Here is a 56,763-nt window from a genome sequence, read left to right as displayed (position 1 = left end):
ATGGCCACTACCTGGGTACCGCCGAAGGCGCCCGCGCCGTCGACCACGGCTACCTGAGCCAGGTCGCCCAGGCTGCCGACCGCCTGGGCTTCGGCGGGGTGCTGATCCCCACCGGCCGCAGTTGCGAGGATTCCTGGCTGGTGGCCGCCTCGCTGATCCCGGTCACCCAGAAACTCAAGTTCCTGGTAGCCCTGCGCCCCGGGATCATCTCGCCCACCGTGGCAGCGCGGCAGGCGGCCACCCTGGATCGCCTCTCCGGCGGCCGGGCGCTGTTCAACCTGGTCACCGGCGGCGATCCGGACGAACTGGCCGGTGACGGCCTGCACCTGTCCCACAGCGAAAGATACGAAGCCTCGGTGGAATTCACCCGCATCTGGCGTCGCGTGCTGGAAGGCGAGACGGTGGACTACGACGGCAAGCATATCCAGGTGAGGGGCGCCAAGCTGCTCTATCCGCCGCTGCAGCAACCGCGCCCGCCGCTGTACTTCGGCGGCTCCTCCGATGCCGCCCAGGACCTGGCCGCCGAGCAGGTGGAGCTCTACCTGACCTGGGGCGAGCCCCTGGATGCGGTGCGCGAGAAGATCGAGGCGGTCAGGGCCAAGGCCGCCGCCCAGGGCCGCACGGTGCGCTTCGGCATCCGCCTGCACGTGATCGTCCGCGAGACCAATGAAGAGGCCTGGCGGGCCGCCGACCGGCTGATCGCCAACCTGGACGACGCCACCATCGAAAAGGCCCAGGCCGCCTTCGCCCGCTTCGATTCCGTCGGCCAGCAGCGCATGGCGGCCCTGCACGGGGGCCGTCGCGACAAGCTGGAGATCGCGCCCAACCTCTGGGCCGGTGTCGGCCTGGTGCGTGGCGGTGCCGGGACCGCGCTGGTCGGCGACGGTCCCACCGTGGCCGCGCGGGTCAAGGAATATGCCGCCCTCGGCATCGACACCTTCATCTTCTCCGGCTATCCGCACCTCGAAGAATCCTATCGGGTGGCCGAACTGCTGTTCCCGCACCTGCCGGTCAAGCGGCCGACCCAGGTCGAAGGTGCCAACTACGTGAGTCCCTTCGGCGAGATGGTGGCCAACGACATCCTGCCGCAGAAAGCGGCGCAGAGCTGAGGGAGGCAGGCATGAACAGCACGATCGAACGTCAACTGCAGCGCCTGGCGCCCTGGGTGGTGCCGGTGGCCCTGATCGTCGCCTGGCAGTTGGCGGTCAGCAGCGGCCTACTGTCCAGTCGCATCCTGCCGTCGCCGGCGGCGGTGCTGGCAGCGGGCTGGAGTCTGGTCAAGAGCGGCGAGCTCTGGCAACACCTGGCCATCAGCGGCTGGCGCGCCGGCATCGGCTTCGCCATCGGCGGTAGCATCGGCCTGGCGCTGGGCTTCATCACCGGGCTGTCGAAATGGGGCGAGCGCCTGCTCGACAGCACCCTGCAGATGGTGCGCAACGTGCCGCACCTGGCGCTGATCCCGCTGGTGATCCTCTGGTTCGGCATCGACGAGTCGGCCAAGTTGTTCCTGGTGGCCCTGGGGGTGTTCTTTCCCATCTACCTCAACACCTACCACGGCATCCGCAACGTCGATCCGGCGCTGGTGGAGATGGCCCGCAGCTACGGCCTCTCCGGGGCGCGGCTGTTCTGGCACGTGGTGCTGCCGGGCGCCTTGCCGGCCATCCTGGTGGGGGTGCGCTTCGCCCTCGGCCTGATGTGGCTGACGCTGATCGTCGCCGAGACCATTTCCGCCAGCTCCGGCATCGGCTACCTGGCGATGAACGCCCGGGAATTCCTGCAAACCGACATCGTGGTGCTGGCCATCCTGCTCTACGCCGTACTTGGCAAGCTGGCGGATCTCGCCGCCCGCGGCCTGGAACGTGCCTGGCTGCGCTGGCACCCGGCCTATCAGAAGGGAGCCCACGCATGACCAGTCTGCAAGCCGTTCCGCCGCTCTCGCGGGGCATCGCCCTCAAGCTGCAACAGGTGGTGAAGACCTTTGGCGAGCGCACCGTGCTCCACGGGATCGATCTGCAGATCCCGGCTGGCCAGTTCGTCGCCGTGGTGGGCCGCAGTGGCTGCGGCAAGAGCACCCTGCTGCGCCTGGTGGCCGGTCTCGACCGCGCCAGTGGCGGCACCCTGCTGGGGCAGGACGAACCCCTGGCGGAGCACCGCGAAAACACCCGGCTGATGTTCCAGGATGCGCGCCTGCTGCCCTGGAAACGCATCATCGACAACGTCGGCCTGGGCCTCAGGGGCGACTGGAAACCGCGCGCCCTGGAAGCCCTGGCGGCGGTCGGCCTGGCCGATCGCGCCCAGGAGTGGCCTTCGGCGCTGTCCGGCGGCCAGAAGCAGCGCGTGGCCCTGGCCCGCGCCCTGATCCACCAGCCGCGCCTGCTGCTGCTGGACGAACCGCTGGGCGCCCTGGATGCCCTGACCCGCATCGAGATGCAGCAGCTCATCGAAGGCCTCTGGCAGCGCCACGGCTTCACCGTGCTGCTGGTGACCCATGACGTAGGCGAGGCGGTAGCCCTGGCCGACCGCGTGGTGCTCATCGAAGACGGCCATGTCGGTCTGGATCTCGACGTCAACCTAGCGCGCCCCCGGGCCGCCGGCGATGCCCAACTGGCGCGCCTGGAAGCCGAGGTACTGGCCCGGGTGCTGCAGCAACCGCTCAATCCCGATCTACCCGAAATCGTGCAACCCCTGCCCACGCAACTGCGCTGGGCCTACTGATCGCTCATCCGAGGAGTTCTGCCATGACCATCAAGGCCATCAACGTTCGCAACCAGTTCAAGGGCACCATCAAGGAAATCATCGAAGGCTCGGTGCTCTCCGAGATCGACGTCCAGACCGCCGCCGGCATCGTCACCTCCGTCATCACCACCCGCTCGGTAAAGGAGCTGGACCTGGTGGTGGGCAGCGAGGTGATCGCCTTCGTCAAATCCACAGAGGTGTCCATCGCCAAGCTGTGATGCGGCCCTGGTGGTGAGGAAACCCGCCCTGGTGGCGGGTTTTTTCGTTGTCTGTTGAGCTGCGCTGCGCTTAGCCCAACCTACGGGGTGTCACGTGGGGCGTAGGTTGGGTTGAGCGCAGCGAAGCCCAACGGGGAAGCTGATCCACGCATTGCCACGAATCTGCAACCTGTGTCCGCTCCAATGCCGCTTTTGCCTGGAGGAATGCGGGTGCGGCGACAAAGAGGCGTGGCGCTGCTGATGGCGCTCTGGGCGCTGGCCTTGGTGGCGGCCTTGTTGCCGGTGCTGCTGGCCGAGGGGCGAGCCGAACTCCAGCGGGCGCGGTTGCTGGAGCACGAGACCCTGGCGCGGGCACTGGCGGCCGGCGCGGAGCATGTGGTCACGCAAGGGCTGGTGCAGGCCGGGGCGCGGCAGCGGCCGGAATTCTGGCAGAGCCTGAGAGGCGAGGTGCTGGCCTATGAGGTAGAAGGCGCCCAGGTCCGGGCCCAGCTGCGCGATCTGCATGGCTGCTTCAACGTCAATGCCCTGGCCGGCCCGGAGCGGGACCTGGCCTTGCGCCAGCTGAAGCAATTGCTGGCGCAGCGTCCTGGCGGGCTGGGCGAGGCGGGACTGACGGCCCAGGGCTTTGCCGAACGCCTTGCCGACTGGGTTGATGCCGATGGCGAGAGCCGCGAATTCGGCCTGGAGACCCCCGAGGCCCTGCGCCTGGTGCCACCGGTGCTGGTGCCCAATCTGCCGCTGACCGAGATAGGTGAGCTGGATCTGATCGTGCCGCCGCAACCCGGTCGGCATCTGCACCTGCGCGAGCTCTGTGCGCTGCCGGAAACCTCAGGCTGGCGCCTCAACGCCAATGCCCTGGGCATGGGTCAACTGCTGCTGCTGGAGGCGCTGTTTCTCGATGAGGTGCCGCGGGAAACGCTGCAGCTGCTGATCACCGCGCGGCCTGCCCAGGGCTACGCCACTGTCGAGGCCCTGCGCCAGGCCTTGCCCGGGGTGGGGGAGAAGACCTTCAGTCTGCTGACCCAGCGACTGATCCTCAATAGCGGCGACTTCCTGCTCGGGGTCGAGGTGCGTCGCGATGGCCAGGTCTTTCGCCAGGTGCGGCAGCTGGCGGCCCAGGGCGTGAGTCGCTGGCACGCGGCGGTGCCGGCGCAACGGGTGCGCTGGCTGGCGACGCGGGACACCACCCTCTGGGTCCCTGGACCGGCAGGGGCGGAGGTGTTGCAGTAGCTGATCGCGGCCAGCGTGCGCCGAAGCGGCCGTTCTCACCACTCGTCGTAGGTTGGGTTGAGCGTAGCGAAGCCCAACGTAGCGGGGCTTGGGTGCCGGCAATGTTTGGCTTCGACGATGGAGCAGTCTCAGCCCAACCTACGGTCAATCTGGCGCCAGGAGGTGAAAACGTCACAGGACGAATATCGAGTCCGCCGCAAAACAAAAGGCTCCCGCGGTCGTCGCCGACCGGGGGAGCCTGGCTATCGCCGACGCGATCAGACGCCGATGGGGCCGCCGTCGAGCTTCTGGATCACCACGGTGGAGGCGCGGGGGCGCACCTTGGTGCCGGCCGGGGTGGCCTCGGTGGCGACGTCGCTGAAGGGCCAGTTGTCCGGATGCTGGACGTTGATGAACATGGTCGTGAGGTCCGGCGTCCAGGTGATGCCGGTGATCTCGCAGCCGTTGGGACCGACCAGGAAGCGGCGCAGCGCGGTCTGGTTGGTGGCCGAGATGGCGACCTGCTTGCCGCTGCCGTCCACCACCTGGGCCGGGATGACCGCCAGCAACTGATCGTTGGTGTACTCGGCCACGGCGTTGTCGCTGTTGTCGGTCTCGATCCAGAGGATGCCACGGCTGTCGAAGGCCAGGCCGTCGGGGCTGGCGAACTGATTGAGTTCGGTCAGACCCGAGCGGTTGATGTCCGGCGCCGCGCCAGCGTCCGCGCCGAAGACGAAGATGTCCCAGGTGAAGTCGGTCTGGTTGCTGTTGTCCTTCCAGCGCACGATGTGGCCGTTGACGTTGGGTACCCGCGGGTTGGCGGCGTTGGCGGCAGTGCGCGCCGAGTTGTTGGTGAGGGTGACGTAGACTTCGCCGGTGAAAGGGTTAACGGTGGTCCACTCCGGGCGATCCATGGGGGTCGCACCCACCGCATCGGCGGCGCCGCGGGTGTTGAGGATGATGCCGGCCAGGTCGCCGTAGAGGGCGCCCAGGGTATGGCCATCCTTGGTCGGTGCATTGACCGTCAGCGGCAGCCACTTGCCGTTGCCGCCATCGTCGAAGCGGGCGACGTAGAGGGTACCGTTGTCCAGGTACTTGGCCCCTATGGCCAGGCGATTGGCCGAGTTGGCATCGGCCGGGTCCCAGGCGGCGGCGGAGACGAACTTGTAGATGTATTCGTTGCGCGAGTCATCACCCATGTAGAACGCCAGCGGCTGGCCGGCCACCGGAATGCCGTAGGCCGAACCCTCGTGGCGGAAGCGGCCCATGGCGGTGCGCTTGGTGGCCGGCGCGGCGCTGTTGTAGGGGTCGATCTCGACGATGTAGCCGTAGCCGCTGGCTTCGTTGCGGAAGTCCTGGGTCGCGCTGGCGCCGGTGGCGGTCAGGTCGAAGCGGCGGAATTCGTTGTCCACCTCGCTGGCATCACCCGCCGGCGTCTCCCAGCCGTAGTTGCTCTTGTTGGTGATGCCGATGCGCTTCTGGTCAACCGGCAGGGTGCCCTTGTTGACGAAGATACCCGGCCAGTTCTCCTCGCAGGTGAGGTAGGTGCCCCAGGGAGTGAAGCCGTTGCCGCAGTTGTTGTTGGTACCGCGGGTACGGGTGCCATCGGGCGAGAAGGGGGTGATCAGGTTGGCGTTGCCGCGCAGCGGACCGGCGATGTCCATCGGCGTGGCGCTGGTGAAGCGACGATTCAGGGCGTCGTTGGTCACCACCTGCCAGATGCCGTCGACCTTGCGGATGCGGATCACCGCCGCGCCATGGGCGTTGATTTCCTTGCGCACTTCCTCGGCGGGGCGCTTGCCGTTGGTGGTGGTCGGGCCGTTGGGGTGCAGCACCTTCTGGTCGATGTATTCGTAGTTGATGGCCAACAGGCCGTCGCTGCTGGAGTTGTTCAGCGGAAAGAAGTGCATGCCGTCGTGGTGCATGCCGGCCGCGTTGGCCTGGTCGGTGGAGGTATTGCTGCCATCGCTGCGCCAGGCGTTGGCCAGGTTGTTCAGCGGGGTACCCCAGGGGGCCAGGGTGCGGGCGTTGTAGCCGGCGGCCAGGACGATGGCGTCGAGGCGAGCGCCGCGGATGGATTCGAAACCAAGCTTGAGCTGCGGCGCCGGGGTCGGCTGGCTGGGAGCCGGATCGTCGTGCGAGCCGCCACCGCCATCGAAGCAGGCGGTCAGCCCACCGCCGGCGATCATGGCGATGGCAGCGCCCAGGCCACCCTTCATGACGCTGCGGCGCGACAGGTAACGGTCGACGACGGCATCCAGCGGTTCGTTGCCGCTTTCATTACGGTTACGGTCATCGCTCGTGAAAGTGCTCATGCGCAAAGCTTCCTTGATTAATCACGGGAGCCGGCGACTTTAGGAAGCCTCTGTGATGGTCTGGTGACTGAAAGGTTACAGCCGGTCATTCCTTGGCAGCTGAGCTGTAACAGTTTGTAACCTGTTGTTTTGTCATGAATTTGTAGCTTTTCGCCGTCTAGGATGCCGCCCTCTCTAGCGCGCATGGCAGACATCGGATGAGCAACTGGGCACGACGCCAGGTCCTGGGTTGGCTCGCGGCAGGCGTCACGGCGCCCCTGCTGGGCGGCTGTGCCCGAGGCTTTTCCGCCAGCCCGGTCGACGCCGATCTGCAGTTGCTCTATGTGGCCGACACCCTGGATGCCCGCGATCCCGGCTGGCCTGTGGTACCGCGGGTGCGCCTGGGACCTGCCGGCCGCATTGGCGCCGCGCCCTGGCGCACGGGCACCGATGCGGCTCGTCTCGCCCCGACGCTGGCACCCCTGCTCGATGCCGCGCGTGGCGATGGCCAGCGCTATGGCGGCTATGCCGCCCTGGCCTGCCAACTGATCCAATTGCGTACCCGCCAGGGCGCGACCCGCAGCCTGACACTGGAGAATGGTCAGTGCTGGAACGGCAGCGGCCTGACCCAGCTCACCCGTGGCGAGGCGGGGGTCGATGGCAGCCAGCTGCTGGGCAGCGAGGTCCGGGTCAGCAGTGACGAACGCTTGCTCTGGCCCGAGCGCAGCGCCGCCCTCTATCGCCGCTACGGTCGTCCGGTACTGGGCGCCACCCTCACCGAGGAGCAGCGCAGCGCCCTGGGCGTCGCCCCCTTCACCCTGATCGAGCGCGACGGCGTGCGCATCGCCGTGGTCGGGGCGACCGATCCCTATGCCAGCGACCAGCAGGCGCCCCTGGCCGACTGGTATGCCCGGCTGCGTCCGGTGCTGAGCGAGGCGCGCGGGCAGGCCGATCTGCTGGTGGTGCTGGCCGATGTCGGCACTGGGCCAGGCCTGTGGCTGGCCGAGCGGCTGGAGGACGCTGACCTGCTGTTCTGCGCTCGCGGCCAGGATCTCTGGCCGGAGCTGATTCCGGTAATGCGCGGCAGTGGTCGGCCGCTGCCGGTGTGCCTGCCGGGTGCCCGGGGCGTCGGCATCTTCGAAGTCCGCTGCCGGGGCGGTCGCGATGGCTGGCGTCTGGACGCCGTCTTTCATCCGGTACAGGTCGAGCGCGTGCTCGATCGCGCCCTGCTGGAAAACTACCAACAGCGGCTAGCGGTGGCCCGGGCGCCCCACGCCGGCTGGCTCGACCAGCGCCTGGCGCGCGCGCCGGTGGATCTCTGGCGCCGCGATCTGCTGGGCGGCAGTTGGGATGCGCTGATCGCTGCCGCCCTGGGTGGCAGCGAGGCCCAGCCGGTGCTCTTGCCTGGCCTGAGATACGACCTGCCGCTGCGGCGGGGCGACTGGATCACCCGCGAACACCTGATCGCCCTCTGTGGCGGCCACGAGGCCACGGTGCTGGAATTGCCTACCACGGCCGACGGCCTGCGCACGCTCCTGGAAGAGGCTGCCGACAACCGCTTCGGCGAGCCTCTGCTACTGGACAACAGCCAGGACCTGCCGCGGCTGATGGGGGCGCCCTGGAGCTGTCGCTATGGCGCGCCCCGTGGTCAGCGTATCGCACCCCTGCAGGTGCCCCTGGGCGCCGCCTTCACCTGTCGTACCTTCGCCCTGGGGCGTGACCTCGGCACCGGCGAGGCGCTCTGGCAACGCCTGGAAGCCTATCTGCGCGCCCGGCCCGCCGACTGGGGCCTGGCGCCCTTGCCGGTGCCGCGACTGGAGTTCGTCGAGGGCCATCCGGGCTGGCATCCGCTAGCTGCCTTGCGTCAGCGTCTGGAGCGGTTGGCCTGATGGGGCGGTTGCTCAGCCATCCCCTGGCGCTGCGGCTGCTGACCCTGCTGTGGCTGGGCATCGCCGCCTGGCTGGCCGCGCGGGTGGCGAGCGATCTGCGCCTGCTCTGGTTGCCAGTGCCCGCGCCCAGCGTCCGGGTCGAGCCGTCACCTGCCACCGATCTGCTGGCCGGCCATTGGCGCGCCGCCAGCCAGGCGGCATCCAGCACCCTGCCGATCCAGTGGGTCGGAGCGATCAAGGCGGTGCCGATCGACGGCTCCGTCGTGGTGCTGCGCCACGGCGATCGCCAGATGTCCCTGGTGCTGGGCGAGAGCCTGGCGCCCGGGCTGGTGCTGACCGCCATCGACGCCCAGGGCCTGGTCTTCAGCCGCGCCGGCCGCGAAGAGCGGCTGCCCTGGCCCGCGCCGCGTGAGCTGGTGGGCCTCGCAGCCAGCGGTACGACCAAGCCGGCCGCAGTCAAGGCGCTGCCCACACCAGTGGCGGAGGAGGGCGATCTGGCCAGCCTGCTTCGCCGCATTCGCGCCACCCCCGTCCGCGAGCATGGCGAGTTGACCGGCTACCGCCTGCAACCCGGCGCCGAGCCGGCCTTCTTCAGCGGCCTCGGACTTGAACCCGGGGACGTGCTGCGCCGGGTGGATGCCGTCCCCGTGGCCGATACCCGGGCGCTGCTGCAGCGCCTGCCGCAATGGCGCGCCACCGGTGCCCTGACCCTGGAACTGGAACGTCAGGGCCGCGCCCTGGCCCTACCCGTGAGACTGTCCCTGTGAAAAAACGCAGCTATTGCGGCCTGCTCCTCGCCTTCTGGCTGCTCGGCGCCCAGGCCGAACAACGCTTCGAGGTCAATTTCGAGAACACCGAGATCGATCTGTTCATCGAAAGCGTGGGGCGCATCACCGGCACCAACTTCGTCATCGATCCGCGGGTGCGCGGCACCCTGACGGTGCGCAGTGCCCAGCCCCTGGCTGCCGACGATGTCTATGCCCTGGCCCTGGCCCAGCTGCGCGCCAACGGCTACGCCGCGGTGGAGCTGGACGACGGCAGCGTGAAGATCCTGCCCGACCAGGCGGCCCGGACCGAACCCCTGCCGGTAGAGGTAGACGATGGCGCTCCGGCCAAGCCCGGCGCCGGCGATACCGTGGCCACCCGGGTGTTCGCCGTGCGTGGCGGCAATCTCGAACAGCTGCTGGGCATCGTCCGTCCGCTGATGGACGCCCGGGTCGGGGTGGCCACGCCCTATCCGGCCAGCAACCTGCTGGTGGTGACCGACTGGCGCAGCAACCTGAGCCGCATCGGCCAACTGCTGGCACGGCTGGATCGCGGGCGCGACGAACCGGTGGAAATGATCGCCCTGCGCCATGCCCAGGCGCGCGATACCGCGCCCCTGGTGGAGCGGCTGCTGGCCAGTCGCGGCCAGGCCGGCGGCGGGGTCCAGGTGCTGGCCGACGCCCGCAGCAATGCCCTCATGGTGCGCGGGGACGAAGCTGTCCGCCGCCAGGTGCGCCGCCTGGTCGCCGAGCTGGACGTCTCCCGTGACGCCGCCAGCGACACCGAGGTGGTCTATCTGCATCACGCCAAGGCCGGCGAGGTGGTCAAGGTGCTGCGCGGCCTGAGCGGCGAGGTCACCCAGGAGGCGCGGGTGGAGATTCCGGTGGCAACAGCGCCCATGGGTAATAGCACCCCTATTGAGGGTGGTGGAGAGGAGGAGGCTCCTTCCATCAAGGGCAGCAGCGGGGCAGGGGCGCCGGGAGCACCCGGTATTCGGCTGGAAGCGGACATGGGCACCAACTCCATCGTGCTGATCGGGCCGCCGCGGGAGCTGGCCGGCTACAAGCGCATCATCAGCCAGCTGGATATCCGCCGCGCCCAGGTGGTGGTGGAAGCCATCATCGCCGAGATCACCGACACCAAGGCCAATCAGCTGGGTGTCCAGTGGCTGTTCCTCGACCGCAACGGCAACCTGCCGGCGGGCGGCGTCAACTTCACCAACAGCACGCCCATCAACGGTATCGCCGCCGCCGCGGCCAACCAGGACACCAGTGCCCTGGGCAGTCTACTCTCGGGCATGCAGGGCATCTCCGCGGGCGTCGGGCGCATCGGCGGCAGCGGGCTGAACTTCGTCACCCTGTTGCAGGCCATGCGCAGCGAGAGCGGCTTCAATCTGCTGTCGACACCGACCCTGCTGACCCTGGACAACGCCGAGGCTTCCATCATGGTCGGCCAGGAGGTGCCCTTCGTCACTGGTTCGGTCACCAGCAACAACGCCAATCCCTACCAGACCATCGAGCGTCGCGAAGTGGGGGTCAAGTTGCGCCTCAAGCCGCAGATCAACGAGGGCGACACCGTGCGCATGGAGATCGTCCAGGAAGTCTCGTCGCTGGCCGACAACGTGCGTGCCAGCGACGTGGTCACCAACAAGCGCGAGATCAAGACCACGGTGATGGTGGAGGACAATGGCCTCATCGTCCTGGGCGGCCTGATCAGCAACGAGGGCAATGACAGCGACCAGCGCGTGCCGCTGCTGGGCGATGTGCCGGTACTGGGCAATCTCTTCAAGTCGCGTACCCGCTCCAGCACCAAGCAGAATCTGGTGGTGTTCATCCGCCCCCGCATCCTCCGGGATCCGGCGCTGGTGCAGCAGATCAGCGAGGACAAGTACCGCGGCATGCGCGCCGCCGCCCCGGCCGCGGCCTTGCCGGCCACGCCCCCGGGCACGCGCGGTGCGCCCACCCTGCAGAGTCTCTATCCCTCGGCGCGGGCGCGCCTGGACGGCCTCTGATGACGCCAACGCTGCCCTATCGCCTGGCGCGCCAGGCCGGCATCGCCCTGGCCGCCGGGTCCGACGGCTATCGGTTGCTGTGCCGCCAGGATGCGGACCTGGCGCTGCTGCAGGAGGTGCAGCGCCGCCACGGGCCGCCGCAGGGCTGCGAATGGCTCCCGCGCGAGGTCTTCGAGCAGCGCCTGGGTCCGCTCTATGAGGCCGGACAGGCCAGCACCGAGGCGCTGGTGGAGGGCCTTGGCGAGACCGTCGACCTGGCTGGACTGATGGAAGAATTGCCACGGGTCGAGGACCTGCTCGACAGCGCTGGCGAGGCGCCGGTGATCCGCCTGATCAACGCCCTGTTCGCCGAGGCCCTGCGCCTGGACGCCTCCGACCTGCACGTGGAAACCTTCGAGCAGGCGCTGGTGGTGCGGGTTCGGGTAGATGGGGTGCTGCGCGAGCTGCTACGCCCGCCGCGGGCGCTGTCGGCCATGCTGGTGTCGCGGATCAAGGTCATGGCGCGGCTGGACATCGCCGAGAAGCGCCAGCCCCAGGACGGCCGCATCACCCTGAGGGCCAGCGGTCGCGATGTAGACATCCGTGTCTCGACCCTGCCCGGCGTCCATGGCGAGCGGGTGGTCATGCGCATCCTCGACAAGCAGGCCAGCCTGCTGGAGCTCTCGCGCCTCGGCCTGCCACCGGCCATCGATGCCGGCCTGCGCGGCGCCCTGGCCCAGCCCAACGGCATCCTGCTGGTCACCGGACCCACCGGGTCGGGCAAGACCACCACTCTGTATGCCAGCCTGGGGCTGCTTAACGAAGGCAGCCGCAGCATCCTCACCGTGGAAGACCCGGTGGAGTATGCCTTGCCGGGCATCGGCCAGACCCCGGTCAATCCGCGCGCCGGCCTGACCTTCGCCAGCGGCCTGAGGGCCATCCTGCGTCAGGACCCGGACGTCATCATGATCGGCGAGATCCGCGACGTGGAGACCGCCGGCATCGCCGTGCAGGCCAGTCTCACCGGTCACCTGGTGCTCTCCACCCTGCACACCAACAGCGCCCTGGGCGCCATCACCCGCCTGCGCGACATGGGCGTGGAGCCCTTCCTGCTGGCGTCGAGCCTCAAGGGCGTCCTGGCCCAGCGCCTGGTGCGGCGGCTCTGTGGCTGCGCCGCCTGGCGTCCGCTGCGGGCGGCCGAGCAGGCGCTCTTGCCGGGGCTGGCCGGACTCGAACGGCTGCGCGAGCCCCAGGGTTGCCCAAGTTGCAACGGCAGCGGCTATCGCGGTCGTCTGGGCCTCTATGAATTCATCGCCCTGGACGCCGAACTGGCCGAGCTCATCTATCGTGGCGCAGGGGAGGGCGAGATGGCTCGGCTACTGGCAGGCCGTCGCGCCACCCTGGCCGAGAGTGCCCTGGAGCGCCTGGCGGCGGGCGAGACCAGCCTGGCGGAGGTGCTGCGTGCGGTGCACCAGTAACGCCCTCGGCGGAGCGTTGCGCTGATGCCGGCCTACCGTTACCTGGCGCTGGATGGCGACGGGCGTCGCCGGCGCGATGTCATCCAGGCCGAAAGCGAGCGCCATGCCCGCCAACTGCTGCGCGAGCGCGGCCTCTTTCCCCGCGAGGTACAGGCGACCGGTCCGGCCCGCGGCGCGCGCGGTCGCGGCGGCCGGCTGGACGCCAACAGCCGCACCGACTTCACCCGCCAGCTGGCGACCCTGGTGAGCGCCGCCATTCCGTTGGCCGAGGCCCTGCAGATGCTGGAGCGCCAGAGTCGCCAGGCGGCGCTCAAGGCGCTGTTGCTGGATCTGCTGGGCCAGGTGCGCGAGGGCTATACCCTGGCCGACAGCCTGGGTCGCCATCCAGGCACCTTCGATCCGCTGTACCTGACCCTGGTAGCCGCTGGCGAACGGGCCGGGCGCCTGGGGCCGGTGCTGGAGCGCCTGGCCGACTATCTCGAACGGGTGCAGCGCCAGCGCCACAAGGCACGCACGGCGCTCATCTATCCGCTGGCGCTGGCCCTGGTGTCGGTCGCTGTGGTGGCGGGGCTGATGACCTTCGTGGTGCCCAAGCTCACCGAGCAATTCATCCACAGCGGCCTGCAATTGCCCTGGATCACCCGCGCCCTGGTGGCCGTCAGTGATGGCCTGCTGGTCTTCGGGCCCTGGTTGCTGGGTCTGCTATTGCTGGCCGGCTTGGGTCTCCAGCGCCTGTTGCGCCAGGTCGAGTGGCGGCGACGCTGGCATCGTCAGCTGCTGCGCCTGCCACGTATGGGCGAGTTGCTGCGCACCCTCGACAGCGCCCGCCTGACCCGCAGCCTGGCGATTCTGGTCGGCAGCGGCATCCCGGTGCTCGAAGGCCTGCAGGTCAGCCGCGCCACCCTGGGCAATCAGGTCCTGCGCGATGCCCTGGAAGCGGCCATCGAACAGGTCACCGCCGGTACCGGACTCGGTCGGGCACTGGACAGCGCCGCGGTGTTTCCGCCGCTGCTGGTGAACATGGTCGCCAGCGGTGAGGCCAGCGGCACCCTGGACGCCATGCTGGAGCGGGTCGCCGAGGCCCAGGAGCGGGATTTCAACCAGCAGGTGGACCTGGCCCTGGCGCTGTTCGAGCCGGTGCTGATTCTGGTCCTCGGCGGCGTGGTGCTGGCCATCGTGCTCGCCATCCTGCTGCCCATCATGCAGCTCAACCAGGCGCTCAACCTCTGATGCACCCCAAGGAGACTTTCGCGATGCCTTCCCAAGCCGTACCCGCCCGCCAGGCCGGTTTCACCCTTATCGAGATCATGGTGGTGATCTTCATCATCGGCCTGCTGGTGGCCATCGTCGCGCCCAATGTGCTGGACAACCAAGACAAGGCCATGCAGCAGAAGGCCCGCGCCGATCTCGCCAGCCTGGAGCAGGCGCTGGACATGTATCGCCTGGACAACCTGCGCTATCCCACCGCCGAGCAGGGCCTCGCCGCTCTGGTGAGCAAGCCGACTCAGGGCCCCGAGCCGCGCAACTACCGCGCCGATGGCTATATCCGCCGCCTGCCGGAAGATCCCTGGGGCGCCGCCTATCGCTATCGCATCCCCGGTGAGCATGGCCGAGTGGACCTCTACACCCTCGGCGCCGACGGCCGCGAAGGCGGCGAGGGCAGTGACGCCGACATCGGCAACTGGACGCTCTGAATCCCCATGTCGGCGCGCCAGGGCGGCTTTACCCTGCTGGAGCTGATGGTCGTGCTGCTGATCGTCGGGCTGCTGACTGCCGTGGGCGTGGCGCGCCTCGGCGGTGGCAGTCCGGCCGGGCAGTGGCGGCTGGAAAGCCTGGCGGGCGACTTCCAGCTGGCACGGGACACCGCCCGCCGCAGCGGGCGCATCCTCGGTTGGCAGAACGACGCCAGCGGCTTTCGCTATCTGCAACTGGTGGCCGATACCCACGGGCCACGCTGGCAACCCCTGGCCAGCGCCGATCTGCCGGACGGACGCTGGCCATCCGGTCTGCAACTGGTCGAACCTGCGAGCCCGCAGCCGCGCCTGATCTGGTGGCCGAACGGCGATACCCAGGGCCAGCGCCTGGCGTTCGCCGAAGAAGAGCGGCAGTGGCTGCTGGTGGTCGACGCACGCGGCCGTGCCTCGGTGGAACGGCCATGAAGCAGCGCGGTTTCACCCTGCTGGAGGTGCTGGTTGCCCTGGCCATCGTCGCCTTCATGGCGGTGGGCGTCAGCCAGGTGATCGGCCAGCGGCTGGACATCGCCGGTGTCGTCCAGTCCCGCGAGCTGGCCCAGCTCTGCGCTCGCGAACTCCAGACCCGCTGGCAGGTGGAAGGCTTGACCGCCAGTGAGGGTGAACTGAGCCAGGGAGGCGAGCGCTGCTACTGGCGTCTGGAGCGCGCGGGCGGGCCCCTGGGCGGGCAACGGCTGGCGCTCTATGCCGATGCCGCTCTCGGGCGGGCCCTGGGCGACTGGCCGATCCATGCCGGAGCCCAACCATGAAGAGCCAGGCGGGCATGACCCTGATCGAGGTGCTGCTGGCCATGGCCCTCACGGCGCTGCTCGCCGTGCTGCTCGGTAGCCTGGTCAATCTTTGGCTCGATGCCCGTGGCCGCCTGGCCGCCCGGGAGTCGACCGATGCCCGGGTGCTGGACCTCTGCGGCCTGCTGGATCGGCGCCTGGGAGGTCTGGTCCTGCGCCCGCTGCAGGAGCACCGTCTGCCGCTGCACAACGCCCTGCTGGACTGGCGCCCGGACGAGAATCGGCTGGAATGGGTCGCCCTGGACGTCCTGCCGCTGAGTGCGGAGCAGGGTGCCGGCCGCCTGCGTCGCCAGCGCCTGGAATGGGACGCCGGCCAGGAGCGACTGCGACTGTGGCGCAGCGCCGAGCTGGATGCGGTGGAAGCCCCGGTCTGGAAGCCGGTGCTCGACCAACCGGGCGTCGAGCGCCTGCAGCTGGAATTCCACGGCGACGGACGCTGGCTCGCCTATCCGCCCCAGACCGAACCTGCCAATGGGGTACGGCTGACCTTTACCTTGCAGGGTGCCGGCTATGTCTGCACCTTCGCCTTGCCTCAGACAGGTTGACCCATGCTCACCTCCCTCCCGTTCGGGCGCCTGCTGCCCCTGATGCGCCGTGACCTCAGCTCGGCCCACAGCTCCGTGCGCCTGTTGCTGCGCACGCGGCGCCCCGGTCCGCCGGGCTCGGACAATCCGCTGGTAGTCGCGCACCTCCAGGACGGCCAGCTGCAAGCCGCGGCAGCGCTGCCAGCGCCCGCCCAGACAGTCACCCTGCTGCTGCACGGTGAGGACTGCAGCCTGTTCGATGTGGCCGCGCCCAAGGGGCTGCGCCCGCACGAGTGGGGACTGCTGCTGGAAGATCAGTTGCTGGAGGATGCCAGCGGCCAGCACCTGGTCTGCCTGGCGCGCGTGCCCGGACGACTGCGCCTGCTGGCCCTGGACCGGGCGCTGCTGGAAGCCTGGCGTGAACACTGCGCCGCCTGCGGCTGGACAGTGGCGGCCTGCTGGGTCGACTTCCAGCTCTTGCCCGAGCCATCGGCCGAGGGTGGGATCGGCCTGCGCCTGGGCGACAGCCTGAGATTCAAGACTCGTACCGATGACCGCGAGGTCTGGCTGACCTGGCCAGCGGCACTCGCAGGCAGCCTATCGCCGGCCCTGGCGGCCTTGATCGATGCGGGACCCGCGGCGTCCGCCGAGCGGCTCTGGCCCGATGCTGTCACCGGCTCCGCGGCCCAGGACCTCTGGCCGCGACAGGGCCAGCGCCGCCGCCGGCCGTCTCTGGGGCTGCCCCGGCCCCTGCTGCTGGGCATGGCCGCGGCGGCCGGGTTGGCGCTGCTGCATCTGGGCATCCAACAGCTCCAGCATGGGCGCCTGGCACGGCTCGACCGGGACGTTGTCGCCCAGCGCCTGGGCCTGGCCAGCGACCGTCTCGATGCCGGCCGCGCCGAGCGCGAGCTCCAATTGGCCAGCCGGACCCGGCGGCAGCTGGAAGGGCAGTGGCGCCTCTGGCAGCACCTCAGCGGTCCGCTGGGTGCCGCGCTTGGCGCCCAGCCCGGCTGGCAGCTGGTGGAGTGGGCGCTGGATGAACAGGGCATCCGCGTGGTGCTGGATGGGCCCGCCAGCCTGGACAGGGCCCTGCGCACCCGGCTCGGCGAGGAATTCGCTACCCTGCGGTGGGAGCGTCAGGCCGGACGCCTGACCCTGCGCCTGGCTAGCCCCGTGGAGAAGCGACCATGAGCACCATCCTTCAGCACTGGCAGCGCCTGCCCGCCGAGCGCCAGCGGCTGGCCCTTGGCGGGCTGGTCATCCTGGTGCTGGCCGCCATTTTGATGTTGCGCGCCACCCCGGGTAGCCGCCCAGCCACCACCGATTGGGTTCGACTCGCCGAAGAGGCCCGGGCGCTGCCCGTCGCCCAGCCGCTGCAGGAGGCCGACTGGCGCGGTGCGGTCGACGGCGTGACCTTCAGCGCCCTGACCCTGGCCGAACCGGTCTGGCAGGTGCGTGGCGAGGCGGTCGACGTGGGCGCCATGGAACGGTTGCAGGCCTGGGCGCGGGCGCGGGGTTGGCTACCCCGGACCCTGAGAATTCGCAGCCAGCCGACGGGCATGGCCTTCGAACTGGAAGTCCTGGCGGTACTGGTGGAGCGCGCGCCATGACTCGCTGGCTCGTGCGCCTGGCGTTCACCCTGTTCGCCTGCCTGATCTTCGCCCTGGGCTGCCTGCTCTACTGGCCGGCGGCGGACTGGCTGCCGCGCCTGCTGCCGCCCCAGGTCACGTCGGTCGGCTTGCAGGGCTCCTTGCTCGGCGGCGGCATGCAACGCCTCGCCTGGCCGGGTGGTGGCGCCGGTCCCTGGCAGTGGCACCTGCGCTGGCCGGGCAAGCTGCAGGTCACGGTAGGTGAGCCCGAGGGTGCGCCCTGGGGAATGAGCCTGAGTGGCTGGCCCTGGCAGTGGCAGGCCGATCTCGCCGGCGGTGATCTGCGCTGGCTGCAGGCCCCGGGCAGCGCCTTGCTGGCCGGCCGGCTGACGGGCGAGGTACGGCTGGCAGGCAGCTGGCGCCGGTGCCAGGCCGCCAGTGGCAGCTGGCAAGGCGATGCCTTGCAGGTCCTGGTGCCCCGCCGCCTGGCCCTGGGTACGGCCCGGTTGCAGGTGGATTGCCAGACGGCGCCCTGGCTGCAGGGCGTCTTCGACCTCGGGGCCCAGCATCATCTGGAGATCCGCCTGAGCCTGGCCAACTGGCGGGGGCAGGTGCAGGGTACGGCGCAGCCCGGCAGCGAGATTGCCCCGGTGCTGCAGAGCATCGGCTGGCTCAAGGCCGGCCAGACCCAGGTCATGGGACGTTTCTGACCTCCGAGCCCCGTTCAGGCGACCCGGAGGCCCTGGGCGGCCCCCAACTTGGCCAAGTGCAGCAGACCTTCTTCCCACTGCCGATGCCCGGAGCGGGTATTGATATGGCCGGCACCCGGGAGGATGTCCAACTCGCTGCCCCAGGCCTGGGCCAGGGCTTCGGCCCGGGCGAGACTGATGGCGTGATCGTTGTCTGAGGTCACTATCCTGGAAGGGAAGGGCAGTGGCTGCCGCGGCAAAGGTGCGAAACCCTGGAGTTCCGCCGGACAATCCGGGCGCTCGACGTCGGCCGGCGCCACCAGCAAGGCCGCCAGCACCCGCTGCCGACGGGCCACCGGGGCACTGGCCGCCCAACGCGCGACGGTCACGCAGCCCAGGCTATGGGCGATCAGCACCACCGGCGCATTGGCTTGGGCGATGGCTCTGTCGAGCGCGGCGACCCAGAGCAGCGGATCGGGACGCTGCCAGTCGTCCTGCTCGACGCGATGGGCGTCAGGCAGCAGGCGCTGCCAGTGAGTCTGCCAATGATCGGGGCCGGAACCTTGCCAGCCAGGAAGGATGAGATAGCGGGTCATGGCGGAGCTCCGCAGACGAAAGGGAGAGCCGATAGTGCCGATGGATGATCCGCAGGATAAAGAATAAAAGGCGCTTTGGTTATGCTCGGAGCTTGAGTCGGGGTTGGCCGCAGTAGACCGCTAGGTTGGGCTCAGACGGCGCCATCGTCGAAGCCCAATAGGGCCAATGTCGAAGTGCTGTTGGGCTTCGCTGGCGCTCAACCCAACCTACCAAGGCCCTTGGGTGGACTATTCGTTCCGCCCCAACCGCTCCACTTCCTGCAACCAGCGCAGCCGCTGCTCCTCGTCAGCCGCTCGCACCGGCGAGTACTCGTGGACCTGCAGCACCTGGATGCCGCAGGCTTCCAGGCCTTCCTGGATGCCCTGGCGGTGGGGCGCCTGGTTGCGCAGGCGCTGCCAGGGCGAGGGCGGGGTGTCGGAGGTCACCAGCAACTCGGCGCTGCGGCCGGTTAGCAGGGGCTCGCCGCCCCAGGTCTGGTCGCGCTGGGCGAAGGCGAAGCCCGGTTGCAGCACCCGCTCCAGAAAACCCGCCAGTACCGCCGGCAGGCCGTTCCACCACACCGGGTAGATGAACACCAGGTGCTCGGCCCAGTGGATCTGCCGTTGGGCTTCCAGCAGATCCGGCTCCAGGGTCTGGGAGAGGTCATAGCCTTCGCGCAGTACCGGATCGAACTGGGCGTCGGCCAGCTTGAGCTGACGCACCACCTGGCCGCTGGCCTGGGCGCCTAGGACATAGGCGTCGGCCAGCGACTGGCAGAAGCTGGTGCGCTTGGGATTGCCCTGGATGACCAGCAGGCGCCGGCCATCTCCTTCCAGCGGCGTAGCGCCGCGGGCCTCAGCCACGGCTACCGGCTTCCAGCATGGTTTCCGGACGCACCCACTGATCGAATTGCTCGTCGGTCAGATAGCTAAGCTCCAGCGCGGCAGCGCGCAAGGTCTTGTTCTCGGCATAGGCCTTCTTGGCGATCTCGGCGGCCTTGTCGTAGCCGATGTGCGGATTGAGCGCCGTCACCAGCATCAGCCCCTGTTCCAGGTGCTCGGCCATCTTGTGCTCGTCCGGCTCCATGCCGGTGATGCAATGGGTGTTGAAGTTGCGACTGCCATCGGCCAGCAGGCGGATGGATTCCAGCACGTTGTGGGCGATCACCGGCTTGTAGACATTGAGCTGCAGATGGCCCTGGCTGGCGGCGAAACCGACGGTGACGTCATTGCCGATCACCTGGCAGGCCAGCATCGACAGGGCCTCGCACTGGGTCGGGTTGACCTTGCCCGGCATGATGGAACTGCCCGGCTCGTTGGCCGGCAGCTTTACCTCGGCGAAGCCCGCGCGCGGACCGGAACCCAGCAGGCGCAGGTCATTGGCGATCTTCATCAGCGCCACGGCCAGGGTCTTGAGACCGCCGTGCAGGGCCACCAGCGGTTCATGGCCGGCGAGGGCGGCGAACTTGTTCGGCGCGGTAACGAAGGGCAGGCCGGTGAGTTCGGCGATTTCCTTGGCGATGGCTTCGTCGAAGCCCTTGGGCGCGTTCAGGCCGGTGCCCACGGCGGTGCCGCCCTGGGCCAGTTCCAGGACCGCCGGCAGGGCATTGCGGATGGCGCGCTCGGCCAGGTCCAGCTGGGCGACGAAGGCCGACAGCTCCTGGCCGAAGGTCACCGGGGTGGCGTCCATCATGTGGGTGCGGCCGGTCTTGACCAGGTTCTGGTAGCGCGCCGATTGCAGCGCCAGGCCGCCGGACAGCTCGGCGATGGCCGGCAGCAGGTCGTTCTGCACCGCCAGGGCGGTGGCGATGTGCATCGCGGTGGGGAAGCAGTCGTTGGAGCTCTGGCCGCGATTGACGTGGTCATTGGGATGGACCGGCTGCTTGCCGCCCATGCCGTTGCCGGCCAGTTCATTGCTGCGCCCGGCGATGACCTCGTTGACGTTCATGTTGCTCTGGGTGCCGCTGCCGGTCTGCCAGACCACCAGGGGAAACTGGTCATCGTGGAAGCCGTCGAGGATCTCGCTGCTGGCCTTTTCGATCAGGGTGGCGACGTCTTCCGGCAACTCGCCAAGACGCAGATTGACCCGCGCGGCCGCCTTCTTCACCGTCGCCAGGGCATGCACCACCGCCAGCGGCATCTGCTGGTTGCCGATGGCGAAGTTTTCCAGCGACCTCTGGGTCTGGGCGCCCCAGTAGACGTCGTCGGCTACTTCGATGGGGCCGATGCTATCGGTTTCGGTGCGGCTCATGGCGGTCTCCGTTGATGAGGTAGGGTCCAGCTAACTTGGGCAGCAGGTTAGCGCCAGGGTTCCCAAATGGGAAGTATTCTCAACTTTGCGGCCGTCCTCGATAAGTTCAGGCCAGGTTCAGCCGCTCTGTGGCACACTCGCGGTCCATTTTCAGCCTCCTGAAGGATGCCCATGAAGAAGACCCTCCGTACGCTTGGCGCTGTCGTTGTGCTCGCCAGCGCCAGCAGCTTCGCCCTGGCCGACGCCAAGAGCCACGCGGCCGACGCGGAGCGCTTTCTCAAGCTGGCCAACGCCGACAAGCTGACCACGCCGGTCTACGCCCAGGTCCAGCAGCTCTTCGCCCAGCACTTCGAGCAGGCCAAGTCGCCGGCCAAGAAAGCCGTGCTGGAAAGCTACACCGCCCGCGCCAACCAGGCGCTGGACAGCACCATCGGCTGGGAAAAGATCAAGCCCGAGATGGTCAAGCTGTACACCGACAACTTCACCGAAGACGAACTGGAGGGCCTGATCAAGTTCTACCAGTCCGATCTGGGCAAGAAGATGATCGCCACCCTGCCGCGTCTGTCGGCGCAGTCCGCCCAGCTGACCCAGGCCAAGCTGGAGCAGGCGGTGCCCAAGGTCAACGGCATCCTCGCCGAGATGGACAAGGAGCTGGGCGTGAAGCCGCCGGCCGGTGCCGAGAACGCACCCCCGCCCGCCAAGCGCTGATTCAGCCTTGCCACAAGGCCCGGACCCGTTCCGGGCTTTGTCGTTTCCGGGCGGCGCCCAGGCTCGCTAGAATGACGCTTCTCACAGTCGAGGTATCCCCATGAGCATGCGCGAACGTATCCAGTCCAGCCTGGGCCTGTTGCAACCCGAGCACCTGGAGGTGCTGGACGAAAGCCACATGCACAGCCGCGGCCAGGAGACCCACTACAAGGCGGTGGTGGTCAGCGAACATTTCGCCGGCCTCAACGCGGTGAAGCGCCACCAGAAGGTCTACGGCACCCTGGGCGAACTCATGGGCCAGTTCCATGCCCTGGCGCTGCACACCTACACCCCGGCGGAGTGGGCGGCCCAGGGCCAGGCACCGGATTCGCCCACCTGCCGCGGCGGCAGCAAGCACGATCTGGCGGGTTGAGCCCGGCGAGCCCTGTTCAGCAGTAGTCTGTATTGGTTAAAATTTGATCGGCGCCGGCATCCTTGCCGGCGTTTTCGTCAAAGAACCTGTTTCACGACCTCGCGAGCTAGAGACAAACAAGGCCTAGGCGGCCCCGCGAAAAGACCTGAGGAAGCGGATCGGACTCGCGCTCGAGTTTACGAGTGGTAAATGAGCATTCCGACGGGCTGGCCTTCCAGGACCTTTTCAACGCAGTTTGGCCGACGCGCAGCAGGTCATGAACAGGTTCTAACCGGTCCGCCCTTTGCGAGGGCGACCCCTGGGAACCCGAAGATGACCGACAAGATTGTCGTGGCGGCCTTGTACAAGTTCGTCACCCTGGACGACTACGTCCAATTGCGTGAACCCCTCCTGCAAACCCTGCTGGCGCATGACGTCAGGGGCACCCTGCTGCTGGCCGAGGAAGGCATCAACGGCACCGTCTCCGGCAGCCGCGAAGGTATCGACGCCGTGCTCGCCTGGTTGCGCGCCGATGCGCGCCTGGTGGACATCGATCACAAGGAATCCTACTGCGCCGAACAGCCCTTCTATCGCACCAAGGTCAAGCTGAAGAAGGAGATCGTCACCCTGGGCGTACCCGGCGTCGATCCCAACCGTCGCGTGGGTACCTATGTCGAACCCCGGGACTGGAACGCCCTGGTGGACGATCCCGAGGTGCTGGTGATCGACACCCGCAACGACTACGAGGTGGGCATCGGCAGCTTCAAGGGTGCCATTGATCCCCAGACCAAGAGCTTTCGCGATTTCCCGGCCTATATCCGCGAGCACTTCGATCCGGCCCGGCACAGGAAGGTCGCCATGTTCTGCACCGGCGGCATTCGCTGCGAGAAGGCGTCGAGCTTCATGCTGCAGGAAGGCTTTCCCGAGGTCTTCCACCTCAAGGGCGGCATCCTCAAGTACCTCGAAGAGGTGCCCGCGGCCGAGTCGCGCTGGGAAGGCGAGTGCTTCGTCTTCGACAACCGCGTGACCGTGACCCATGATCTCGCCGAAGGGGTCTACGACCAGTGCCATGCCTGCCGCACGCCGGTCTCGCCGGAAGACATGCAGTCAGCGCATTACAGCCCCGGCATCAGCTGCCCGCACTGCTGGGATTCGCTGTCGGAAAAGACCCGCGCCGGCGCCCGCGAGCGGCAGAAGCAGATCGAACTGGCGCGCCTGCGCAACGAACCCCATCCCATCGGCCGCGATCCGCGGCTGAACGCCATGCCCAACCCCGAGGAGGTCTAGGATGCCCGGTCGCCTGCTCTATGTGATGGACCCCATGTGCTCCTGGTGCTGGGGCTTCGCGCCGGTGATCGAGCGCCTGGCCGAGCGGGCGGCCGCCCAGGGCATTCCGCTGCACCTGGTGGTGGGCGGCCTGCGTCGCGAGCGGGTGGCCCAGGACACCGCCAGCCGGGTGCGCACCCTGGCCTACTGGCAGGCGGTGCAGGAGACCACCGGCCAGCCCTTCGCCCTGGACCAGGGGCCGCCGGAAGGCCTGGTGTACGACACCGAGCCGGCCTGCCGCGCCCTGGTCGCCGCTCGCCAGCTCGACGAAGAGGCGGTCTGGCCGCTGGCCAAGCGTATCCAGCGGGCCTTCTATGTCGAAGCCCGCGACGTCACCCAGCCGGCGCTGCTGGTGGAACTGGCCGAAGCCTGTGGCCTGCCGCGCATCGAATTCGCGCCGCTGTTCGACGGCGAGCCGGCGCACCAGGCGACCCAGGCCGATTTCGACTGGGCCTTGAATCTGGGTATCGCCGGCTTCCCCACGCTGCTGGCCGAGCGTGACGGCCAGCTGGCGCTGGTCACCAACGGCTACCAGCCGCTGGCCGAACTGGAACCGCTGCTGGACGCCTGGCTCAGCCGCGGCGCGCACCTGGCGTGAGTCTGGTCATCGACGAGCGTCTGACGCTGCCCGAGCAGGAAATCCAGCTCACCGCGGTTCGCGCCCAGGGTGCGGGTGGGCAGAACGTCAACAAGGTCTCCAGCGCCGTCCACCTGAGATTCGACATCCAGGCGTCGTCGCTGCCGGAAGCGCTCAAGGAGCGCCTGCTGGCGCTGCGCGACGGGCGCATCAGCCGCGATGGCGTGGTGGTGATCAAGGCGCAGCAATACCGCACCCAGGAGCAGAATCGCGCCGATGCCCTGGAGCGCCTGGCCACGCTGATCGCCACGGCCAATGTCCAGGAAAAGCCGCGGCGTCCGACCAAGCCCACCTACGGCTCCAAGCAGCGCCGCCTGGAAGGCAAGTCGCGCCGCAGCGGCCTCAAGGCCAGTCGCGGGCGGGTGGATTTCTAGGCGGCGCGTGGCCTGGGCTAACGCACTACGATCAGCGCACTGCCGGCGGCTTCCAGCATGTTGCGGGTGTTGCTGCCCATGAAGAAGTGGCGCAAGCGGGAGTGGCCGAAGGCGCCCATCACCACCAGCTCCAGGCCGTGCTGCTTGCGATAGCGCTCCAGGCCCAGTTCCACGTCGCCGTCGGTGATGGCGGTGGTGACCGTGCGGCCCCGGGCCCTGAGTTCGTCGGCGGCGCGGGCGAGGGCGGCGCGGCGTTCTTCGCGGTCGCGGCCGACGGTCACCAGGTGGCAGGCCAGGTCGTCGAACAGCCGGCAGTTGGCCACCCAGGTCACCGCCTTGCGCGCGCTGTTGCTGTCGTCGTAGGCCAGCAGCACGCCGCTGGGCTTGACGAACAGGTGGCCGGCCACCAGCAGCGGGCGATGCAGGAGGCGGATGGCGCTTTCCAGGTGGCGGCCGATCAGCCGCTTGGGTGGACTGTCCTCGCCCTGACGGCCCAGCACGATGAGGTCGAAATCCTCCTGCAGACTTTCCAGCGAACCTATCAGGTCACCATGCTGGAGCACGGCCCCGGCGCAGCGCGCCTGTTGCTCCTCCACCCGCAGCTGGGCCGCATCGAGCAGCAGCCGACCCTGGTCCTCCGCCAGGGTGCCGCGCTGGGCATCCAGCGCCGCCAGCTCGGTCAGCAGGTGTTCGCGGTTGACCAGCAGGGGCGGCGTGGCCTGGCCCGGCCGCGGATAGCGGCGCTGATCCAGCACGTGCAGCAGGGTGAGCGGGGCATCCAGGGTGGTGCCGGCCCAGGCGGCGAAGTCGCAGACGGCGGCGCTGACGGCCGAGCCGTCGAGGCAGGCGAGGATCTTGGACATGGCCGCGGGTCTCCAGGAGCAGGACATTGCTGGGAGAGACCCGGGCGCGCCGTTGCGGGTTCAATCGCCGAGGGCGAGGTCGTCCGTCATGCCGCCGCGGCGCAGCAGCTGCTTGCAGCGTTGGGACAGGTGCAGCACCCGCACCCGCTTGCCGGCTTTGGCATAGCGTTCGTGCAGGGTGCGCAGCGCGGCCACGGCGGAGTAGTCGACGAAACTCAGGTGGCGGCAGTCCACCACGACCCTGGCGGGGTCGCCGGCCGGATCGAACTGGTTCAAAAAGGTGGCGGTGGAGGCGAAGAACAGGGTGCCGTGCACCTGGTACCTCTTGCTGCCGTCGGCCTCCAGATGGCTGTCGGCATAGAGCCGGCGGGCGTGCTGCCAGGCGAAGTTGAGCGCGGCCAGGACGATGCCGCAGAGTACCGCGGTGGCGAGGTCGGCGAAGACGGTGATGACGGTGACGGCAATGATCATCAGCATGTCGCTGCGCGGTACCCGGTGCAGCACCCGCAGCGAGGCCCAGGCGAAGGTCTGCTGGGCGACCACGAACATGGTGCCCACCAGCGCTGCCAGCGGAATGCGTTCGATCAGCGGCGAGAGAAATAGCACGAACAGCAGCATCAGCACGCCGGCGACCACCCCCGACAGCCGGCCGCGGCCGCCCGAGCTCAGGTTGATCATGGTCTGGCCGATCATGGCGCAACCGCCCATGCCGCCGAACAGCCCCGAAGCCATGTTGGCCGCGCCCAGGGCCACGCACTCGCGATTGGGCAGGCCGCGGCTCTCGGTGATCTCGTCGGTGAGATTCAGGGTCAGCAGGGTCTCCAGCAGGCCGACCAGGGCCATCAGCACCGCATAGGGCAGGATGATCTGCAGCGTTTCCAGGCTCCAGGGGATGTCGGGCAGCGCCAGGCGCGGCAGGCCGCCGGCGATATGGGCCATGTCACCCAGGGTACGGGTGGGCAGGTCGAGGAAATGCACCGCCAGCCCCACGCCGAGGATGGCGGCCAGGGCCGGCGGCACGGCGCGGGTCAGCCGCGGCAGCAGCCAGATGATGGCCATGGTCACGGCGGTCAGACCGATCATCAGGTACAGCGGCGTGCCGCTGAGCCAGGTCTCGCCCTGCTTGAAGTGCTCCAGCTGGGCCAGGGCGATGACGATGGCCAAGCCGTTGACGAACCCCAGCATGACCGGGTGCGGCACCATGCGGATCAGCTTGCCCAGGCGCAAGAGGCCGAAGGCGATCATCAGCAGGCCGCCGAGCACCACCGTGGCCAGCAGGTACTGCACGCCGTGCTGCACCACCAGGGCGATGATGACCACCGCCATGGAGCCGGCGGCGCCGGAGACCATGCCGGGGCGGCCACCGAAGAGGGCGGTGAGGGTACAGATGAAGAAGGCTCCATAGAGCCCCATCAGCGGATTGAGATGGGCAACCAGGGCGAAGGCGATGCACTCGGGCACCAGCGCGAAGGACGTGGTGAGACCGGCCAGGATGTCGGCGCGGGGAGAGACACTTTTCATGACGTATCCAGAACGGGCGACAGCACGGCGGGGCGCGATCGCGGAGAGACGACAGGGCAGCAGGACTCGGGTACAGACCGCAGGGGCCGTTACCAGGGGAGGGGTGGCGCTATGGCGGCGTCGGCAGGTGCTTGGACATGGTGAAGGGGTCCGCAGGCATCGCGAGGAAAGTTAGCCAGCTTAGCATGACTTTCCGGAGCTGCCGAGTCGCCAGGATCGCCGGACCGCTCTACTGGCTACCTTTCGCCAGGCCCTGGACTTGCGCACCCGCTCGGTGAGCGGCGGCTGGCCGACGATGATCCGCTGCCAACGGAGGGTACCCGGCCGTGCGGGATCCCAGGCCATTCGTCAGGCCGCGGCGGATCAGAGGACGGAAGGCCAACTTCCATTGATCGGCGACAACAGCTGAGCGCTCGATAAGCCAGGCTGTTGGGTTACTCTCTGTGCAGGGTTCGGCTACGCACCGGACCCAGCCTGAACGAGGATAAGAATCGTGGATATGAACCGTCGGCAATTCTTCAAGGTCGCTGGAGTCGGCCTTGCGGGATCCAGCCTGGCGGCGTTAGGCATGGCTCCCACAGCCGCCTTTGCCGACCAGGTGCGCCATTTCAAACTGGCGCACACCGTGGAAACCCGCAACACCTGTCCCTATTGCTCGGTCGGCTGCGGCCTGATCATGTACAGCATGGGCGACCGGGCCAAGAACGTGGCCCAGAACATCATTCACATCGAGGGCGACGCCGACCATCCGGTCAATCGCGGCACCCTCTGCCCGAAGGGCGCCGGCCTGCTGGATTTCATCCACAGCCCCAATCGCCTCAAGTACCCGGAAGTCCGCAAGCCCGGCAGCAACGAGTGGACCCGCATCAGCTGGGACGAGGCGCTCGGGCGCATCGCCACCCTGATGAAGGAAGACCGCGACGCCAACTTCATCGCCACCAACGACAAGGGCCAGACGGTCAATCGCTGGTTGACCACAGGCTTCCTGGCCGCCTCGGCGTCCTCCAATGAAACCGGTTATCTGACGCACAAGATCGCACGGAGTCTGGGCCTGCTGGCCTTCGACAACCAGGCGCGCGTTTGACACGGCCCGACGGTGGCAGGTCTTGCCCCGACGTTTGGCCGTGGAGCGATGACGAATCATTGGAGCGACATCAAGAACGCCAATCTCGTCCTCATCATGGGCGGCAATGCCGCTGAAGCCCATCCGTGCGGCTTCAAATGGGTCACCGAGGCCAAGGCGCACAACAACGCCCGGCTGATCGTGGTCGATCCGCGTTTCACCCGTTCCGCCTCGGTGGCGGATTACTACGCGCCGATCCGGACCGGCAGCGACATCGCCTTCCTCGGCGGGCTGATCAATTACCTGATCACCCACGACAAGATCCAGCAGGAGTACGTCCGCAACTACACCGACGCCGGCTTCCTGGTGAAGGAAGGCTTCACCTTCGAGGACGGCCTGTACAACGGCTATGACGCCGAGAAGCGCACCTACACCGACAAGGTGAACTGGGGCTACCAGATCGGCGACGACGGCTTCGTCAAGATCGATCCGACCCTGCAGGATCCGCGCTGCGTCTTCCAGCTGATGAAGCAGCACTACAGCCGCTACACCCTGGAAGTGGCCAGCCAGACCTGTGGCACGCCGACCGACGCGATCCAGAAGGTCTGGGCCGAAATCGCCGAGACCTCGGCGCCCGGTCGCGTCATGACCATCCTCTATGCCCTGGGCTGGACCCAGCACTCCATCGGGGCACAGATTATCCGCTGCGGCGCCATGGTTCAGCTGCTGCTGGGCAACATCGGCCTGCCGGGTGGCGGCATGAACGCCCTGCGCGGTCACTCCAACATCCAGGGCCTCACCGACCTTGGCCTGCTGTCGATCCAGCTGCCCGGCTACCTGACCATCGGCGGCGACGGCGAGCAGGACTACAACGCCTTCATCGCCCGGCGCGCCAGCAAACCGCTGCGTCCGGGGCAGCTGAGCTACTGGCAGAACTACGGCAAATTCCACGTCAGCCTGATGAAGGCCTGGTACGGCGACAAGGCCACCAAGGACAACGACTGGTGCTACCACTGGTTGCCCAAGGTCGATGTCACCGGTGCCGGCTACGACGTCCTGCGCTACTTCGACATGATGGGCAAGGGCCAGGTCAACGGCTATGTCTGCCAGGGCTTCAACCCCATCGCCGCCTTCCCCAACAAGGCCAAGGTGATGCGCGGGCTGTCCAAGCTCAAGTGGCTGGTGATCATGGACCCGCTGGCCACCGAGACCTCCGAGTTCTGGCGCAACCACGGTGAGCACAACGATGTGAACACCGCCGAGATCCAGACCGAGGTGTTCCGCCTGCCCACCACCTGCTTCGCCGAGGAAGACGGCTCCCTGGTCAACTCCAGCCGCTGGCTGCAGTGGCACTTCAAGGGCGCCGAGGCACCTGGCGAAGGGCGCAGCGACATCGCCATCATGTCCGAGCTGTTCCTCAAGCTGCGCGAGGCCTATGCGAAGGACGGCGGGGCCTTCCCCGATCCGATCCTGGGGCTGTCCTGGCCCTACGCCAAGCCCGAGGAGCCGGCGCCGGAAGAACTCGCCAAGGAGTTCAACGGCTACGCCGTCATCGATGTGCTGGATGCCAAGGGCGCGGTCTCGGCCAAGGCCGGTCAGCAACTCGCCGGCTTCGGCCAGTTGATGGACGACGGCAGCACCGCCTCGGGTTGCTGGATCTTCTGCGGCGCCTGGACCGAGCAGGGCAATCAGATGGCGCGGCGCGACAACAGCGATCCGTTCCATATGGGGCAGACCCTGGGCTGGGCCTGGTCGTGGCCGAACAACAGACGCATCCTCTACAACCGCGCCTCCTCGGACCTCAGCGGCAAGCCCTGGGACCCGAGCAAGAAGCTGGTATGGTGGAATGACAAGGCGCAGAAGTGGGGCGGCACCGATGTGCCCGACTACAAGATCGACGCCAAGCCGGCCGACGGCATGAGTCCCTTCATCATGAACCCGGAAGGGGTGGCGCGGTTCTTCGCCCTGGACAAGATGGCCGAAGGGCCCTTCCCGGAGCATTACGAGCCGTTCGAGACGCCCATCGGCGTCAACCCGCTGCACCCCAACAACCGCAAGGCGCTCAACAGCCCGGCGGCGCGGGTGCTCAAGGACGACTGGGCGGACTTCGGCGATCGCAAGGACTTCCCCTATGCGGCCACCACCTACCGCCTGACCGAGCACTTCCACTACTGGAGCAAGCACTGCCGCCTCAACGCCATCATCCAGCCGGAGCAGTTCGTCGAGATCGGCGAGGTGCTGGCCAAGCAGAAGGGTATCGCCGCGGGTGATCTGGTGCGCGTCACCTCCAAGCGCGGCCACATCGTCTGCAAGGCGGTGGTGACCAAGCGGATCCGTCCGCTGCAGGTCAACGGCGAGACGGTGCACCACGTCGGCATCCCCATCCACTGGGGTTTCTCCGGCGTGGCGCGGATGGGTTACCTGGCCAACACCCTGACTCCCTTTGTGGGTGACGGGAACACCCAGACGCCCGAGTTCAAGTCGTTCCTCGTCAACGTGGAGAAAGCGTGATGGCAAGCCAAGATATCTACGCCCGCTCCGCGACCACCACGGCCTATACGTCGGTGCGCACCCAGGCGGAAGTGGCCAAGCTGATCGATGTGTCCAAGTGCATCGGCTGCAAGGCCTGCCAGGTCGCCTGTTCGGAATGGAACGAGTTGCGCGACGAGGTGGGCCACACCCACGGTACCTACGACAACCCGGCGGACCTCACCGCGGACTCCTGGACGCTGATGCGTTTCACCGAGCACGAGGACGAGGCCGGCAAGCTGGAGTGGCTGATCCGCAAGGACGGCTGCATGCACTGCGCCGAGCCGGGTTGCCTGAAGGCCTGTCCGAGTCCGGGGGCCATCGTCAAATACGCCAACGGCATCGTCGACTTCAACCAGGACCACTGCATCGGTTGCGGCTACTGCATCGCCGGTTGCCCCTTCGATATCCCGCGGATCTCGAAGAAGGACAACAAGGCCTACAAGTGCTCGCTGTGTTCGGACCGGGTCGGGGTCGGCCTGGAGCCGGCCTGCGTGAAGACCTGCCCGACCGGCGCCATCGTCTTCGGTACCAAGGACGCCATGAAGGAGCACGCCGCCGAGCGCATCGTCGATCTCAAGAGCCGCGGCTACGAGAACGCCGGTCTGTACGACCCGGTTGGGGTAGGGGGCACCCACGTCATGTACGTGCTGCACCATGCCGATCAGCCGCAGCTGTACAACCACCTGCCCAAGGACCCGACCATCAGCCCCACCGTGGGCCTGTGGAAGGGCTTCACCAAACCCCTGGCGCTGTTCGCCATGGGCGCGGCGGTGCTGGCCGGTTTCTTCCACTACGTGCGCGTCGGCCCGAACCGGACCGATGACGACGACGAGGTGGTTGAGGCGCCGCCCCGTCCCGAGGGCGATGCGCCCAGGGGCGAGGTCAAGCAGCTGAGTCCGTCCGTGCAGATTTTCGATCCGCACGACAAGCAGCCCTAGCAGGGATACGCCCCCGGTTTGGCCGGGGGCGTCCTGGGAGATCGAGATGAAACCTGAAATCCAGCGTTACAACGCCAACGAGCGGACCAACCACTGGATCGTGGCGATCCTGTTCTTCATGGCCGGGCTGTCGGGACTGGCGCTGTTCCACCCCGCGCTGTTCCCGCTGTCGAACCTGTTCGGTGGCGGCACCTGGACGCGCATCCTGCATCCCTTCATGGGTGTGGCGATGTTCCTGTTCTTCGCCTTCCTGGTGATCCGCTTCTGGCGGCACAACAAGATCGGTCGTGAAGACGCCCAGTGGCTCAAGCAGATCAACGATGTGCTGAACAACCGCGAGGAAAAGCTGCCGCCGATCGACAAGTACAACCCTGGGCAGAAGATCCTGTTCTGGGTACTGCTGGCCTGCATGCTGGTCCTGCTGGTCAGCGGCGTGGTCATCTGGCGACAGTACTTCGCCCACCTGTTCCCCATCCCGGTGATCCGCCTGGGCGCCCTGGCCCACGCCGTCGCCGCCTTCGTGCTGGTGCTGTCGATCATCGTGCACATCTATGCCGGGATCTGGATCAAGGGCTCGGTGACCGCCATGATGACCGGCTGGGTGAGCCGGGCCTGGGCCAAGAAGCACCACTCGCTGTGGTACGAGAAGGTCACCCGCGAGAAGAAGTGAGCGGTCTCTATCGTTGGGCTTCGCTACGCTCGACCCAACCTACGGATGAGGGGCGCGGCATTTTGCCCCTTCCCTCCGGGAGAGGGTTGGGGTGAGGGCCGCGGAGCCCGACACCCCAACCCGCCCGCTATCCTGAATCCTCCATCTTCCACCGTTTTGCTAAGGAGCCCTGCCATGGCGGGCCAGATCCTCGAGCCCGGCGAAATCGAAGCCGCGGCCGTCAATCCCGATTTCATCCTGCTGCCCGGTGGCGAGCTGTTCGGCTATCGCGCCGACCGCCTGCGCCTGCTGGCCGCCGGCAATGCGCTGAGTGACTACCTGCTGCTGATGGCCGACCTGTGCGAAGCCCAGCAGGGGGTCTTCGACCGTCTCGCCCCTCTGCCGCTGGACGAGGCGCGCAGCGCCCAGAGTCTGCAGCATGGTCTGCCACCCCTGGGTTACGACACCCTGGTCCGCGAAGGCGACTGGCTGCCCGCGCTGGATGCCCTGCTGGAGGCCCTCAAGCTTGCGCAGGCGCCGGTACAGGCCGCCCTGGACGAACTGCGCCAGGCCGATGCCGGCCAGCGCAAGGCCTGGGCCATCGCCCTGCTGGCCGGCAGCTACGAGCTGGTGCCCGCTGGCGTGGTGCCCTTTCTTGGCGCTGCCCTGCAGGTGGCCTGGACCCACTGGCTGCAGCGCAGTGACTTCAGCGCCCTGCGCGAACAGGGCAGCCAGACGTCCTGCCCCTGCTGCGGTGCGCCGCCCATGGCCGGCATCATCCATCACCTGGGCAAGGCCAATGGCCTGAGATACCTCACCTGCTCGCTGTGCGCCTGCGAGTGGCACTTCGTGCGGGTCAAGTGCAGCCACTGCGAGACGGGCAAGGGCCTGGGCTACTACTCCCTGAGCACCGACGACGCCAACGCCCAGAAGGCCCCGCTGCGCGCCGAGACCTGCGCCCACTGCAAGACCTATCTCAAGCACCTCTATCGCGACCATGACGCCCGCAGCGAACCCCTGTCCGCCGATCTCGCCAGCCTGGCGCTGGACGTGCGCCTGGCGGAAGAGGGCTACGAACGCCACGCGCCCAATCTGCTGTTCGCCCCGGGCTAGACCGGGCACGGCGACCGCCCGGGGCAGGGTAGTCGCCGTTCCTTCTGTTTCCGCATATGGCGGACTGCCTCGCCCTGGCCAACGCCGACGCGCGCCCTCGATTCCGCCTCACTAAGCCAGGCCGCGCGAACCTCTGCAAAGCGGTCGTCAACGTTGCTTATCGCGCCAGGAATCGGCTGGCAGCAGCCTGTCACCCCGGGGTCATCTTGCAGAGTCAGTCTATCGAGGCGCACAAAACCTTCTATCACACCGGGCGGCGAAGCCGTCTAGTATGGAGATTGCGCCGCTTCGTCGGTGTGCCCATCTGATGAGGGGATAACAATGACCGCAACGTCCGCTTCGCCCATGGTGGGGCTCTACCCGGAGCCGGCTCGACGCCGGCCTCGACGCCTGTCGTGCCCCTAGGCCGACGCGACCGGAACCACGCCTTCTGCAGGCCGTGCTGCTGTCGCGGCTGACAACCGGATGAACAAGACCCTGAGGTAGCCAAGAAGATGTCGACCGAATCCAAGTGCCCGTTCAATCACGCCGCCGGCGGCGGTACCACCAACAAGGATTGGTGGCCGAACCAGCTCAATCTCAACTTCCTGCACCAGCATTCCTCGCTCTCCGATCCCATGGGCGAAGAGTTCGACTACGCCAGCGAATTCAAGAGCCTCGACCTGGAAGCGGTAAAGGCCGACCTGCGCGCCGTGATGACCGATTCCCAGGACTGGTGGCCGGCCGACTTCGGCCACTACGGCCCGCTGTTCGTGCGCATGGCCTGGCACAGCGCCGGTACCTATCGCGTCGGTGACGGCCGTGGCGGCGCCGGTCAGGGTCAGCAGCGCTTCGCGCCGCTCAACAGCTGGCCGGACAACGTCAGCCTGGACAAGGCGCGCCGGCTGATCTGGCCGGTCAAGCAGAAGTACGGCCGCAAGATCTCCTGGGCCGACCTCATCGTCCTCACCGGCAACGTCGCCCTGGAATCCATGGGCTTCAAGACCTTCGGCTTCTCCGGCGGTCGCCAGGACGTCTGGGAACCGGACGATGCGGTGTTCTGGGGTTCGGAAACCGTCTGGCTGGGTGGCGACGTGCGCTATGGCGCGCACAAGCAGATGGAGCAGCCCGGTGACGGTGTGCTGACCGCCCAGCCCGAGCAGCATCCGGTGGAGCACAGTCGCAACGACAATCCGCAGCGCACCCTGGAAAATCCCCTGGGCGCGGTGCAGATGGGCCTGATCTACGTGAACCCCGAAGGCCCGGACGGCAACCCCGATCCGGTGGCCTCGGCCCATGACATCCGCGAAACCTTTGGCCGCATGGCCATGAACGACGAGGAAACCGTCGCCCTGATCGCCGGCGGCCACGCCTTCGGCAAGACCCACGGCGCAGGCCCGGCGACCAACGTCGGCGCCGAGCCGGAAGCGGCCGACCTGGAACAGCAGGGCTTCGGCTGGCAGAACAGCTACGGCACCGGCAAGGGCGCCGACACCATCACCAGCGGCCTCGAAGTGACCTGGACCTCCACGCCCACCCGCTGGAGCAACGAATACTTCGAGAACATGTTCAAGTTCGAGTGGGAGCTGTTCAAGAGTCCGGCCGGTGCCCACCAGTGGCGGCCGAAAGACGGCGCTGGCGCCAATGCCGTGCCCGATGCCCACGATCCCAGCAAGCGTCATCAGCCGACCATGCTGACCTCCGACCTGGCACTGCGCTTCGATCCGGCCTACGAGAAGATCTCCCGCCGCTTCCTGGAAAACCCGGACCAGCTGGCCGACGCCTTCGCCCGTGCCTGGTTCAAGCTGACCCACAGGGACATGGGTCCCCTGGCTCGCTACCTGGGCCCGGAAACCCCCACCGAAGAACTGCTGTGGCAGGACCCGCTGCCCAAGGCCGCAGGCGCGCCCCTGGGCGAGGTCGAGGTCAAGGCGCTCAAGGACAAGCTGGCCGCGTCCGGCCTGAGCGTGTCCGAACTGGTCGGCACCGCCTGGGCGGCTGCTTCCACCTTCCGTGGTTCCGACAAGCGCGGCGGGGCCAATGGCGGCCGTCTGCGTCTGGCGCCGCAAAAGAACTGGGAGGTCAACCAGCCGGCGCAACTGGCCAAGGTGCTGGGCGTGCTGGAAGGCATCCAGCGTGACTTCAATAGCCAGGGCAAGCAGGTCTCCATCGCCGACCTGATCGTGTTGGCCGGTAGCGTCGGGGTGGAAAAGGCCGCCCAGGCGGCGGGCCATTCGGTCAGCGTGCCCTTCACCCCGGGTCGCGTGGATGCGTCCCAGGAGCAGACCGATGTCCATTCCTTCGGGCACCTGGAGCCCTGGGCCGACGGCTTCCGCAACTACGTCGGCGGGGAATTCAAGGTCAAGCCGGAATTCCTGCTGGTGGACAAGGCGCACCTGCTGAACCTGACCGCGCCCGAGCTGACGGTGCTGCTGGGCGGCCTGCGCGTGCTGGACATCAACGTGGGCGGCGCCAAGCATGGCGTCTTCACCCAGCGGCCGCAGACCCTGACCAACGACTTCTTCGTCAACCTGCTGGACATGGCCACCGAATGGAAGGCCACCGGTCCGGACAAGGCCACCTTCGAAGGTCGCGATCGCCAGACCGGTGCCGTGAAGTGGACCGGCACCCGGGTCGACCTGGTGTTCGGGTCCCACGCCCAGCTGCGGGCGCTGAGCGAGGTCTATGGCAGTGCCGACGCCCAGGAGAAGTTCGTCAAGGACTTCGTCAAGGCCTGGACCAAGGTGATGGAGCTGGATCGTTTCGATCTGCGCTGATCACTGAGCGGTAACTGAAAACGCCTCCTTCGGGAGGCGTTTTTTTGGCCTCGCCAGCGCACCGCCGTCCATCGCCGATCGATGGCAGGTCGCTGGGAAGGCGCATTTCAGAGCCGTTCCGGCGTCCGCGCGCTGCAGTCCTCCAATCCTTAAGCAAACCCTAAGCGCCCCTTAAGGAGCGCGTAACCCGGGAGATACACACTGCGCCAAACACCCAGAGGCTGTCCCCATGGAAGCGCTTGCCGAACTCTCCCTCAGTCTGGTCGAAGGCCCCATCCGCCCCGATCTGTGCCGCGATGAAGTCCTCGCCGATCTGTTCGAGGCCACCGCGGCGCGGGCGCCGGAGCGGCCCGCCCTGCTCGAAGGCGAGCGCAGCCTGAGCTATGGCGAACTGAACGCCTGGGCCGACCGCGCCGCGTCGCGGCTGCTGGCCGCCGGCGCCGGGCCTGGCCGCGTGGTCGGCCTCTGGCTGCCACGCGGTATCGAGCTGCTGGTGATGCAGCTGGCCATCGCCAAGACCGGCGCCGCCTGGCTGCCCTGCGACGCCGAAACCCCGGCCGATCGCGTGGCCCTCTGCCTGGAAGATGCCCAGGCGGTGGGCGTGATCACCGGGGCGCCCTTCGCCGATCTGCTGGCGCGTCCCGGGCTCGGCTGCTGGACCCCCGACGAGCTGAGCGTCGGCCTGGCCCAGGGCGAGACCCTGCGCCGGCGTGGCCAGGTCTCTCCGGACCACCTGGCCTACCTGATCTACACCTCCGGCTCCACCGGCAAGCCCAAGGGCATCGGCATCCGCCAGGACAGCATCTGTCACTTCCTGCGCAGCGAGAATTCGCTGCTCGGCATCGAGGCCGGCGATCGGGTCTACCAGGGTTTCTCGGTGGCCTTCGACATGTCCTTCGAAGAGATCTGGATCAGCTACCTGGTGGGCGCCACCCTCTGGCTGGCGCCGCGGGAGATCACCGCCGACCCCGAGGCCCTGGCCCGCGCCCTGACCGCCAATCGCATCAGCGTGCTGCACGTGGTGCCTACCCTGCTGGCGCTGTTGCCGGAAGACGTCCCCAGCCTGCGCCTGATCAACCTCGGCGGCGAGATGTGCCCCGAGCCCCTGGTGGCGCGCTGGAGTCGGCCGCAGCGGCGGCTGTTCAACACCTATGGCCCGAGTGAGGCCACTGTCTCGGCGAGTCTGGCGCAACTGCAACCGGGCGAGCCGGTGACCATTGGCCGGCCGCTGCCCAACTACAGCCTGCTGGTGGTGCACGCCGATGCCAGCCTGCCGCTGGCGCTGCTGCCACGCGATCAGGTGGGTGAACTCTGCATCACCGGTCCCGGCGTGGCCGATGGATACCTGGGGCGGCCGGAACTGACCGCCGAGAAATTCCTGCCCAATCCCTGGAGCACCGGCAGCCACGACCTCAAGCTCTATCGCACCGGTGACCTGGCACGGGTCGACGAACACGGCCAGGTGCATTGCCTGGGCCGGGTCGACGACCAGGTGAAGATCCGCGGCTATCGGGTCGAGCTGGGCGAGATCGAAGCCACCCTGGCGCGGCAACCCGGCGTCGGGACCGTGGCCGTGGTGCTGCGCGAAGAGGGCGGCGTGGAGCAGCTGGTGGCCTTCCTGATCGGCGATGGCGGTCCGCTGCCGCGCAGCGACCTGCTGCGGACCGAGCTGGCCGGCTGCCTGCCGCTGTACATGGTGCCCAGCCGCTTCGAATGGCTCGGCGAGATGCCGCGGCTGAATTCCGGCAAGATCGATCGCAAGCAACTGCGGGCCCGGCCCCTGGCCATTGCCGTGGTGGCGCCGATCGCCCCGGCCAGTGGCGCCCTGGGTGCGCTGCTGACGGCCACCGCCGAGTTGTTTCCCGGTCAGCCCCTGCACGCCGAGATGGATTTCTTCGACGACCTGGGCGGGCACTCGCTGTTCGCCGCCCGCCTGGTCTCGCGCCTGCGCCAGGATCCGCGCTATGCCAGCGCCACGGTCAAGGCGGTCTATGCCGGCCGCACCCTGGGCGCCATTGCCAACGCCCTGGAGGCGGATGCCGCCGAGGCGGGCACGGCGACGGCCACCGAGGCCTGGGCGCCGCCCAGCCGCTGGCGACGCTGGCGCTGCGGCCTGGCCCAGGCGGTGGCCCTGCCGCCGCTGCTGACCCTGCGCCTGGGCCGCTGGCTGGCACCCTTCCTGGCCTTCCCGCTGCTGATCCATTCCGGTACCGCGCTGCCCCTGGCCATGCTGACCGCCCTGAGTCTGTTCGTTTTGGCCATCGGCCTGGAATTCGCCGTGGCCCTGCTGGGCAAGCGCCTCACCGGTCGCCTGCAGCCCGGTCGCTATCCGCTGTGGGGCCTGACCTATTACCGCTGGTGGCTGGGTGAGCGCTTCCTCGCCCTGGCGCCGGCCTACCTGCTCAGCGGTTCGCCCCTGGCACGGGGCTGGCTACGGCTGCTGGGCGCCCAGGTCGGCGCCGAGGCCTTCGTCGGCACCCTGACCCTGCGCGTCCCCGAGTTGCTGACCCTGGGGCAGGGCGCCAGCCTGGGCAACGGCGTCAACTTCGAAAACGCCCGGGTGCTGCGCGGCGAACTGCTGCTCGGCGCCGTGACCCTGGGTCGCGAAGCCCAGGTCGGCTCCTATGCCATCCTCGAAGGCGACACCGCCCTCGGTGACGGTGCGCGCCTGCAGGCCCAATCCGCCCTGCGCAGCGGCCAGCGCATCCCGGCCGGACGCAACTGGGGCGGTGCGCCGGCCCATGACCAGGGCGCCGCCGGTGCCCGCGTCCTGCCGCCGGCCCCGGTATCCCGTGCCCAGCGCGCCGTGCTGAAGGGACTCTATGCCGTCAGTGGCCTGGTGGTCTCGGTGCTGTTCTTCATGCCGCTGTTTCCCCTGGCGCTGCTGATCGACGAAATGGAAAGCTTCGGTGGACTGCCCTGGTGGCACACCTCTTCGCTGCTGCTCGATGCCCTGCAATACGGCGTACTGGCTCTGCCGCTGGGCGTGGTCAGCGTCGCCTTGACCCTGCTTGGCTGCGCCCTGGCACGCCGGTTGATCCTGCCGCGGCTGGAAGAAGGCCAGTGGTCGATCGACAGCCTCTTCTACTGGCGCAAGTGGCTGGCCAACCTGATCCAGGAGTCGGCGCTGCAGAGTCTGCAAGGCCTCTATGCCACGGTCTATTCGGCGCTCTGGTATCGCCTGCTGGGTGCCCGGGTCGGCCGCGATGCGGAGATTTCCACCGCCCAGGGCCCGGTCTCCTCGCTGCTGGAACTGGGCGCCGAAACCTTTATCGCCGATGCCGTGATGCTCGGTGACGAACAGGTCGCCCAGGGCTGGATGACCCTCAGACGCACCTCCATCGCCCGCCGCAGTTTCGTCGGCAACGGCGCCTATGTCGCCGACGGCTGCCACCTCCCCGAAGACGCCCTGATCGGTGTCCTGGGTCGGCTCGACGAAGGCGTGCCCCTGCGCCAGGGCGAAACCTGGCTCGGCTCGCCGGCGGTCCGGCTGCCGGTGCGGGAAACCCTGACCGGCTACCCGGAAAGCCTGACCTTCCGCCCGGCACCCTGGCGCCGGGTGGCGCGTGGTCTGATCGAGGCCCTGCGCATCGTGCTGCCCACCGGCTTCACCGTCGCCGCCGGCTGCGCCATCGCCGAAGCCCTGGTGCCGCTGTGGCAGCAAGGCGCCTGGCTGCAACTGCTCGGCGAGACCCTGCTGGCCGGCAGCGCCTTCGCCCTGGCCAGCTTCCTGGTGGTGCTGGGGCTCAAGTGGCTGGTGGTCGGTCGTTATCGCCCGCGCTCGGCGCCCATGTGGACCTTTTTCGTCTGGCGCAGCGAAGCCATCACCAGCCTCTACGAAACCCTGGCGGTGCCCAATCTGCTCGGCACCCTGCGCGGTACGCCCTGGCTGCCGCTGGCGCTGCGCCTGCTCGGCGCCCGCCTGGGGCGCGGCACCTACCTGGATACCACCGACCTCACCGAATTCGACTGCGTGCGCCTCGGTGACCATGGCGAACTCAATGCATTGGCCGGGCCCCAGACCCACCTGTTCGAAGACCGGGTGATGAAGGTGGGCGAAGTCGAGCTGGGAGCCGGGGTCAACCTGGGGCCGCGCAGCGTGGTTCTCTATGGCGCCCGCGTCGGCGACGACGTGGAACTGGGTCCGCTGTCGCTGGTGATGAAGGGCGAAACCCTGCCGGGTCGCTCGCGCTGGGAGGGTAACCCCGTTCAGCCCCGGCGCTAGGACTGTCACACAACCATAAAGACAGCCCCGGATACTCCGCCCCGTACAACAATGACGGGGCAAGGCGATGACGGCGTGGGTACGACGGATCAGGATTGGACGGACCGGCTGGCTGTTGGCCCTGGCGCTGCTGCTGGCACTGGGGGTGACCCAGGGTCTGCGCAGCAGCCATCTGGATAGCCAATTGCTGTTCTGGCTCGGCCAGCAGTGGCAGAGCGAACCCCGAACCTCCCTGGAGCTCGGTCGCTACCGGGTGGCGGTGGAAGCCAAGCCGGTGGCCGGCGTCACCGAGAATCTGTCCGACCTCAGCTATGACCCGGAGCGGGATCGCCTCTGGGCGGTGGTCAACAATCCGCCGGAGTTGCTGGCCCTGAGCCGGGACGGCGAACTGCTGCAACGCCATCGCCTGGAGGGCTTCGACGACGTCGAAGGCGTGACTTATCTGGGAGACGACCGCCTGCTGCTGGCGGAAGAGGGCGCCAACGCCCTGACCCTGGTAGGCATCCCCGAGGGCGACGACGTGCTCCGCCGCAAGGACTATCGCAGCCTGACCCTCGACCTCTTCCCCCGCGCCAACCAGGGCTTCGAGGGGCTGGATTACGATGCCGCCCGCGATCGCCTGTTCGTGGTCAAGGAGCACTCGCCGCGCAAGCTCTATGAAATCCGTGGCCTGCTCAGGAGCTTCGACGGCGACTTCGCCCTGCGCATCATCGATCGCCAGGCCTGGCTGGACCAGGCGCCCAGCACCGGTGACCTGTCCGCGGTCCATGTCGATCGTCGCACCGGCCACCTGCTGCTGCTCAGCGACGAATCGCGGGTGCTGATCGAACTCGATGACCAGGGCCATACCCTGGATACCCGTTCCCTGGTGGCGCCCTTCGGTGGCCTGTCACGGCGGATCCGCCAGCCCGAAGGCGTCACCCTGGATACCGCCGGCAACCTCTATGTGGTCAGCGAACCCAACCTGTTCTATCGCTACCAGAAACGCTGATCAGACGCCGCCCAGCCGCTCCAGCACGGCGGGGGTATCCTTGGCGCCCATGGCGCGGGCCACGCTCAGCGCGGTGTTGCCGGCGGCGTCCCGGGCCTTGGGATCGGCGCCGCGGGCGACCAGCAGTTCCACCATCTGCACGTGATTGAACATGGCCGCCATCATCAGCGCGGTCTTGCCGTCGGGCATGGCGCCCTCCACGGCGGCGCCGTGCTCCAGCAGCAGTTCGGCCATCGGCAGGTTGTTCTTGAAGGCCGCGCCGGCCAGGGGCGACTGGCCCATGTCGTTGGCCAGATTCGCATCGGCCCGGTGCTCCAGCAGGACGCGACTGGCCTCCAGGTGGCCGTGGTAGCTGGCCAGCATCAGCAGGCTGTCGCCCTTGTGATTGCGCAGATCGGGCGTCAGCCCCTTCTCCAGCACCAGGGCCAGCACCTCGGCATTGCCGGTGCGCGCGAGGTTGAACACCTCGGTGGCGAATTCCTGGGCTTCTTCATCGGTCATGCGCTGGGGACCGTCTGCGGTCATGGTGCTCTCCTGGACTAAGGCGGGCGGGACCCTCGGGATCCCGGACGATAGGAGGGCAGACCCGAACGGCAGGGGGGAGTTCTCTCGCGGCGGCGAAACAAGGCCGCCGCAAAAGCGTGAGTCGGTTATAAAACGTCGCGAGCGGTTGTCAGACAGGTGTGTACGGCGCGCAGGAACCGGAGTGTACGAGAGTAGTACATGAGGATTCCGAGCACCGCACGTGCCTGTATGGCGGACGCGCAGTAGTTTTATAAGCGGCTCTCAGCCGAAGGTCGCGTGGGTCTCGGCGAAGGCCTGCAACTCCGCCACGCTGTAGTTGCCGACCATCAGCACCGGGCCATGGGCCGTACCGATCTGCGCGGGTAGGGTGTCGAGAAAACCCCCGGTAGGGGTCACCCCGAGATTGGTGTATTCGGCGGCCGGCAGATGGAATTCGGCGATCAGGCGCGCCGCTTCGGCGATCCCGGCGGCCACGCTGACTGGATGCAGGGCAGCCCCCAGCGGATTGACCTGGCCACCGTTGTCGCCGCTGAACAGGTGGCCGACCTTGGCTGCCGCCTGGGTCAGGTCGTGCTGGTCGGCCTGGGCGCCGATCAGGAACAGCGAACCATAGTGCGGCAGGCTGCCGCCGCCCTCGGCCTGGCTGACGAAGCTGGGCGCGAAGGGCTGCTCGCCGCGGATGTCGGAGCTGTAGTTGGCCACCGGATCGCCGAGGGTGACCACATTGACGAAGTTGCCTCCGTCACCCGCCGCGTGCGCATCGCGGGGAATGCCCGAGGCCTCGAAGCTGATGCCGCCGAGACCGGTCTGCTGGGCGACGTAGGCCGCCGAGATGCCGCCCAGGGAGTGGCCGGTGACGAAGATGTCCTGGGTGCCATAGCCCTGCTTGGCCGCCGCCTCGATCACCTGGTGGGCGAAGTCCAGCGACTGGCGCTGGGCGCTGGAGACCTGCTGGCCGAGGATCTGCAGATCGCTCAGCAGGCCACCGGCGGTGGACAGGGGATCGATCAGCAGATTCTCGCCTCTGGTAGTGCCGGCATAGCTGATGAGCACCTGGTTCTCGGCGGTGATCCAGGTGTGGGCCGTAGCGCCGTTGAGCGAGTTGTGCAGCGTCAGCTGCTGGCCATCGACCAGGAAGGGCCGCATGCCGCCGGGCGTGCCACCCAGCACGTACTCGCTGATGGCGCCGTTGAGGAATTCGCTGACGGTTGGGGTGCTGGCCGAACTGGTCTGCGCCAGCGGCGTGACCGCGGCGCTCTTCAGCGTGTGCAGGTAGGTGAAGTTGCCGAGGCTGACGATGTCGCTGTTGTCGAGCAGGCCATCGCTGGCCCAGGGGAAGGTTTTCTTGGACATGACGGCACCTTTGTTATTGTCGTGAGGTGGACGCGGTGGCCAGGGCCTTCCACGCCAGGACCACGGTAGGCGCCAGGGAAAAGCCCGCGAAAACCATCCTAGGACGGGCTCTGGCACGCGGCAAACCGGGAACCCGGGGGTCATTTCCGGACGCCCCGGGTCCGGGTTCGGGCCACCCCACGCCGGGACGGGCCAGGTCTGCGGCAGCGCGGCGCGCCCTGGTCGACCCGTCGCGGGTTCGGGCTACACTGGGAGTGGAATCGATCCAAGAGGCTCCCATGACTGCCATTCGCCTGCCGTCCATCGACCGCCTGCTGCGCCATCCCGCTTCGCGTCCGCTGGAGGAGCGCCACGGTCGCGAGCTGGTCCTTGGCGGCTATCGTTCGCTGCTGGACGATCTGCGCGACGCCCTGAGAGCCGGCACCCTGACCGCCGTGGAGGTGGAGGAGGGCGTGCTGGCCGGTCGCCTGGGCGAGCGCCTGGCGTTGCATAGCCAGCCGCGGGTGCGGCGGGTGTTCAATCTCACCGGCACGGTGCTGCACACCAACCTGGGACGGGCGCTGCTGGCGGAAGAGGCGATCGCCGCGGTGACCGAGGCCGCGCGTCAGCCGATGAATCTGGAATTCGATCTGGCCACCGGCAAGCGCGGCGATCGTGACGACCTGGTCGCCGACCTGGTGCGCGAACTCACCGGCGCCGAGGCGGTGACCGTGGTCAACAACAACGCCGCGGCGGTCCTGCTGGCCCTGCATGCCATAGGCGCGCGCAAGGAAGGGGTGCTGTCCCGCGGCGAGCTGATCGAGATAGGCGGTGCCTTTCGCATCCCCGACATCATGGCCCGCGCCGGGGTCAAGCTGGTGGAGGTGGGCACCACCAACCGCACCCATGCCCGCGACTACGAAGCGGCCATCGGCCCGCGTACCGCGCTGCTGATGCGGGTGCACACCAGCAACTACAGCGTCCAGGGCTTTACCGCCAGCGTGGCCACGGCGGAGCTGGCCGCCATCGCCCGCGCCCACAACCTCCCCCTGCTGGAAGACCTCGGCAGCGGCACCCTGGTTGACCTGACCCGTTGGGGGCTGCCCGCCGAGCCCACGGTTCAGCAGGCGCTGCGCGATGGTGCGGACCTGGTGACCTTCAGTGGCGACAAGCTGCTCGGCGGCCCCCAGTGTGGCCTCATCGTCGGTCGCCGTGACCTCATCGAGCGCATTAAGAAGAATCCGCTCAAGCGGGCGTTGCGGGTCGACAAGCTGACCCTGGCCGCCCTGGAAGCGACCCTGGCGCTCTATCGCGATCCGGATCGACTGGCCGAACGGTTGCCCAGCCTGCGCCTGCTATCCCGCTCGGCCGAGGCCATCACCACCCAGGCCGAGCGGCTGCTGCCGGCCTTCGCCGCCGTGCTGGGCGCGACCTATGTGGTCAGCGTGGAGCCGGCACTGGGCATGATCGGCAGTGGCGCCCAGCCGGTGGCACGCCTGCCCGGGGCGGCGCTGTGCTGTCGCCCCCAGGTCAGCAAGCGCCTGCGTGGGCGCGCCCTGCGGCAATTGGAAGAGGGCTTGCGCCAGCTACCCATTCCGGTGGTGGGGCGCATCGACGCCGATGCGCTGTGGCTGGATCTGCGTCAGCTCGACGACGAAGCCGCCTTTCTGGCGCAGTTGCCAGCGCTGCTTCTTCCTGAGATTCGCTAAGAGCCTGTTCAAAGGCTCGCGAGCTAGAGCCAAACAAGGCCTCGGCGGCCCCGCGAAAAGGCCTGAGGAAGCGGACCGGGCTCGCGAACGAGTTTACGAGTAGTAAATGAGCATTCCGACCGGGCTGGCGACCCAGGGTTTTTTCAACGCCGTTTGGCCGACGCGCAGCAGCCTTTGAATAGGCTCTAACGAACGACCCAGCGCTGCCGGGCCCAGTTACTCAGCAGATCCACGCCCAGCACCAGCACCAGCATGCCGAGGATCACGGTGGCGGCCTGGGCCTGCTGGAACAGGCTCAGGCTGAAGTATAGCTGCTGCCCCAGGCCGCCGGCGCCGACGAAGCCGAGGATGCTGGCCATGCGGATGTTGTTTTCCCAGCGATAGAGCAGATAGGCCAGCAACTGCGGCCAGACCGCCGGCAGGGTGCCGTAGAGAAAGGCCGCCAGCGCGCCACCGCCGGCCAGGCGAATGGCCTCGGCGGGCGCCTTGGGGGTGTTTTCCAGGGCTTCGGCGAACAGCCGGCCGAGTACCCCGGCGGTGTGCAGGGCCAGGGCCAGGGTCCCGGCGTTGGGTCCCAGGCCGGCGGCCAGCACCATCAGCGCCGCCCAGACCAGTTCCGGCACAGCGCGCAGGGCATTGAGCAGCAACCGCGCCAGCGCCAGGGCGCCCAGGCCCAGGCGACCGGCCGCCGGTAGCGCCAGCAGGATGCCGAGCAGCCCGGCGAGCAGGGTGCCCAGGGCCGACATGGCCAGGGTCTCCACCGCGCCGTGGGCCACGGCCGATAGCTGGGTAACCGAGAAGTCCGGCTTGAGAAAATCGGCCAGGAAGCTGCCCATCTGCGCCAGGGCGCGCGTGCTCAGCAATTCGCCGAAGGCGGTACCCAGGTAGCTGGCGGACGCCACCAGGGCGGCGCCCATGGCCAGCACCGTCAGAGCGCCTCGGCCGCCGCCCTGACTGCGCTCCACCTGGCGCAGCAGGCGACTGAGCACATCGGCCAGGAGCACCAGCACCAGGAAGGTCAGCAGCAGGCTGGCCACCTCGCCACCGGCGAACATGCGCAGCGACAGGTCCACCTGCTGACCGAGACCGCCGGCACCGACGAAGCCCATCACCACCGAGGCGCGGATGGCGCATTCCCAGCGGTAGACGCTGTAGGAAATCATCTCGCCCGCAGCATTGGGCAGCACGCCATAGACGAAGGCCTGCAGGCGACCGGCGCCCTGCAGCAGCAGAGCCCGCGCCGGGCGGGGATCGACCGATTCGAAGATCTCCGCATAGACCTTGCCCAGCATGCCGCCGTAGGTGATGGCGATGGCCAGCACCCCGGCGGTGGGACCCAGGCCCACGGCGCGGACGAACAGCAGCGCCCAGACGATCTCCGGCACGCTGCGCAGGACGATCAGCACCCCGCGGACCAGTCCGCGGAGCAGGCGCGGCAAGCGGCCTGGACGTCCGCCGCGGGGCAGGGCGGAGATCGACAGCACGCGAGTGGCGAGCAGAGCGGCGGGAAGGGCGATCAGCGCCGCCAGGGCCATGCCCAGGGTGGCGATGGCCAGTGTTTCCAGGGTGGCGCGCTCGAGCACGGCGAGAAAGTCGGCGTCATGGGCGGGTGGCCAGAAGCCGGCGAGAAAGTTGCCCATGGTGCGGGCGTTGTCGCCGGTGAAGAGTCCGAAGAGATCGAACTCCGCCAGGCGCAGCGTCGGCCAGGCCAGCAGCAGGGCCAGCAGGGTGAGCAGCAGACGGGGCCGGGCGGCCGGGTCCTGGCGGGGCGAGGTCAGCATCGCGGCAGGTCGAGCGGCGTCTCGGCCGGGGCCGGTGCGGCGGACGCCAGTGTGGCGCTCAGCCCCTCGTTGGCATAGAGCGCGGCGAGATCGGCCGCGGTGACGGCGCTCGCGGGTTTGTCCCACAGCAGCCGGCCGGCCCGCAGGCCGAGGATGCGTGGAAAGCGCTGCAACGCCAGCTCCACATTGTGCAGGCTGGTGACCAGGGTGGTGCCCTGGCGCGCCGCGGCGTCGCTCAGCACCTCCAGGGTATGGCCGGCCAGCACCGGGTCCATGGCCGACACGGGTTCGTCGGCGAGCAGCAGCTGCGGCTGCTGATAGAGCGCCCGGGCGATGCCGATGCGCTGCAGCTGGCCACCGGACAGCTGATCGCAGGAGGAATAGAGGCGATCGGCGAGATCCAGCGGCGCCAGGGCGGCGGCGGCGCCGTCACGATCCAGCGGATGCACCAGGCTGACCAGGCTGCGCGCCAGCGACCACTGGCCGAGGCGTCCGGCCAGTACCGCGGTGATGACGCGCTGGCGCGCCGGCAAGGGCGGCGCCTGATGGATGAGGCCGATGCGGGCGCGCAACTGGCGCCGCGCCCGGTTGCCCAGGCTCCAGGGCTCCTGGCCGAGCAGCTCCAGCTGACCCGCGACCGGTCGCAGCCCGGTGGCCAGCAGGCGCAACAGGCTGGTCTTGCCCGCCCCGGACGGGCCGATCAGCGCGACCTGCTCACCCTGTTGCAGGCTGAGGTCGAGATCGGCCAGGGCGGGCGAGCCGTCGGCGTGTACCAGCGTCACGCCCCTGAGGGCGAGACTCACTTGAGCAGGCCGGCTGCCAGGGCGGAAGCCTCGATGCTCTTGTAGTTGTCCGGCGAGGTCGGCACGAAGCGGCTGGCCGCCTGCAGGTCGAGGATCGCCTTGTCGGCCGGCTTGGCCGGATCCAAGTCGAGGAAGGCCTGCTTGATCTTGGCCGCCAGTTGCGGATCCAGACTGCCGCGCACCGTCCAGTTGTAGTCGTAGTAGGGCGGGGTGGTGGAGATGACCCGGACCTTGCTGGTATCGACCTTGCCGGCGTCGACCAGCTTCTTCCACACCGAGGCATTGAGCACGCCGGCATCGGCCTTGCCCGCGGCGACCCAGGCGACGGTGGCGTCATGGGCGCCGGAATAGGCCACCCGCGAGAAGAACTGCTCGGGGACGATGCCTTCCTGCTGCATGAAGTAGCGTGGCATCAGGCTGCCCGAGGTGGAAGAGACCGAACCGAAGGCGAAGGTCTTGCCCTTGAGGTCCTGGAGGGTCTTCACGGCCGGGTCGGCGGTGATGAACTTGCTGGTGAACTTCTGATCTTCTTCGCGCTGCACCAGGGGGGTCATCGGCGCCTTGCGCTGCGCCTGGACGAAGGTGAAGCCGCCGAACCAGGCCAGGTCCAGGCGATCCGAGGCCATGGCTTCCACCACGCCGGCATAGTCGGACACCGGGACGAACTTCACCGGCATGCCCAGGCGCTGCTCCAGGTATTCACCCAGCGGCTTGAACTTGCGGATCAGCTCGGTGGGCGCCTCGTCGGGAATGGCCGAGACGCGCAATTCGGCGGCGGCGTGGGAGAGCAGGGACGTCAGGGACAGGGCCAGGCCTGCTGCCAGGGCCAGCGAACGCTTGAGCATGGGTTTCTCCGGTTCAATAGCGGAAAAAAAGGGGCTGCAGTATAGGGGGTGGCGCTGTTTTGCGCAGCTGTCACGGGGCCTCAGGCCTGGCAGGATGCTGCCGTCGGGTGCCGCAGGGTCTCTGGGCAGTCACTGTGCAGCGGACACGAACAGGCGTCCGAGTCCGCTGCGGTGGTATCAGGACGGGCCGGCGAGCGTTCAGGTCTCGTCGAAGAATCGCTCGTTCCAGTCGACCAGGGGTTGCGGCGCATTGAGCTTCTGGCCGTAGATCACTGCGTAGGCCAGCACGTTCTGCACGTATTGCCGCGTCTCATCGAAGGGAATGGTTTCCACCCAGACGTCGAAGGCCAGGTGGCGAGCGCCCGTCAGCCAGCGCTTCACCCGCCCCGGGCCGGCGTTGTAGGCCGCCGAGGCCAATACCCGGTTGCCGTTGAACTGGGCATGGACCATCGACAGATAGGCGGTGCCCAGCTGGATGTTCTTTTCCGGGGTCAGCGCCTGCTGTGGCGAGGCCAGGGGAATGGCGAACTTGCTGGCGGTATGACTGGCGGTGGCCGGCATCAGCTGCATCAGGCCCATGGCGCCCACGCCGGAGCGCGCATCGGCCATGAAGCCGCTTTCCTGGCGGGTGATGGCGAACACCCAGCTGCTGTGCAGACCGCGGGTCTGGGCCTCGCGCACGAAGCTTTCGCGATAGGCGATGGGGAAACGGATGTCCAGGTCGTCCCAGTACTTGGCCAGGCTGATGGTGCGGATCGCCGGGAAATACCACTGCATGTCATAGGCCATGCGCGCCTGGGCCACCAGTTCGTCGCGGTTGAAGTGGCGGCTGACATAGAACCACTCGCGGCGGGCGTTGATCGGTTCGCCGCGGGCGATGAATTCCAGGGCGCGCTGCACGCCAGGGGTATTGCGCACCTTGCGTTTGAGGGCGTCGCTGAGCATCAGCGGCTTGTTGTTGAGCTGATAGGGCGCCTTGCTGCGGTCGGCGGCAAGGAAGCCGTAGTAGTCGCGCTCGCGACTGACCTCGGCGTATTCACGCAGCACCGCCGGACTCTGTGGCTGCATCAGCTCCAGGGTGCGGGCCCGCCAGTATTCCCAGCGATTGGCCTTGGCCAGACTCGGCGGAAAGCGTTCGATCAGGGCGTGGGCATCGCTCCAGCGACCCAGCCGCAGCAGCAGCCGGGCACGCCATTCGCTGACGTCGTCGTCCCGCAGTTCGGGGTCATAGCGCTCCATCAGCGGCAGGGCGCGCAGATCGAAATTCTTCGCCAGGGTCAGGCCGATCTGGCGGGCGATGGCGACCTTCTCGTCGCGGGTGAAGGGCATGCGCTGGCTGTAGACGTCGAGCAGGCCCATGGCCTGTTCCGGGTCCTGGCGCGCCAGCTTGCGCAGGCCCAGGCCGACCACGTCGGCGAGGCTCTCGCTGGCCGGGGCGAAGGCCTGGACATTGGCGATCTGCTGCGGCTTCTGGGCCACGTCGATCAGCCGCTGGGCCTGGCCGGACAGCGTCGGCAACTGGGCGGACAGGGTGCGCACCAGGCCGTACTCGCCCTTGTCGGCGGCCAGCTTGGCGCGTTCCCAGACCCGCTCCTCGGTGAGCTGGCCGCGCGCCGCCCAGGCCTGGAACAGGCCATCGCAGGTGGTCGGTTGGGCCTTGCCCACCAGCCAGTACTTCTCCGCCAGCTTGAAGCCCTCGCTGGCATTGCCCTGGGCGATCAGGTACTGGCCGTGCAGACAGTCCAGTTCGGTGAAGTTGAAGTCCGGCGAATAGTATTTCTCGAAGCGATTCCAGTCGCCGCGATCGGCCAGGCTGCGCAGCCAGCGCAGGCGCAGCCAGTTGGACTGCGGCAGATCGCCATGCTCGGCGAGAAAGCCCTCGATCTCGGCATCGCTGGCACCGGGGACGCGCTTGATCAGCTCGTCGTAGGCCAGATAGGGCTCCAGCGGATAGGTCCGCAATTCGCCGCGATTGGCCAGGTAGACGCTGGCATCACCGCGGTCCAGCGCCGCCTTGGCCTGGTCGTAGAGTTGCCGCTGCTGCTCCAGGGGAGCGGCTTGCGAGGTGGTGGAGCCGATCAGGGGAGCGAGGAGCAGGGGCAGGATGACGAACAGGCGACCGCGCATGGGAATTCCGTAAAAGCTGGATGCGGAGGGGGCGGCGCGCCAGGCTCAGGGCAGGCGGCCGACCGTCACGGGGCAGTCTAGCTTACGTGCCGGCGGCAGGTGGCGAAAGCGTCGGCCATGGCCTGCCGTCGGGCGGTCCGGGCGTTTCGCCGGCTCGCACCGACCGGCGCCGGGGCAGGCGTCTCTGCTAGACTGGCTGGCCTTTTTCGCGGAGAAACCCATGGCGCTGCTCAAGTTCACCAACGTATCCCTGGCCTTTGGCGTCACCCCCTTGCTGGACGGGGTGTCCTGGCAGATCGAACGGGGCGAGCGGGTATGCATCATCGGCCGCAACGGCACCGGCAAATCCAGCCTCCTGCGCATCGTCAAGGGCGAGCAGCAGGCCGACGACGGCGAGGTCTGGCGCGCCCCGGCGATCAAGATCGGCGAATTGCCGCAGGAATTGCCCCGCGCCGACGACCGCTCGGTGTTCGACGTGGTGGCCGCCGGCCTGGCCGGTGTCGGCGAATTGCTCGCCGAGTATCACCACCTCACCCAGGACACCAGCGGTGAACTGGACATGGAGCGGCTCATGCACGTCCAGCAGGAGCTGGAGGCCCGCGATGGCTGGCGCCTGCAGCAACTGGTGGACAGCACCCTGAGCCGGCTGCAGCTGCCGGCGGAAAAGACCCTCGCCGAACTCTCCGGCGGCTGGCGGCGGCGCGTGCTGCTGGCCCAGGCCCTGGTGGCCGAGCCGGATCTGCTGCTGCTCGACGAACCCACCAACCACCTGGACATTGGCGCCATCGCCTGGCTGGAAGACGCCTTGCGCGGCTATCCCGGCGCCGTGCTGTTCATCACCCACGACCGCGCCTTCCTCCAGGCCCTGGCCACCCGCATCCTCGAACTGGATCGCGGTAACCTGATCGACTGGCAGGGCGACTACGCCAGCTTTCTGGTGCACAAGGAGCAGCAACTGGCGGCGGAAGAGACCGCCAATGCCCTGTTCGACAAGCGCCTGGCCCAGGAAGAGGTGTGGATCCGTCAGGGCATCAAGGCCCGCCGTACCCGCAACGAAGGCCGTGTCCGCGCCCTCAAGGCCATGCGCAACGAGCGCAGCGAGCGCCGTGAGCGCCAGGGCAAGGCCAACCTCCTGCTGGAGACGGCCGACAAGTCCGGCAAGCAGGTCATCCTCGCCGAGCACATGAGCTATGCCCATCCCGGTGGCGAACCCCTGATCCGTGACCTGACCCTGCTGATCCAGCGCGGCGATCGCATCGGTCTGCTCGGTCCCAACGGCTCCGGCAAGACCACCCTGCTCAAGCTGCTGCTGGGTGACCTGCAGCCGACCACCGGCAAGATCCAGTACGGCACCAAGCTGGAGATCGCCTACTTCGACCAGCTGCGCCTGCAACTGGAGCCGGAAAAGACGGTGATCGACAACCTCGCCGAGGGTCGCGAATTCATCACCATCAACGGCCAGGATCGCCATGTGCTGAGCTACCTGGGCGACTTCCTGTTCAGCCCCCAGCGGGCCCGTACCCCGGTCAAGGCACTGTCCGGTGGCGAGCGCGCGCGCCTGCTGCTGGCCAAGTTGTTCAGCAAGCCGGCCAACCTGCTGGTGCTGGACGAACCGACCAACGACCTCGACGTCGAGACCCTGGAACTGCTCGAAGAAGTGCTGCTGAGTTTCGAGGGCACCGTGCTGATGGTCAGCCACGACCGGGCCTTCCTCGATAACGTGGTGACCAGCACCCTGGTGTTCGAGGGGGAAGGACGGGTACGGGAATACGTCGGTGGCTACCAGGACTGGCTGCGCCAGGGCGGCTCGCCGCGCCTGCTGGGCGTGCAGACCCGCGAGGACGGCAAGCCAGCGCCCGCAGCTGCCAAGACAGAGCCCGCGCCTGCGGTGGCCCCGGTGGCCGCTGCAGCCGCACCGGCCAGGCGCAAGCTCAGCTACAAGGAGCAGCGTGAGCTGGACGCCCTGCCGGGCGCCATCGAGACCGCGGAAATCGAACTGGAAGCCCTGCAGACCGCGATCGCCGATCCTGGCTTCTACCAGCTGCCGGGCGAAGTCACCCAGGCCAAGCTCGCCCGCATGGACGCGCTGCAGGCCGAGCTGGATCGGCTGATCGAGCGCTGGGCCGAACTGGAGTAATCCAGCCCGGCCACGGACGTGGAGCCCGTTCAAAGTCTCGCGAGCTAGAGCCAAACAAGGTCTAGGCGGCCCCACGAAAATGGCTGAGGAAGCGGATCGGACTCGTGCTCGAGTTTACGAGTGGTAAATGAGCATTCCGACCGGGCTGGCGACCTAGACCATTTTCAACGCCGTTTGGCCAACGCGCAGCAGACTTTGAACAGGCTCTTAGGCCTTGTCTTTCTTCAGGGCTACCGCAAGGGTATCGCAGGGCGCGCCGTGCAGCAGGTCGTTGGACGTCGAGCCCAGCAGCAGCGCCAGGCCGTGACGACCATGGCTGCCGACCACGATCAGGTCGCAGCCCTGCTCCTTGGCCATGCGATGGATCTCCTGGCGCGGCTGCCCATAGGCCAGCACGCAATTGCCAGCCAACTCGGCGTACTGGGTGGTGAAGCCATCCAGCCGCTCGCGCGCCTGCTCGATCTGCTGCTGCTGCAGCGAAGACAGATCCATGGGCACGTCACCGCCAAAGGCCATGGCCATGGGTTCGACCACGTGCACCAGCGACACCTTGCTGCCACAGCACTGACCCAGGGCCACGGCGCGACGGATCACCGGTTGGCAATCTTCGGTCAGGTCGACGGCAACCAATATGTGTTGGTAGGCCATACACATCTCTCCTTCATGATGGGGCGCCAGACCGTACCGTGGCTGGCGCTCGATTCGCAGGCTTCAGGTGCTGACCGGACAGAACCGACTGTCGCTCGGCAACTGTTCAGGCAGACGCTTGCCCACTTGTAGTTTCGACTCCAGGAGTCGGGGATAGCTCCACGGCTATCTTGCACAGAAGCGCGCCAAGCTCAAGCTCTCACCACTCGAACCCCCTACCACGCTTTCCCCGTGCGTCCCAATTGACAAGCGCCCGCTTTTGCCAGAAGGTTGTGCGAACCGTTCAAACGGTTGTATGAATTTTCGCCCCGGCCCGGCCGGTGCCCTCCACAGAACAATATCGGGGCTGGCGATTTTCGGCTTCCATCCGAAGCTGCCGCCCGCCTTGCGACCAGGACTCAAGGGAGACCCGCTGATGATTTTCGAAGGCAAAGCCCTTTCGGTGCGCGACGTGGAGGACGGCATCGCCGAACTTCGCTTCGACCTCCAAGGCGAATCGGTCAACAAGTTCAGCGCCATCACCCTGCGTGAATTCCGCCAGGCCGTGGATGCCCTGAAAGCCCACGCCGGCCTGCGCGGCGTCATCGTCACCAGCGGCAAGGACGTCTTCATCGTCGGCGCCGACATCACCGAATTCGTCGTGATGTTCGGTCGGCCGACCGAAGAGCTGCAGGCCGGCATCGCCGAGATCAACCGCATCTTCAACGACTTCGAAGACCTGCCGGTGCCCACCGTGGCCGCCGTAGGCGGCATCGCCCTGGGTGGTGGTTGCGAGATGACCCTGGCCGCCGACTATCGGGTGCTGAGCACCGCGGCACGCATCGGCCTGCCGGAAGTCAAACTGGGCATCTATCCGGGCTGGGGCGGCACCGTCCGCCTGCCACGCCTGATCGGCAGCGACAACGCCATCGAGTGGATCGCTTCCGGCAAGGAAAACGACGCCGCCACCGCTCTCAAGGTCGGCGTGGCCGATGCCGTGGTCGCCCCCGAGCACCTGTTCGATGCCGCCCTGGACCTGGTTCGCCGCGCTGCCGCCGGCGAGCTGGACTACCGTGCCAAGCGCAAGCCCAAGCTGGAAAAGCTGCAGCTCAATGCCATCGAGGCCATGATGGCCTTCGAATCGGCCAAGGGCTTCGTCGCGAGCCAGGCCGGTCCGCACTATCCGGCGCCGCTGGAAGCCATCAAGGCCATCCAGAAGTCCGCCAACTACGGCCGCGACAAGGCTCTGGAAGTCGAAGGCGCCGGTTTTGCCAAGATGGCCCAGACCTCGGTCTCCGCCAGCCTGGTCGGCCTGTTCCTCAATGACCAGGCGCTCAAGCGCAAGGCCAAGGTGCTGGAGAAACAGGCTGCGCCGGTCAGGCTGACCAGTGTGCTGGGCGCCGGCATCATGGGTGGCGGCATCGCCTACCAGTCCGCGCTCAAGGGCACCCCGATCCTGATGAAGGACATTCGCGACGAAGCCCTGGAGCTGGGGCTGAGCGAAGCCAGCAAGCTGCTCAACAAGCGCGTCGAGAAGGGGCGCCTGGAGCCAGCGAAGATGGCCGAGGCGCTCAATCGCATCCGGCCGACCCTGTCCTATGGCGATTTCAAGAGTGTCGACCTGGTGGTCGAGGCCGTGGTCGAGAATCCCAAGGTCAAGCAGGCCGTGCTGGCGGAAGTGGAGGGCCAGGTGCGCGAAGACGCCATCCTCACCTCCAACACCTCCACCATCTCCATCAGCCTGCTGGCCCAGGCGCTCAAGCGTCCGGAAAACTTCTGCGGCATGCACTTCTTCAACCCGGTGCACATGATGCCCCTGGTCGAGGTGATCCGTGGCGAGAAGACCAGCGAAAGGGCCATCGCCACCACCGTGGCCTATGCCCGCCAGATGGGCAAGAACCCCATCGTGGTCAACGACTGCCCCGGCTTCCTAGTCAACCGCATCCTCTTCCCGTACTTCGGCGGCTTCGCCGCGCTGCTGGCCCAGGGCGCCGATTTCCAGCGCGTCGACCGGCTGATGGAAAAATTCGGCTGGCCCATGGGCCCGGCCTACCTGATGGACGTGGTCGGCATGGACACCGCCCACCACGCCCGCGACGTCATGGCCGAGGGCTTCCCCGAGCGCATGAAGGAAAGCCGCAAGACCGCGGTGGACGCCCTTTACGAAGCCCAGCGCTTCGGCCAGAAGAACGGCAAGGGCTTCTATGTCTACGAGACCGACAAGAAGGGCAAGCCGAAGAAGGTCGCCGACCCGGCCGTGGCCGAGGTACTGGCACCGGTCACCTACGAGCAGCGTGAATTCACCGACGAGCAGATCGTCGAGCGGATGATGGTGCCGCTGTGCCTGGAAGCCGTGCGCTGCCTGGAAGACGGTATCGTCGACAGCGCCGCCGAGGCCGACATGGGCCTGATCTACGGCATCGGCTTCCCCCCCTTCCGGGGCGGTGCGCTGCGCTACATCGACAGCCTGGGCGTGGCCGAATTCGTCGCCATGGCCGACCAGTACGCCGACCTCGGGCCGCTGTACCACCCGACCCCCAAACTCCGCGAAATGGCCGCCGCTGGCCAACGCTTCTTCGGTTGAGCCTGGAGTAAAGAAATGAGTCTGAATCCGAGAGACGTCGTCATCGTCGACTTCGCCCGCACGCCCATGGGCCGTTCCAAGGGCGGCATGCACCGCAACACCCGCGCCGAGACCCTGTCCGCGCGCCTGATCGACGCGGTCCTCGACCGCAATCCCCAGGTCAATCCGGCCGAGGTGGAAGACGTGATCTGGGGCTGCGTCAACCAGACCCTGGAGCAGGGCTGGAACATCGCCCGCATGGCGTCGTTGCTGACCCGCATTCCCCACACCAGCGGCGCCCAGACGGTGAGCCGCCTGTGCGGCTCTTCCATGAGCGCCCTGCACACTGCCGCCCAGGCAATCCAGACCGGCAACGGCGACGTCTTCGTCGTCGGCGGCGTGGAGCACATGGGCCATGTCGGCATGATGCACGGCGTCGACCCGAACCCCCAGCTGTCGCTGCACGCCGCCAAGGCCTCCGGCATGATGGGCCTGACCGCCGAAATGCTGGGCAAGATGCACGGCATCACCCGCGAGGCCCAGGACCAGTTCGGCTACCGCTCGCACCAGCTGGCCTGGAAGGCCACCCAGGAAGGCAAGTTCAAGGACGAGATCATTCCCCTGGAAGGTCACGACGAGAACGGCTTCCTCAAGGTCTTCAGCCAGGACGAGACCATCCGTCCGGAAACCACCCTCGAAGGCCTGGCGGCCCTGAAGCCGGCGTTCAACCCCAAGGGTGGTACCGTGACCGCCGGCACTTCCTCGCAGATCACCGACGGCGCTTCCTGCATGCTGGTCATGTCGGCCCAACGCGCCCAGGACCTGGGCCTGCAGCCGCTGGCCAGGATTCGCTCCATGGCCGTCGCCGGCGTGGATCCGGCGATCATGGGCTACGGTCCGGTCCCGGCTTCCCAGAAGGCTCTCAAACGCGCCGGCCTGACCATCGCCGACATCGATTTCATCGAGCTCAACGAAGCCTTCGCCGCCCAGGCCCTGCCGGTGCTCAAGGACCTCAAGGTGCTCGACAAGATGGAGGAAAAGGTCAATCTGCACGGGGGCGCCATCGCCCTGGGTCATCCCTTCGGTTGCTCTGGCGCCAGAATTTCAGGCACGCTGTTAAATGTCATGAAACAGAATGACGGCACCTTCGGCCTGGCCACCATGTGTGTGGGTCTCGGCCAGGGCATCACCACGGTGTTCGAACGCCTGCGCTGATCCGCCGCAGCGTGCGTCATCCGACCGGGGCGCCCCCAGGGCTGCCCCGGTTTTCTTTTTTCGAGGTGGAACATGGCATTGCAGACGGGACTCTACCGGCACTACAAAGGTCAGCAGTATCGGGTGCTGGGTCTGGCCCGGCATTCCGAGACCGAGGAAGAGCTGGTCATCTATCAGGCGTTGTATGGTGAATATGGTCTCTGGGCGCGTCCCCTGAGCATGTTTCGCCAGAGCGTCCAGGTGGATGGCGAGCAGGTGCCGCGCTT

The 56,763-nt window shown here is 67.7% G+C and carries 47 protein-coding genes, 1 other RNA gene and 1 pseudogene (2 of these 49 running past the window's edge); 34 read left to right on the top strand and 15 right to left on the bottom strand.

What is annotated here, in order from left to right:
- From ssuD to gspK, 5 genes are all read left to right on the top strand, one after another.
- On the top strand, window positions 1-1,109 hold the 3' portion of the coding sequence (gene ssuD, locus AABM56_RS17505) for an FMNH2-dependent alkanesulfonate monooxygenase (RefSeq protein WP_133862828.1). Its footprint begins 40 nt before the window's first position; 1,109 of the gene's 1,149 nt are visible here — the last part of the coding sequence; its start codon lies beyond the left edge, outside the window; it ends in the stop codon at window positions 1,107-1,109.
- 11 nt (window positions 1,110-1,120) lie between these two features.
- Window positions 1,121-1,909, top strand: a complete 789-nt coding sequence (gene ssuC, locus AABM56_RS17500; protein ID WP_347883568.1) for an aliphatic sulfonate ABC transporter permease SsuC — start codon at window positions 1,121-1,123, stop codon at window positions 1,907-1,909.
- Window positions 1,906-2,715: an aliphatic sulfonates ABC transporter ATP-binding protein gene (gene ssuB / locus AABM56_RS17495; protein ID WP_347883567.1), complete on the top strand. Its 810-nt coding sequence runs from the start codon at window positions 1,906-1,908 to the stop codon at window positions 2,713-2,715. Before ssuC ends, ssuB begins: the two co-directional genes overlap by 4 nt.
- Window positions 2,716-2,738: 23 nt before the next feature.
- Window positions 2,739-2,954: a TOBE domain-containing protein gene (locus AABM56_RS17490; protein ID WP_347883566.1), complete on the top strand. Its 216-nt coding sequence runs from the start codon at window positions 2,739-2,741 to the stop codon at window positions 2,952-2,954.
- Between the two features lie 210 nt (window positions 2,955-3,164).
- Entirely contained in the window at window positions 3,165-4,184 is a 1,020-nt protein-coding gene (gspK, locus tag AABM56_RS17485; RefSeq protein ID WP_347883565.1) for a type II secretion system minor pseudopilin GspK, read from the top strand.
- A 257-nt stretch (window positions 4,185-4,441) separates the two neighbouring features.
- Here gspK and AABM56_RS17480 read toward each other — a convergent pair whose 3' ends face one another.
- Entirely contained in the window at window positions 4,442-6,478 is a 2,037-nt protein-coding gene (locus AABM56_RS17480; RefSeq protein WP_347883564.1) for a PhoX family phosphatase, read from the bottom strand.
- 197 nt (window positions 6,479-6,675) lie between these two features.
- On the opposite strand from AABM56_RS17480, the gene AABM56_RS17475 reads away from it, so the two are divergent.
- The 12 genes from AABM56_RS17475 to AABM56_RS17420 are packed head-to-tail and all read left to right on the top strand — an operon-like array spanning window position 6,676 to window position 17,941.
- Window positions 6,676-8,346, top strand: coding sequence for a lipoprotein UxpA (locus tag AABM56_RS17475; RefSeq protein WP_347883563.1), 1,671 nt, complete (start codon window positions 6,676-6,678; stop codon window positions 8,344-8,346).
- A complete protein-coding gene (locus AABM56_RS17470) occupies window positions 8,346-9,113 on the top strand; it encodes a hypothetical protein (protein ID WP_347883562.1) in 768 nt (255 codons plus the stop codon). Before AABM56_RS17475 ends, AABM56_RS17470 begins: the two co-directional genes overlap by 1 nt.
- Window positions 9,110-11,122: a type II secretion system secretin GspD gene (gspD, locus tag AABM56_RS17465; RefSeq protein ID WP_347883561.1), complete on the top strand. Its 2,013-nt coding sequence runs from the start codon at window positions 9,110-9,112 to the stop codon at window positions 11,120-11,122. The genes AABM56_RS17470 and gspD overlap by 4 nt, the downstream gene beginning before the upstream one ends.
- Complete coding sequence (locus tag AABM56_RS17460; protein WP_347883560.1) at window positions 11,122-12,579, top strand: ATPase, T2SS/T4P/T4SS family; 1,458 nt, start codon at window positions 11,122-11,124, stop codon at window positions 12,577-12,579. The genes gspD and AABM56_RS17460 overlap by 1 nt, the downstream gene beginning before the upstream one ends.
- Before the next feature lie 24 nt (window positions 12,580-12,603).
- Window positions 12,604-13,809, top strand: a complete 1,206-nt coding sequence (gspF, locus tag AABM56_RS17455; RefSeq protein WP_347883559.1) for a type II secretion system inner membrane protein GspF — start codon at window positions 12,604-12,606, stop codon at window positions 13,807-13,809.
- Between the two features lie 23 nt (window positions 13,810-13,832).
- The gene (gene gspG / locus AABM56_RS17450; RefSeq protein WP_347883558.1) at window positions 13,833-14,273 is read left to right on the top strand and encodes a type II secretion system major pseudopilin GspG; all 441 of its coding nucleotides are present in this window, start codon (window positions 13,833-13,835) and stop codon (window positions 14,271-14,273) included.
- 6 nt (window positions 14,274-14,279) lie between these two features.
- On the top strand, window positions 14,280-14,738 hold the full coding sequence (locus AABM56_RS17445; RefSeq protein ID WP_347883557.1) for a GspH/FimT family pseudopilin: 459 nt from the start codon (window positions 14,280-14,282) through the stop codon (window positions 14,736-14,738).
- Window positions 14,735-15,079, top strand: a complete 345-nt coding sequence (gene gspI / locus AABM56_RS17440) for a type II secretion system minor pseudopilin GspI (RefSeq protein WP_347883556.1) — start codon at window positions 14,735-14,737, stop codon at window positions 15,077-15,079. The genes AABM56_RS17445 and gspI overlap by 4 nt, the downstream gene beginning before the upstream one ends.
- Window positions 15,076-15,663: a prepilin-type N-terminal cleavage/methylation domain-containing protein gene (locus AABM56_RS17435; RefSeq protein ID WP_347883555.1), complete on the top strand. Its 588-nt coding sequence runs from the start codon at window positions 15,076-15,078 to the stop codon at window positions 15,661-15,663. The genes gspI and AABM56_RS17435 overlap by 4 nt, the downstream gene beginning before the upstream one ends.
- Before the next feature lie 3 nt (window positions 15,664-15,666).
- Window positions 15,667-16,833: a type II secretion system protein GspL gene (locus tag AABM56_RS17430; protein ID WP_347883554.1), complete on the top strand. Its 1,167-nt coding sequence runs from the start codon at window positions 15,667-15,669 to the stop codon at window positions 16,831-16,833.
- Complete coding sequence (locus AABM56_RS17425) at window positions 16,830-17,252, top strand: hypothetical protein (RefSeq protein ID WP_347883553.1); 423 nt, start codon at window positions 16,830-16,832, stop codon at window positions 17,250-17,252. Before AABM56_RS17430 ends, AABM56_RS17425 begins: the two co-directional genes overlap by 4 nt.
- Window positions 17,249-17,941, top strand: a complete 693-nt coding sequence (locus AABM56_RS17420; RefSeq protein WP_347883552.1) for a hypothetical protein — start codon at window positions 17,249-17,251, stop codon at window positions 17,939-17,941. Before AABM56_RS17425 ends, AABM56_RS17420 begins: the two co-directional genes overlap by 4 nt.
- Before the next feature lie 14 nt (window positions 17,942-17,955).
- Here AABM56_RS17420 and AABM56_RS17415 read toward each other — a convergent pair whose 3' ends face one another.
- The 3 genes from AABM56_RS17415 to AABM56_RS17405 form a co-directional block, all read right to left on the bottom strand.
- Window positions 17,956-18,516 (bottom strand): alpha/beta hydrolase, encoded by a 561-nt coding sequence (locus tag AABM56_RS17415; RefSeq protein ID WP_347883551.1) that lies wholly within the window; start codon window positions 18,514-18,516, stop codon window positions 17,956-17,958.
- 228 nt (window positions 18,517-18,744) lie between these two features.
- The gene (locus AABM56_RS17410) at window positions 18,745-19,359 is read right to left on the bottom strand and encodes an NAD(P)H-dependent oxidoreductase (protein ID WP_347883550.1); all 615 of its coding nucleotides are present in this window, start codon (window positions 19,357-19,359) and stop codon (window positions 18,745-18,747) included.
- Window positions 19,352-20,746: a class II fumarate hydratase gene (locus AABM56_RS17405; RefSeq protein ID WP_347883549.1), complete on the bottom strand. Its 1,395-nt coding sequence runs from the start codon at window positions 20,744-20,746 to the stop codon at window positions 19,352-19,354. The genes AABM56_RS17410 and AABM56_RS17405 overlap by 8 nt, the downstream gene beginning before the upstream one ends.
- 171 nt (window positions 20,747-20,917) lie before the next feature.
- On the opposite strand from AABM56_RS17405, the gene AABM56_RS17400 reads away from it, so the two are divergent.
- From AABM56_RS17400 to arfB, 5 genes are all read left to right on the top strand, one after another.
- Window positions 20,918-21,454 (top strand): DUF2059 domain-containing protein, encoded by a 537-nt coding sequence (locus AABM56_RS17400; RefSeq protein WP_133862822.1) that lies wholly within the window; start codon window positions 20,918-20,920, stop codon window positions 21,452-21,454.
- Between the two features lie 100 nt (window positions 21,455-21,554).
- Complete coding sequence (locus AABM56_RS17395; protein WP_064309449.1) at window positions 21,555-21,866, top strand: BolA family transcriptional regulator; 312 nt, start codon at window positions 21,555-21,557, stop codon at window positions 21,864-21,866.
- Window positions 21,867-22,178: 312 nt separating this feature from the next.
- Window positions 22,179-23,132, top strand: a complete 954-nt coding sequence (locus AABM56_RS17390) for a rhodanese-related sulfurtransferase (protein WP_133862821.1) — start codon at window positions 22,179-22,181, stop codon at window positions 23,130-23,132.
- A gap of 1 nt (window position 23,133) precedes the next feature.
- Window positions 23,134-23,769, top strand: a complete 636-nt coding sequence (locus tag AABM56_RS17385) for a DsbA family protein (protein ID WP_133862820.1) — start codon at window positions 23,134-23,136, stop codon at window positions 23,767-23,769.
- Window positions 23,770-23,771: 2 nt separating this feature from the next.
- The gene (arfB, locus tag AABM56_RS17380; RefSeq protein ID WP_133862845.1) at window positions 23,772-24,182 is read left to right on the top strand and encodes an alternative ribosome rescue aminoacyl-tRNA hydrolase ArfB; all 411 of its coding nucleotides are present in this window, start codon (window positions 23,772-23,774) and stop codon (window positions 24,180-24,182) included.
- 17 nt (window positions 24,183-24,199) lie between these two features.
- Here the strand turns inward: arfB and AABM56_RS17375 are convergent, their stop codons facing one another.
- Window positions 24,200-25,045, bottom strand: coding sequence for a universal stress protein (locus AABM56_RS17375; RefSeq protein WP_133862819.1), 846 nt, complete (start codon window positions 25,043-25,045; stop codon window positions 24,200-24,202).
- Between the two features lie 60 nt (window positions 25,046-25,105).
- Window positions 25,106-26,566 (bottom strand): SulP family inorganic anion transporter, encoded by a 1,461-nt coding sequence (locus tag AABM56_RS17370; protein WP_187980126.1) that lies wholly within the window; start codon window positions 26,564-26,566, stop codon window positions 25,106-25,108.
- Window positions 26,567-27,059: 493 nt separating this feature from the next.
- On the opposite strand from AABM56_RS17370, the gene fdnG reads away from it, so the two are divergent.
- From fdnG to AABM56_RS17335, 7 genes are all read left to right on the top strand, one after another.
- The gene (gene fdnG / locus AABM56_RS17365; protein WP_166655941.1) at window positions 27,060-30,140 is read left to right on the top strand and encodes a formate dehydrogenase-N subunit alpha; all 3,081 of its coding nucleotides are present in this window, start codon (window positions 27,060-27,062) and stop codon (window positions 30,138-30,140) included.
- Complete coding sequence (gene fdxH, locus AABM56_RS17360; RefSeq protein ID WP_133862816.1) at window positions 30,140-31,099, top strand: formate dehydrogenase subunit beta; 960 nt, start codon at window positions 30,140-30,142, stop codon at window positions 31,097-31,099. Before fdnG ends, fdxH begins: the two co-directional genes overlap by 1 nt.
- A gap of 46 nt (window positions 31,100-31,145) precedes the next feature.
- Complete coding sequence (locus AABM56_RS17355; protein ID WP_133862815.1) at window positions 31,146-31,769, top strand: formate dehydrogenase subunit gamma; 624 nt, start codon at window positions 31,146-31,148, stop codon at window positions 31,767-31,769.
- 174 nt (window positions 31,770-31,943) lie between these two features.
- Window positions 31,944-32,861, top strand: a complete 918-nt coding sequence (fdhE, locus tag AABM56_RS17350) for a formate dehydrogenase accessory protein FdhE (RefSeq protein WP_263259534.1) — start codon at window positions 31,944-31,946, stop codon at window positions 32,859-32,861.
- Window positions 32,862-33,355: 494 nt separating this feature from the next.
- Window positions 33,356-35,617, top strand: coding sequence for a catalase/peroxidase HPI (gene katG / locus AABM56_RS17345; RefSeq protein ID WP_347883548.1), 2,262 nt, complete (start codon window positions 33,356-33,358; stop codon window positions 35,615-35,617).
- Window positions 35,618-35,846: 229 nt separating this feature from the next.
- Window positions 35,847-39,842 (top strand): Pls/PosA family non-ribosomal peptide synthetase, encoded by a 3,996-nt coding sequence (locus AABM56_RS17340; RefSeq protein WP_133862812.1) that lies wholly within the window; start codon window positions 35,847-35,849, stop codon window positions 39,840-39,842.
- Window positions 39,843-39,957: 115 nt separating this feature from the next.
- Window positions 39,958-40,833 (top strand): SdiA-regulated domain-containing protein, encoded by an 876-nt coding sequence (locus AABM56_RS17335; protein WP_263259536.1) that lies wholly within the window; start codon window positions 39,958-39,960, stop codon window positions 40,831-40,833.
- Here AABM56_RS17335 and AABM56_RS17330 read toward each other — a convergent pair whose 3' ends face one another.
- The 3 genes from AABM56_RS17330 to AABM56_RS17320 all read right to left on the bottom strand — a co-directional run bounded on the left by AABM56_RS17330 (window position 40,834) and on the right by AABM56_RS17320 (window position 42,711).
- Entirely contained in the window at window positions 40,834-41,358 is a 525-nt protein-coding gene (locus AABM56_RS17330; protein WP_133862810.1) for an ankyrin repeat domain-containing protein, read from the bottom strand. It lies immediately after the preceding gene.
- Between the two features lie 123 nt (window positions 41,359-41,481).
- A non-coding RNA gene (locus AABM56_RS17325) (sX9 sRNA) lies at window positions 41,482-41,558 on the bottom strand.
- Window positions 41,559-41,619: 61 nt separating this feature from the next.
- A complete protein-coding gene (locus AABM56_RS17320; RefSeq protein ID WP_347883547.1) occupies window positions 41,620-42,711 on the bottom strand; it encodes a hypothetical protein in 1,092 nt (363 codons plus the stop codon).
- A 278-nt stretch (window positions 42,712-42,989) separates the two neighbouring features.
- Here AABM56_RS17320 and selA point away from each other — a divergent pair, with 278 nt between their 5' ends.
- Entirely contained in the window at window positions 42,990-44,399 is a 1,410-nt protein-coding gene (gene selA, locus AABM56_RS17315; protein ID WP_263259538.1) for an L-seryl-tRNA(Sec) selenium transferase, read from the top strand.
- Between the two features lie 185 nt (window positions 44,400-44,584).
- On the opposite strand, the gene phnE is transcribed toward selA, so the two are convergent.
- The 5 genes and pseudogenes from phnE to AABM56_RS17290 form a co-directional block, all read right to left on the bottom strand.
- Window positions 44,585-45,316 carry a phosphonate ABC transporter, permease protein PhnE gene (gene phnE, locus AABM56_RS17310; protein ID WP_263259568.1) on the bottom strand — a complete coding sequence of 244 codons (732 nt, stop codon included), beginning with the start codon at window positions 45,314-45,316 and terminating at the stop codon, window positions 44,585-44,587.
- 51 nt (window positions 45,317-45,367) lie between these two features.
- Window positions 45,368-46,180: pseudogene (locus AABM56_RS17305) on the bottom strand (PhnE/PtxC family ABC transporter permease); the annotation flags it as partial.
- Window positions 46,174-46,983, bottom strand: coding sequence for an ATP-binding cassette domain-containing protein (locus tag AABM56_RS17300; protein ID WP_133862806.1), 810 nt, complete (start codon window positions 46,981-46,983; stop codon window positions 46,174-46,176). The pseudogene AABM56_RS17305 and the gene AABM56_RS17300, both read right to left, overlap by 7 nt.
- On the bottom strand, window positions 46,980-47,828 hold the full coding sequence (locus AABM56_RS17295) for a putative selenate ABC transporter substrate-binding protein (RefSeq protein WP_133862805.1): 849 nt from the start codon (window positions 47,826-47,828) through the stop codon (window positions 46,980-46,982). Before AABM56_RS17295 ends, AABM56_RS17300 begins: the two co-directional genes overlap by 4 nt.
- A 198-nt stretch (window positions 47,829-48,026) precedes the next feature.
- A complete protein-coding gene (locus tag AABM56_RS17290; RefSeq protein WP_347883546.1) occupies window positions 48,027-49,955 on the bottom strand; it encodes a transglycosylase SLT domain-containing protein in 1,929 nt (642 codons plus the stop codon).
- Window positions 49,956-50,175: 220 nt separating this feature from the next.
- On the opposite strand from AABM56_RS17290, the gene AABM56_RS17285 reads away from it, so the two are divergent.
- Window positions 50,176-52,092 (top strand): ATP-binding cassette domain-containing protein, encoded by a 1,917-nt coding sequence (locus AABM56_RS17285; protein WP_133862803.1) that lies wholly within the window; start codon window positions 50,176-50,178, stop codon window positions 52,090-52,092.
- A 207-nt stretch (window positions 52,093-52,299) separates the two neighbouring features.
- On the opposite strand, the gene AABM56_RS17280 is transcribed toward AABM56_RS17285, so the two are convergent.
- Window positions 52,300-52,740: a universal stress protein gene (locus tag AABM56_RS17280; protein ID WP_007162381.1), complete on the bottom strand. Its 441-nt coding sequence runs from the start codon at window positions 52,738-52,740 to the stop codon at window positions 52,300-52,302.
- Between the two features lie 415 nt (window positions 52,741-53,155).
- On the opposite strand from AABM56_RS17280, the gene fadB reads away from it, so the two are divergent.
- The 3 genes from fadB to AABM56_RS17265 all read left to right on the top strand — a co-directional run.
- Window positions 53,156-55,303, top strand: a complete 2,148-nt coding sequence (fadB, locus tag AABM56_RS17275; protein ID WP_263259541.1) for a fatty acid oxidation complex subunit alpha FadB — start codon at window positions 53,156-53,158, stop codon at window positions 55,301-55,303.
- Window positions 55,304-55,318: 15 nt separating this feature from the next.
- Entirely contained in the window at window positions 55,319-56,497 is a 1,179-nt protein-coding gene (gene fadA / locus AABM56_RS17270) for an acetyl-CoA C-acyltransferase FadA (RefSeq protein WP_133862801.1), read from the top strand.
- 72 nt (window positions 56,498-56,569) lie between these two features.
- On the top strand, window positions 56,570-56,763 hold the 5' portion of the coding sequence (locus AABM56_RS17265; protein WP_178083935.1) for a DUF1653 domain-containing protein. It continues 58 nt past the right edge of the window; 194 of the gene's 252 nt are visible here — the first part of the coding sequence; its start codon is at window positions 56,570-56,572; the stop codon falls past the right edge of the window.

The organism is Pseudomonas aestiva, from assembly GCF_039908605.1.
Classification (GTDB): Bacteria; Pseudomonadota; Gammaproteobacteria; order Pseudomonadales; family Pseudomonadaceae; genus Chryseomonas; species Chryseomonas aestiva.
The sequence above is the reverse complement of the archived record's forward strand: the minus strand, read 5'-3'. Positions and strand labels throughout refer to the sequence as shown.

What these genes read in the sequence shown, in the direction of transcription:
- ssuC (WP_347883568.1), top strand. Translation starts at nt 1,121, where the DNA reads ATGAACAGCACGATCGAACGTCAACTGCAGCGCCTGGCGCCCTGGGTG.
- ssuB (WP_347883567.1), top strand. Translation starts at nt 1,906, where the DNA reads ATGACCAGTCTGCAAGCCGTTCCGCCGCTCTCGCGGGGCATCGCCCTC.
- AABM56_RS17490 (WP_347883566.1), top strand. Translation starts at nt 2,739, where the DNA reads ATGACCATCAAGGCCATCAACGTTCGCAACCAGTTCAAGGGCACCATC.
- AABM56_RS17480 (WP_347883564.1), bottom strand. Translation starts at nt 6,478, where the DNA reads ATGAGCACTTTCACGAGCGATGACCGTAACCGTAATGAAAGCGGCAAC.
- AABM56_RS17475 (WP_347883563.1), top strand. Translation starts at nt 6,676, where the DNA reads ATGAGCAACTGGGCACGACGCCAGGTCCTGGGTTGGCTCGCGGCAGGC.
- AABM56_RS17470 (WP_347883562.1), top strand. Translation starts at nt 8,346, where the DNA reads ATGGGGCGGTTGCTCAGCCATCCCCTGGCGCTGCGGCTGCTGACCCTG.
- AABM56_RS17460 (WP_347883560.1), top strand. Translation starts at nt 11,122, where the DNA reads ATGACGCCAACGCTGCCCTATCGCCTGGCGCGCCAGGCCGGCATCGCC.
- gspF (WP_347883559.1), top strand. Translation starts at nt 12,604, where the DNA reads ATGCCGGCCTACCGTTACCTGGCGCTGGATGGCGACGGGCGTCGCCGG.
- gspG (WP_347883558.1), top strand. Translation starts at nt 13,833, where the DNA reads ATGCCTTCCCAAGCCGTACCCGCCCGCCAGGCCGGTTTCACCCTTATC.
- AABM56_RS17445 (WP_347883557.1), top strand. Translation starts at nt 14,280, where the DNA reads ATGTCGGCGCGCCAGGGCGGCTTTACCCTGCTGGAGCTGATGGTCGTG.
- gspI (WP_347883556.1), top strand. Translation starts at nt 14,735, where the DNA reads ATGAAGCAGCGCGGTTTCACCCTGCTGGAGGTGCTGGTTGCCCTGGCC.
- AABM56_RS17435 (WP_347883555.1), top strand. Translation starts at nt 15,076, where the DNA reads ATGAAGAGCCAGGCGGGCATGACCCTGATCGAGGTGCTGCTGGCCATG.
- AABM56_RS17430 (WP_347883554.1), top strand. Translation starts at nt 15,667, where the DNA reads ATGCTCACCTCCCTCCCGTTCGGGCGCCTGCTGCCCCTGATGCGCCGT.
- AABM56_RS17425 (WP_347883553.1), top strand. Translation starts at nt 16,830, where the DNA reads ATGAGCACCATCCTTCAGCACTGGCAGCGCCTGCCCGCCGAGCGCCAG.
- AABM56_RS17420 (WP_347883552.1), top strand. Translation starts at nt 17,249, where the DNA reads ATGACTCGCTGGCTCGTGCGCCTGGCGTTCACCCTGTTCGCCTGCCTG.
- AABM56_RS17415 (WP_347883551.1), bottom strand. Translation starts at nt 18,516, where the DNA reads ATGACCCGCTATCTCATCCTTCCTGGCTGGCAAGGTTCCGGCCCCGAT.
- AABM56_RS17405 (WP_347883549.1), bottom strand. Translation starts at nt 20,746, where the DNA reads ATGAGCCGCACCGAAACCGATAGCATCGGCCCCATCGAAGTAGCCGAC.
- AABM56_RS17400 (WP_133862822.1), top strand. Translation starts at nt 20,918, where the DNA reads ATGAAGAAGACCCTCCGTACGCTTGGCGCTGTCGTTGTGCTCGCCAGC.
- AABM56_RS17395 (WP_064309449.1), top strand. Translation starts at nt 21,555, where the DNA reads ATGAGCATGCGCGAACGTATCCAGTCCAGCCTGGGCCTGTTGCAACCC.
- AABM56_RS17390 (WP_133862821.1), top strand. Translation starts at nt 22,179, where the DNA reads ATGACCGACAAGATTGTCGTGGCGGCCTTGTACAAGTTCGTCACCCTG.
- AABM56_RS17385 (WP_133862820.1), top strand. Translation starts at nt 23,134, where the DNA reads ATGCCCGGTCGCCTGCTCTATGTGATGGACCCCATGTGCTCCTGGTGC.
- AABM56_RS17375 (WP_133862819.1), bottom strand. Translation starts at nt 25,045, where the DNA reads ATGTCCAAGATCCTCGCCTGCCTCGACGGCTCGGCCGTCAGCGCCGCC.
- AABM56_RS17370 (WP_187980126.1), bottom strand. Translation starts at nt 26,566, where the DNA reads ATGAAAAGTGTCTCTCCCCGCGCCGACATCCTGGCCGGTCTCACCACG.
- fdxH (WP_133862816.1), top strand. Translation starts at nt 30,140, where the DNA reads ATGGCAAGCCAAGATATCTACGCCCGCTCCGCGACCACCACGGCCTAT.
- AABM56_RS17355 (WP_133862815.1), top strand. Translation starts at nt 31,146, where the DNA reads ATGAAACCTGAAATCCAGCGTTACAACGCCAACGAGCGGACCAACCAC.
- fdhE (WP_263259534.1), top strand. Translation starts at nt 31,944, where the DNA reads ATGGCGGGCCAGATCCTCGAGCCCGGCGAAATCGAAGCCGCGGCCGTC.
- katG (WP_347883548.1), top strand. Translation starts at nt 33,356, where the DNA reads ATGTCGACCGAATCCAAGTGCCCGTTCAATCACGCCGCCGGCGGCGGT.
- AABM56_RS17340 (WP_133862812.1), top strand. Translation starts at nt 35,847, where the DNA reads ATGGAAGCGCTTGCCGAACTCTCCCTCAGTCTGGTCGAAGGCCCCATC.
- AABM56_RS17330 (WP_133862810.1), bottom strand. Translation starts at nt 41,358, where the DNA reads ATGACCGCAGACGGTCCCCAGCGCATGACCGATGAAGAAGCCCAGGAA.
- AABM56_RS17320 (WP_347883547.1), bottom strand. Translation starts at nt 42,711, where the DNA reads ATGTCCAAGAAAACCTTCCCCTGGGCCAGCGATGGCCTGCTCGACAAC.
- selA (WP_263259538.1), top strand. Translation starts at nt 42,990, where the DNA reads ATGACTGCCATTCGCCTGCCGTCCATCGACCGCCTGCTGCGCCATCCC.
- phnE (WP_263259568.1), bottom strand. Translation starts at nt 45,316, where the DNA reads ATGGGCGCCGCCCTGGTGGCGTCCGCCAGCTACCTGGGTACCGCCTTC.
- AABM56_RS17295 (WP_133862805.1), bottom strand. Translation starts at nt 47,828, where the DNA reads ATGCTCAAGCGTTCGCTGGCCCTGGCAGCAGGCCTGGCCCTGTCCCTG.
- AABM56_RS17290 (WP_347883546.1), bottom strand. Translation starts at nt 49,955, where the DNA reads ATGCGCGGTCGCCTGTTCGTCATCCTGCCCCTGCTCCTCGCTCCCCTG.
- AABM56_RS17285 (WP_133862803.1), top strand. Translation starts at nt 50,176, where the DNA reads ATGGCGCTGCTCAAGTTCACCAACGTATCCCTGGCCTTTGGCGTCACC.
- AABM56_RS17280 (WP_007162381.1), bottom strand. Translation starts at nt 52,740, where the DNA reads ATGGCCTACCAACACATATTGGTTGCCGTCGACCTGACCGAAGATTGC.
- fadB (WP_263259541.1), top strand. Translation starts at nt 53,156, where the DNA reads ATGATTTTCGAAGGCAAAGCCCTTTCGGTGCGCGACGTGGAGGACGGC.
- fadA (WP_133862801.1), top strand. Translation starts at nt 55,319, where the DNA reads ATGAGTCTGAATCCGAGAGACGTCGTCATCGTCGACTTCGCCCGCACG.